Below are 45,091 nucleotides of genomic sequence, written 5' to 3'. Positions count from 1 at the left end.
CCGGAGGGCAGCGCTCTATCCAGCTGAGCTACGGGCGCTTAGCGCCGTTGCGGGGTCGGATAATACGGACTTCCTACCCCGCTGTCTAGTGCCTTTTTAAAGAAAATTATCGTTTGCTCATGGTTTGTGCGTTTTGCTGCTTATTTCTGCACTTTTTGCACTTCAACGCCCTTGCCCATGCCAAAAACCTTATAAACCACGGTCACGATGGCCAAAAACAGCGCGCCCACAAACAGCGACATACGGGTATCGTCATTGAAGCCCATACCGATCAGCACACAAATCAGGAACGCCATGGTCAAATAGTTGGCCCACGGGAACATAATTGAGCGGAACGGATGGCTGGCAATCGCCGCTTTATGTGCGCGACGGAAACGCAGCTGGCTAATCAGAATAACAAACCACGGCACCATCCCTGGCAGCACGCTGGCGCTGTAGACGTAGACGAACACACGCTGCGGGTTTGGAATGATGTAGTTCAGGCAGGAGCCAATCAGCAGAATAACAATCGACACGCTCACCCCAACCGCCGGTACGCCGCTTTTGCTCACTTTCCCCATCGCCGCAGGCAGCTGACGGTTTTTCGCCAGCGCGTAAAGCATGCGCCCGCAGCTGTACATTCCGCTGTTACAGCCAGACAGCGCCGCTGTCAGTACCACGAAGTTGATAATGCCCGCCGCCGCGGTGATACCGATTTTGGCGAAGGTCAGTACAAACGGGCTGCCGTTGGTGCCAATTTCATTCCACGGGAAGATGGTGACGATAACGAAAATCGCGCCCACGTAGAAAATCAGGATGCGCCACAGCACTTTGCCTACCGCGCTGCGCAGAGTCACCTGCGGGTTCCTGGCTTCACCGGCCGTCATGCCGATAAGCTCTACGCCCTGATAGGAAGCCACAACGATGCACAATGCCGTCAGGAAGCCCTTCCAGCCGCCCGCGAAGAAGCCGCCGTGTTCAGTGAGGTTGCTAAAACCGATGGAGGTGCCGCCGTTGCCAAAGCCAAAGAAAATCACGCCAAGACCAATGACGATCATCACGATAATGGTGGTGACCTTAATCATTGCGAACCAGAACTCAATTTCCCCGTACAAGCGCACCGCCGCCAGGTTCGCCAGCGCCACCAGCCCCACGGCAATCAGCGCCGGGATCCACTGCGCCATCTCCGGGAACCAGAACTGCACGTACACCCCTATCGCCGTAATCTCCGAAATCCCGACCGCCATCCACATAAACCAGTATGACCAGGCGGTGAGGTAGCCGAAGAACGGGCTCATATAACGGTGCGCGTAAACGGCGAACGAGCCGGTGACCGGTTCGATAAACAGCATTTCGCCCATCGAACGCATAATGAAGAAAACAAAAACCCCGGCCAGAATGTAGGCCAGCAGCACCGACGGGCCGGCCCACTTCAGGGTGCTTGCCGCGCCCATGAACAGTCCGACGCCAATGGTGCCGCCAAGGGCAATCAACTCAATATGACGGGCTTCCAGGCCGCGCTGGAGCTCCGGTTTATTCTCTGCCATAGATCCTCTTGTGTTTGCATATATACCCGGTCAATGCCGGTTTTATTTTTATAGAAAAAAAGATGTCTTTCGGATGTGGACATATCCGTAGAAATACGGATACATCGTCAGGGCATGCGAATGGTTTAACAATTTCACACAAATGGCAAATATAAATGAGGGATAACGTATCGAGATTGTGAATGAATCACGCAGGAAATGCGTGATTCATTACGAATAATGCGCGGAATATTCAGAGGTTATTGGTGTAATGCCAGCGTAAATAGCGCAGCAGGCGCAGCTGGCGCGTGATGCGGCTCGGCTGGGAAAACAGGCGATAAAGCCACTCCAGCCCCAGCGTTTGCCACACCTTAGGCGCGCGTTTGACGTGGCCGGTAAAGACGTCGTAAGTGCCGCCCACCCCCATGTAGAGGGCGTCAGGGTAAACCTGACGGCAGTCGCGCATCAGGATTTCCTGCTTAGGCGAGCCCATCGCTACGGTCACGATTTTCGCCCCGCTGTCGCGGATACGTTCAAACAACGCGGGACGCTGCTCGGCGGTGAAATAACCATCCTGGGTACCCACCAGATTGACGTTCCACTGCTGACGCAGTTTTTGCGCCGTTTCGGCCATCACCTCCGGCTTACCGCCGACCAGAAACACCGGTGTCCCTTCCGCGCCCGCGCGCGCCATCAGCGCCTCCCACAGATCGGCCCCCGCCACACGAGACACATCAGCAGTTGGGTATTTCTTACGTACGGATCGCACTACCGAGATACCGTCGGCATATTTAAATTCGGCGTCGTTAATCAACGCCCGCACTTCGGCGTTATCTTCCAGCGTCAGCATCTTCTCGGCGTTGATCGCCACCAGAGTCCCTTGCTTCAGATTGCCACCCGCATACAGATAGTCCAGCGCGTGCTGCATATTGCGCCAGCCGATGAGGTTGATCCCGCGTAGGGTATAAGTCGGCGCGGTCCGTAAGTCAGCCATTTTATCCTTCTCCAACCTGCGCAGGGCGTTTTAACCGCTGATGAATCAGCCCCGCGCTCTCAAACAACCAGTACAGCAATTTCGCCACCAGCAAACAGAAACCAAAGATGACCATAAAGAAGACGACGCGAGAACCGAACGAATCCAACCCCTCACGCGCCAGCACGATCATGTTGAAAATTGCGCCAAAACAGAAACTGTGCAGGATGGCCGCCTTATAGCGATTCGGCTCCTGGTTGCCCAGACTATACAGCCAGTCGAACCACTTAATAATCAGCCCTACCGCGACCGCGCCCAGCGGCACAAACCACATGCCGCCCATCACCACCAGCGAGCCAATCAGCGTCGGTGAGATAGCCAGTCCGGAGTGGTTGTTAAGCACTTCCCAGGTAAAGTAGTTGGCGGTATTCAGCACAATGCTTGGGCGCGATGGCCACAGCCAACTGGGGATAAAGACGTAAAAGTCGCGCACCATTGGCGCCAGGCCCTGGAAGTCGATCTTATCGTAGTTTTGCAGCAGCAGCGCCAGGTTCTCCCACGGCGAAAAGGTGTCGCGCGTGAGGTAAAGGAAGGTATAAAACGCTTCGTCACCACTGACGTTCATACCGTAGCGTTTCAACGCCAGCCAGAACATGCCAACAATGCCCAGCACGCCCGCCGCCACCAGCATCCACAGCGAAATCCAGCCGCGAATAATACCGATAAACAGGAAGATAGCGAAAGCGATGATAATGTTTGCTCGCGTGCCTCCGACGATGGCATAGGTCAGCAGGCCGAAGGCCACGGTAGCAATCAGGAAGCCAATCCACGCTTTAAAGCTCGGCTTGAGAAAATAGACAACCAGCATCGCCGGAATAAAGAAGTAAAAGAAGCGCTTAAGCGCGACCCCGGAGACCTCATTGGAAAAAATCTGGCTATAGGAGTGCAGCTTAAAGAGCAGAAAACCGTTGTGCAGGAAGAACGTGCCGACCGTCAACAGCGCAAGCCCCATCAGCAATACCCAGGTAATATGCGTCTCAACCCGGTTCATGGTAAACAGCGGGCGGCGCGTGACCGTCGCATTGGCAGGGCGCAGCCGGGTTTTGTAAGTGACGTAGTACACCGCGTAGAAACAGACCGAAATCAGTAGCGTTTGCAGCAATACATCAGGCGGAGAAACGCCGACGCCGAAGCGAAACACCAGGGTACAGGTCAGCGGGAAGCCGAAGAAAAAAGTCAGCAGGAACAACAACGAAAAGAAGACGTTGAAGTTAAAACGCACGCGGCGAAACTCGAACCACGTCAGGGTGCCGATAAACAGCGTCGACAGCAGCCAGACAACGAACAGCCCGGTAAACTGCATTTCGCTCATACCGCTTCCCCCGCCGCCAGTTGCAACGCCCGATGCCATGGCGCCAGATAGTTAGGTTTGAAAAAGGCGATGGCGTTTTTGTCCACCAGCGCCAGCTGACGCTGGGCTTCTCGCACCACCGGATCGGTGAGCGCGTCATCAGTAAACAACACCGGAATGTTTTGCTCGGCCATATCCAGCCAGAACGGATTCTGACGGTTCAACACGCAGGGGATCCCCGCCTGAATGAGCAAGCACAGCGTGCCAATACCCTGCTGGCGCGCAAAAATAAAATAGCCCAGGTCGCAGCGGCGCAACAGGGCAAGATAGGCGTCAAATTCCAGCTTTTCGCGCAGAATCTGCACATTTTCTTTGCTGAACAACGCCTGCGCGGCGTGGTCTACTTCAGCAATATAAGCCTCGTTGTTGGCCGGGTAGCCCATCGGTACGATCACGTTCACCGTGTCGCCAAACTGCTGGTGCACCGCCTTCAGCGCGGCAATGTGTTCGTTACTACGATCGCCAGAGTTGCCCACCAGAATGGTCAACTTGCCTTCTCGCGGCGTGGAATCCGCCAGCGAATTCAGCGCCGGATCCATCCGCGTCGGGAAATAGAGCACCTCACCGGGCACCTGCGGGTGCATATTGCCGAAATAGCTCAGATCGCCGCAGGTGGCGAACACGCGCCCTACGCGGCCTTGTGCCATCCGGCGCAGCGGATAGAACAGGCGGAACTTCAGGCCACACGAGACTTCATACAGATCGGCCCCCCAGATATGCCAGCTCACCTGCGACGGCTTCAGGCCGCCGCTCAGTAACGCCAACCAGATGCCGGTATTAAACTGGCCGTGGAAGAAGAATCGCTGCTGGCGATTGGCCTTCGCCTTCGCCACCACGGCTTTCGCCAGCGCCGATTTATCGACGTAGCGTTCAATCATCAGCGAAGGGAACGCGGCCTCCAGGCCGTCGTCTTTGCTGACCACCATAAACTGACGGGCGTGTGCAGGCTCTTCGGCCAGCTCCTCGGCAAAAAACCGCAGCACCGTCTGGTTATGATGAGGGATATCCGATCCCAGGATATGTATCAGTTCGGTCATTGCCGTTTACGCCAAATTAAAAATACGCCGCTACACAGCGCGAAATAAACAATATAGGTCGCCATATAGGCCTGCGCCGCCCCCAGCGCACCGTGCGCCGGAATCAGCCAGTGCGAGAACGCCGTGAGCAGCGTGAACTGACTCAGTTCCGCCAGAATATAAAAGCGCAGCGAAGCCTTGGCGATGACTAAATAACCAAAAACGTAAGCGCCTACTTTCAATACATCGCCCACCAGCTGCCACGCGAACAGGTCGCGCATGGCGACAAACTTCGAGGAGAACAGCAGCCAGATAGCAAAATCGCGCAGCAACCAGACGGTCAGACTCGCCGCCGCCACGGCGGGTAATACAAACTTCAGCGAGCGGCCAATTTCGCGGGAAATATCCTGCTTCGCGACCAGGCGCGATAACGTTGGTAGCAAATAGACGCTAAACGAAGCGGTAATAAACTGTAGATAAGCGTCGGAGATACTGCTGACGCCCTGCCAGATCCCGACTTCATCCCAGCTGTAGTGCGCCGCCATCAGGTTTCGCATCATCACGTAGGCCACCGGCATCGTGACCGAGGTAATCAGCGCCATCAGGGTAAATTTACCCAGCTGGCCGGCCAGCGCATTGTCCCACTGCGGTTTGAGATAACCCCAAGGAATCTGGCCGCGCCGGGTTAACATCACCGCCGCGGGAATGACAATCAGCGCTGGCACCAGCGCCAGCCCCAGTAGCGCCCCCTCGTAACCGCCTAGCCGATAGCAGGCGTAATAGGCCACAACGCCAATCAGGCTCCCGGCGATCAACGACAGCGCATTACCCGCCGCATCGCGGAACCCTTTCATCAGCGCCAGCAGCAGGTTCGCCCAGGCGATGCCCATCTGTACCAGCGCGACCAGCCGTACCAGCCCCTGATAGTGGCTATGGCCAAACAGGCCCTGACTTATCGGTGCCGCCGCCAGCAGGAAAATCGCCGCCAGTAGCGTCGAAAAACCCAACACCATCGCCGAGGAGGTGCCGACGACCTGCCGCAAGCGTGCCGGGTCGTCATGATGCTGGGCAACAAATTTCGTCACCCCGTTGAAAATACCTGCCCCGGCGAGTACGCCGAGCACGGTCACCAGTTGGCGGAAGTTACCCGCCTGGCCGACGCCCGAGGGGCCAAACGACACCGCCAGCAGCTTCACCACCAGCAGGCCAACGCCAATTTTTACCAGCGTGGACGCGGCGGTCCACACCGAAGCTTTTGCCAGCGACATATCAGGCGAAGTAGCTCAGCAGCGTATTGATCACCGTGCGCTGATTGACCGGCGACAGATTGTAGAACAGCGGTAAACGAAGTAGGCGCTCACTTTCTTTGGTGGTAAAGCGATCTTCGCCGTGGAACTCGCCAAACTTCTCGCCCGCCGGGCAGGAGTGCAGCGGAATATAGTGGAACACCGCCAGAATCTCGGCCTCTTTCAGCCAGTTAATCAGCGCGCTGCGGTCTTCAACGTCGCGCAGCTTGATGTAAAACATATGCGCATTATGGTCGCAGTCTTGCGGAATCACCGGCAGGTCAATACGTCCGCTGTCAGCCAGCGGCAGCAGCGCATCATAGTAGCTCTGCCATAGCGCGAGACGTTGCTTGTTGATACGGTCGGCGGCTTCGAGCTGCGCCCACAGATAGGCGGCCTGCAGATCGGACATCAGGTAGCTCGAACCAATATCGCGCCAGGTGTACTTATCCACCAGCCCACGGAAGAACTGGCTACGGTTGGTGCCTTTTTCGCGGATGATTTCCGCCCGCTCGACCAGCGCACGATCGTTAATCAGCGTTGCGCCGCCTTCACCACCTGCGGTGTAGTTTTTGGTTTCGTGGAAGCTGAAGCAACCGATATGGCCGATGGAGCCCAGCGCGCGGCCTTTGTAGGTCGACATCACGCCCTGCGCGGCGTCTTCTACCACGAACAGGTTGTACTTCTTCGCCAGCGCCATGATGGTGTCCATCTCGCAGGCCACGCCCGCGTAGTGCACTGGCACGATGGCACGGGTTTTGTCGGTGATTGCCGCTTCAATCCGCGTCTCATCGATGTTCATGGTCTCTTTATGCACGTCGACAAACACAATTTTGGCGCCGCGCAGCACGAAGGCGTTGGCGGTGGAGACAAAGGTATAGCTCGGCATGATCACTTCATCGCCCGGCTGGATATCCAGCAGGATGGCCGCCATCTCCAGCGATGCGGTACAGGACGGCGTTAACAGCACTTTGGCGCTACCAAAGCGTTGCTCCATCCACTGCTGGCAGCGGCGGGTAAAGCCGCCGTCGCCGCACAGCTTGCCGCTACCCATCGCGGATTGCATGTAATCAAGTTCGGTACCCACGACTGGTGGGGCGTTAAATGGGATCATGATATCACCTGTATAGCCAGTACGCGGTGCTGACGACATTAGCGCCGCTGTGAATATAGCGTTGAAGTGCTGCGGTGTTGCCGGCTTGCGTCGCCACTCGTAGCGTCGATAGGCCGCGAGTATACGCCCAGCGTACCGCAGCCTGCATCAATTCTGAGCCCGCGCCGCGTCCGGCCAGCAGGCCAATACGCGCATCGGAGGCACTCAATTCTCGTAGAGAAACAAATGCGCGGATCGCGCCGTTGTTGTCGCGAAAAACCAGGCACTGATTATCAAACGTGCCTTTGACCGCGTTTTCTATCCACTGAGCATAGAAGCGGCCGCTGGCATCGGGAGCGTACCACGGAGCACGAAAGCGGCTTAAGGCAAACGCCTGCGCCGCCAGTGCCCGTAATTCCGGGATATCGGACTCGCAGGCCACCTGCGCCTGCGGGCAGGCTACCGGTGTCACGGGCAGCGCCAGATCGACCTCACCCTCCACGAGCTGAAAGCCCAGCGCCTGCAGCGCATCCAGTTGCGCGACCTGGTGTGCGGCGATCTTCGCCTGCACCCGCGACCAGCCCGCCAGCCGTTCGGCGGTCAGCAGCGGCGCATCGTCGGCAAAACGGACGATCGCGCTATTCACGCCGAAAAACTGATTTTCCCACGTCAGGGGCTCAATATTGGCGCGGACGGGCACGAAGCAGCTCCAGCAGATATTGACCGTAGCCGGTTTTCGCCAGCCCGGCGGCGGCGCGCTTCACACCGTCATCGTCAAGCCAGCCGTTGCGCCAGGCGATCTCTTCAAGACAGGCAATTTTAAAGCCCTGACGTTTTTCGACCGTCTGCACAAACATGCTCGCTTCAATCAGGCTGTCGTGGGTGCCGGTATCCAACCAGGCAAAACCGCGCCCCAGCAGCTCGACGGTCAGCTTGCCATCATCCAGATACATCTGGTTGATAGACGTGATTTCCAGCTCGCCGCGTTCGGAGGGCTTCACCCGCTTCGCGTATTCCACAACATTGCTGTCGTAGAAATACAGCCCGGTGACCGCCCAGTTCGATTTAGGTTGTTTCGGTTTTTCTTCCAGCGACAGCGCCTGGAACTGGTCATCAAATTCCACCACGCCAAAACGTTCCGGATCCATCACCTGATAACCAAAGACTGTCGCCCCTTCACTACGCGCTGCCACGTGACGCAGTTTCGGGCTGAAGCCCTGGCCAAAGAAGATATTGTCACCCAGAACCAGACACGACGGCTCGCCGTTGAGGAAGGTTTCGCCAATGATAAACGCCTGCGCCAGCCCGTCCGGGCTTGGCTGTTCAGCGTACTGTAGTGAAATACCGAACTCACTACCGTCGCCCAACAGTCGCTGGAAGTAACCTTTGTCTTCCGGGGTAGTGATAATCAAAATGTCACGGATCCCTGCCAGCATCAGCACCGACAGCGGGTAGTAGATCATTGGCTTATCGTAAATCGGCAACAGCTGCTTCGACACGCCGCGGGTAATCGGATGCAGGCGCGTACCCGAGCCGCCAGCCAGAATAATGCCTTTCATTGCTTTTCCTCCTCCGGGCGTTTTAGCCTTTCAGACCCAGGCGTTCACCCTGATAGCTGCCGTCCTGTACCTGCTTCCACCAGCTTTCGTTAGCGAGGTACCACTGCACCGTTTTACGCATACCGCTTTCAAACGTCTCTTCCGGCGTCCAGCCCAGCTCGCGGGCAATTTTCGCGGCATCAATCGCGTAGCGTAAATCATGGCCCGGACGATCGGTGACAAAAGTAATCAGGTCATGATAACGCGCAATACCCTGCGGCTTTTGCGGCACCAGTTCTTCAAGCAGCGCGCAAATCGTCTCGACGACCTCGATATTTTTACGCTCGTTATGACCGCCAATATTGTAGGTTTCGCCAATGCCGCCGGTGGTGGCGACGAGATAGAGCGCGCGGGCGTGGTCATCGACAAACAGCCAGTCGCGAATCTGCTGACCGTTGCCGTACACCGGCAGCGGTTTACCCGCCAGGGCGTTGAGAATAGTCAGCGGGATCAGTTTTTCCGGGAAGTGGTACGGACCGTAGTTGTTTGAACAGTTAGTGATAAGCGTCGGCAGGCCATAGGTACGCAGCCAGGCGCGTACCAGATGGTCGCTGCTGGCTTTCGACGCGGAATACGGGCTGCTTGGCGCATACGGCGTGGTTTCGGTAAAGAAATCGTCCGTCGAATGCAGATCGCCGTACACTTCATCGGTAGAAATATGGTGGAAGCGGAACGCCGCTTTACCCGCATCATCCAGCGTGGACCACCAGGCGCGAGCGGCTTCCAGCAGCGTGTAGGTACCGACAATGTTGGTTTCGATAAATGCCGCCGGTCCATCGATAGAACGGTCAACGTGGCTTTCCGCGGCCAGATGCATCACCACGTCCGGGCGATACTGGGCAAACACGCGGTCCAGCGCCGGGCGATCGCAGATATCCACCTGCTCGAAAGCAAAGCGATCATCATCCGCAACCGGCGCTAAAGACGCCAGGTTACCGGCGTAGGTCAGCTTATCAACGACCACCACGCTGTCCGCGGTGTGGTTAATGATGTGACGTACGACGGCGGAGCCAATAAAGCCCGCGCCGCCAGTCACCAGAATACGTTTCAACGCCAGACCCCTTTGGTATCGACAATAAACTGCTGGGCAATCACGTCGCCGCTGATGGCTTTAAACTGAGCATGGTCGACCAGCATCACCAACACATCGGCATCGGCTAACGCCGTCTCTACCGACACCAGCGAGCACAAGCCGTCGAGTTTTTTCGGCAGTTGATGAATATTCGGCTCCACCACCAGCGTTTCGCCACTGTGCCACTGGGCGACCAGTTCAGCAATTTCCATCGCCGGACTTTCGCGCAGGTCATCGATGTTCGGTTTAAATGCCAGGCCAAAGCAGGCAATTTTCAATTCGCTGGCGCGTTTGTCGCTGGCGGCCAGGCAGTCGGCGACATTCGCCTTCACCTTGTCGATCACCCAGAACGGTTTATGGTCGTTCACTTCACGCGCGGTACGGATCAGACGTGCCTGCTGCGGATTTTGTGCCACGATGAACCACGGGTCGACGGCAATACAGTGCCCGCCCACCCCAGGACCCGGCTGGAGAATGTTGACGCGAGGATGACGATTCGCCAGGCGAATCAATTCCCAGACGTTAATCCCCTGGTCGGCGCAGATCAGCGACAGTTCGTTAGCAAACGCGATGTTAACGTCGCGGAAGCTGTTTTCCGTCAGCTTACACATCTCGGCGGTGCGGGCGTTGGTCACCACGCATTCGCCTTCGAGGAAAATGTTGTACAGCTCGCTGGCGCGCGCGGAGCACACCGGCGTCATGCCACCAATGACGCGGTCGTTTTTAATCAGTTCGACCATCACCTGCCCCGGCAACACGCGTTCCGGGCAGTAGGCAATGTTAATATCCGCCTGCTCGCCAACCTGCTGCGGGAAGGTCAGATCCGGGCGCATCTCAGCCAACCAGCCGGCCATTTGCTCGGTCGCGCCAACCGGCGAAGTGGACTCGAGGATCACCAGCGCCCCTTTCTTCAGCACCGGCGCAATGGAACGCGCTGCCGCTTCGACATAAATCATATCCGGCTCGTGATCGCCTTTAAACGGCGTCGGCACGGCAATCAGGTAAGCGTCGGCCGCTTCTGGCGTGGTGGTGGCGCGCAGATAGCCATCCGCCACCGCGGTTTTCACCACCCTGTCGAGATCGGGTTCGACAATATGAATTTCACCGCGGTTGATGGTATCCACCGCGTGTTGATTGATATCGACGCCCACAACCTGCTTTTGCCGGGAGGCAAATGCCGCCGCTGTAGGAAGGCCGATATAGCCCAGACCGATCACCGAGAGGGTTGAGAAACTCATAACGTTACCTGATTATTTTTTAATGCTGCCAAAATACGTTCGCATGCCCGGCCATCCCCGTAAGGGTTATGGGCCCGGCTCATCCTTTGATATTCTTCGTCATCGCGCAGCAGGCGCGTAACTTCATCCACAATGCGTTGGCTATCCGTTCCCACCAGGCGGACCGTGCCGGCATCGATGGCTTCCGGACGCTCAGTGGTTTCACGCATCACCAGTACGGGTTTGCCCAGCGACGGCGCCTCTTCCTGAATGCCGCCCGAATCGGTGAGAATCAGCCATGCATGATTCATCAACCAGACAAACGGCAAGTAGTCCTGCGGTTCAATCAATATGACGCTATCGATGTGCCCCAGAATCCGATTGACCGGTTCGCTGACATTCGGATTGAGGTGCACCGGATACACAATCTGCACATCCGGGTTATCCGCGGCAATTTTGGCCAGCGCATGACAAATATGTTCAAAGCCCTGACCAAAACTCTCGCGACGGTGCCCCGTGACCAGAATCGTCTTTTTGCCATTGCTGAGGAACGGATAACGCTGCGCCATATCGCTACGCAGCGCGGTATCGCTCAGTACCCGATCGCGTACCCAGAACAGCGCGTCAATCACCGTGTTGCCGGTGACGAAAATGCGCTTATCCGGCAGATTCTCCCGCAGCAGATTCTGCCGCGAGTTTTCGGTCGGCGCGAAATGATACATCGCCAGGTGCCCGGTGAGCGTGCGATTCGCTTCTTCCGGCCACGGCGAATAGAGATCGCCCGTGCGCAGCCCCGCTTCCACATGACCAACGGGAATGCGCTGATAAAATGCCGCCAGGCTTGCCGCGGCAGTCGTTGTCGTGTCGCCATGCACCAGCACAACGTCTGGTTTAAACGACTCCAGAACAGGCTTCAACCCCTGCAGAATGCGGCAGGTTATTTCGGTTAAACCCTGTCCTGGACTCATGATGTTGAGGTCATAGTCCGGAACAATGGAGAAGAGGTTTAGCACCTGATCAAGCATTTCCCTATGCTGTGCGGTGACGCATACTTTTGCCTCAAAATGAGGATCCTTTGCTAGCGCATGAACCAGAGGCGCCATTTTGATCGCCTCCGGACGTGTGCCAAATACAGTCAGAACTTTCACATCGATTCTCTTCTATAGATGAACCAGGCCCATCGCCCTTCACCATTGATGGGTATTTACTGCGTGCGACGACGCGCCAGTGCCACCCCCGCACCCACCAATGCGCCGACAATGCCCCACATCACCATCAGGAATACGCGGCGCGGGCTGGTGCGTTTTACCGGCTCCTCCGGTGTGCGCAAATACCGATAAGTCTGAAAACTCTTTGCCAGCGTCGGCCCCACGTTGAGGGTCGTCAGCATCGCGCGCGCCTGGTCGTAATCCAGATCGAAGGTCGGCCCAACGGCCTGCAGGTTTTCCAGTCGTGCCTGCAGCATCGGACGTCCCAGTAAAGAAAGCTCGGAATCCGGGAGCTCATCGGCCGGTACATCCGTGACGCTACGGGTAATATTGTTCTGCTGCGCAATTTTCAGCGCGGCTTCAATGCTGTGCAGACGGCGATTGAAAATCGCCTGAGCCACCTCTTCCTGACGCTTCACCTGCGCTTTCACCTGAATGGTTCGCGCGGCCCACGCGCCTTTCAGCTCGTCATTCAGATGCCCCGCGGCACGTTCGCTGGCAAACGCCACGTACTGGCGCAGCAGGTTATTGGCGTCCTGCGCGGTCTCTGCGCTCAGCGTGACGCTGTCGCTCACGTTTTTTTGCGCATCGCCAGGAATGAACTGAATGTCGTTAATCAGGTCATCAAGCTGGGCGGCATCGGCGCGGGAATTGCCCACCATCCGCTGCTTGTAGTAGTCCGTCTGCGACCAGAAATCACGACGGGTATCCCAGGAGGCGAGTTGCATAACGAACTCTTTGTAAACTTCATCCATCACCGACGGCGGCGTCGTGGTGGTTGGGTTAACCTTCACATCCAGATTGCGCAGGAATTGCTGCTGCGAGTAATAGCCGCCTAGCATGTTGACCGTTGGCCGGTCGGTGATCGCCGTGGTGCTCCATTCCTGTCGGGCAAAAAAGGTATAAATCAGCACCACAGCGGCAAATAGCACCGCAAGGCCGATAATCCAGTGTTTCCCCGACCACAACGCGCGAAACAGGCCACGAATATCCAGTTCATTCTCCGCACTTGATAACTGTGCTTCCGGTAATGGTTGTGTCATTACTACCCCAGTTTTACTTGGTTAATTTTGGATTTTTTTCACTGTTCCGACGCATTCTGCGCTTCATGCGTTTAATAAAACGCGCCACTTTCCATGCCCGCTTGATGCAGTAACCGTAGAGGCCAAAAGCCATCAGGAACAAAATCAGCATGACCCATTCAGGCACAACGCGAGTGTATTCGGCAGCCACACCAATGCCCGCCAGCAACGCGGCGGCAACCGTAATCAACACCAGCGCCTGACGAGAGGTGAAGCCCGCACGCATGATCAGATGGTGAATATGCTGACGGTCAGCCGAGAACGGGCTCATGCCCTTACGCAGACGGCGATACATAATCGCCACCATGTCCATAAGTGGAATGGCGACAATCCACAGCGCGGTGACCGGACTAATCGGGTGATGCGTACCCTGGGTGGTTTCCAGCAGGATCCAGATAACGGTGAAGCCAATCAGCGTACTGCCGGCATCCCCCATAAAGACTTTATAGCGACGCCCCAGCACGCCCAGGTTGAGCATAATGTATGGCAGGATGGCGGCAATCATGGCAAAGCACCACATGGCGAGGCTGGTCTGCCCGTCAAACCACAGAATCAGACCAATGGCGCCGAAGCTGACGCTCGACAGGCCGCCAAGCAGGCCATCGATACCGTCCACCATGTTGAAAGCATTGATGATGGCCCAGACGGCAAACAAGGTCAGGAAGAAGCCAAACGGACCGAGCACCAGCTCCCACGAGCCGAAGATATAGCCGAGGCTGCGCAGGTACAGCCCTCCGACGCTCATCATCACAATACCAATCAGCGCCTGAATGATTGCGCGAATTTTAACGCTGATGTCATAACGGTCGTCGAGTGCGCCGACCAGCACGAGTACGCCAGCACAGGCCAGATAAAGGGAAGCATGCGGGATGTAGTAATTGGCGATCGCAAAAGTGAGGCAAATACCGGCGTATACAGAGATGCCGCCCACAAGCGGGATAACCCCCTGGTGACGTTTACGAAAATTAGGTCTGTCCACCAACCCGATCTTTTTAGCCACCCGGCGGGCGAAAAAAAGAAATACGGTGGTGAACAAAAAAATACTGATCAGGTCAGTACCGACGGCCAGTAAACTCACAATTTATACTCGCTGCGAATATTAGTAGCGAAAGTATACCCACGATAACTACTCATCAGAAGAGGAAGCCTGATGAATATTGGGGAAACTCGCCTGATTTATAACCAATTTTACAAACTAGCTATTATTGTAGCCGTAAACCGCAATTGTCCGCGAAAAAAAAGCGGAACCCCATCGGCGAAACTCCTAAAAACAAAAACGCCACACAATTGTGTGGCGTTTTTCAGCGAAAAACCGTGTTTTACGAACGTTTCATCATGTCGAAGAAATCGTCGTTGGTCTTGGTCATGGCCAGTTTGTTAATGAGGAATTCCATCGCGTCGATTTCACCCATCGGATGGATGATTTTGCGCAGGATCCACATTTTCTGCAGCTCTTCAGGCGTGGTGAGCAGCTCTTCTTTACGGGTACCGGAACGGTTGTAGTCGATAGCCGGGAAGACGCGTTTTTCAGCAATCTTACGAGAGAGATGCAGTTCCATGTTGCCGGTACCTTTAAACTCTTCGTAGATAACTTCATCCATTTTAGAGCCGGTATCGATAAGCGCAGTGGCGATGATGGTCAGGCTGCCGCCCTCTTCCACGTTACGCGCCGCACCGAAGAAACGCTTCGGACGATGCAGGGCGTTGGCGTCCACACCACCGGTCAGGACTTTACCGGAAGCCGGAACCACGGTGTTGTAGGCACGCGCCAGACGAGTGATGGAGTCGAGCAGGATGATCACGTCTTTCTTGTGTTCTACCAGACGTTTCGCCTTCTCGATAACCATTTCGGCTACCTGAACGTGACGAGATGCCGGTTCGTCAAAGGTAGAAGCAACCACTTCACCTTTCACCAGACGCTGCATCTCGGTCACTTCTTCCGGACGTTCGTCAATCAGCAGCACCATCAGCACGCAGTCCGGGTGATTGTAGGCAATGCTCTGCGCGATGTTCTGCAGCAGCATGGTTTTACCGGCTTTCGGCGGTGCCACAATCAGACCACGCTGGCCGCGACCGATCGGCGATGCCAGATCCAGGACACGAGCCGTTAAGTCTTCGGTAGAACCGTTACCACGTTCCATACGCAGACGGGAGTTTGCGTGCAGCGGGGTTAAGTTCTCGAACAGGATCTTGTTGCGCGAGTTTTCCGGCTTGTCGTAGTTAACTTCGTTAACTTTCAACAGCGCAAAGTAACGCTCACCCTCTTTCGGAGGACGAATCTTACCAGAGATGGTGTCACCAGTGCGGAGGTTGAAACGGCGGATTTGGCTGGGGGAAACGTAGATATCATCAGGGCCGGCGAGGTAGGAGCTGTCTGCGGAGCGGAGGAAACCAAATCCATCCTGCAGTATCTCCAGCACACCGTCGCCAAAGATATCTTCGCCACTCTTCGCGTGCTGCTTCAGGATGGCGAAAATGATGTCCTGCTTGCGCATACGTGCCTGGTTTTCCAGACCCATATTTTCGCCGAGAGTGATCAGCTCAGAAACCGGCGTGTTCTTTAATTCGGTAAGATTCATAATGGTGTGGGTTCTTAAACTCGGGGTAAATCTCGAACTTAATTTGTGAATGGTATGGCAGGGTCATCCGTGCCTGTTTACGGCCATCAACTCATGTCTGTTCGCTGCCTGGTCACAGGAAAGTACGCAGAACTGAAACGACAAGACGGAAAGAGTGACAAGCCTGGAATTTTTCAACCTCTGACGTGGCTAAATGCGACGGGAGGTTTGGGTCAAACAAGATTCAAACAAGGTATGTTTAAAACGAAGTCAAACTTAACTTAGCACGACTAAAGCCGGGCGTCCAGAGTTCCGCTCAATTTAAGAACACAGGACGCCCGAGTCGAATTGCTTACGCCAGGTTGGCGTCGAGGAACTCTTTGAGCTGGCCTTTAGACAGCGCGCCAACTTTGGTTGCAGCCACTTCGCCGTTCTTGAACAGCAGCAGCGTAGGGATACCGCGGATGCCATACTTCGGTGCAGTGCCCGGGTTCTGATCGATGTTCAGTTTGGCAACGGTCAGTTTACCCTGATACTCATCGGCGATTTCATCCAGAATCGGGGCGATCATTTTGCACGGACCACACCACTCTGCCCAGAAATCGACGAGGGTCAGCCCGTCAGCTTTGAGTACGTCCGTGTCAAAACTGTCGTCAGTCAGGTGAATAATTTTATCGCTCATATTTAACTCCACAGGAATAAGCCTGGTGTGTTGGTGTAGCATTAACCAACGAGGTGTTGATGTTGACTTCGCCAACAAAGGTTGACGTTATTTCACCGGATACGCTTTCTTAATGCAATAGTAAGCTGATATTCTACCACACTATGAGCAAAACACATTTAACTGAACAGAAGTTTTCCGACTTCGCCCTGCACCCTAAAGTGGTTGAAGCCCTTGAAAATAAAGGGTTTTATAATTGCACGCCCATTCAGGCGCTGGCTTTGCCGCTGACGCTTGCTGGACGTGATGTGGCTGGACAGGCGCAAACCGGTACCGGAAAAACGATGGCGTTCCTGACGTCAACGTTTCATTATCTTCTTTCTCACCCAGCAATTGCTGACCGCCAGGTGAACCAACCGCGCGCGTTAATTATGGCGCCGACCCGTGAGCTGGCGGTACAGATTCACGCTGACGCAGAGCCGCTGGCTCAGGCCACCGGTCTGAAGCTGGGCCTGGCCTACGGCGGTGACGGCTATGACAAACAGCTGAAAGTGCTGGAGAGCGGCGTCGATATTCTGATCGGCACCACCGGCCGTCTCATTGATTATGCAAAACAGAACCATATTAATCTGGGCGCGATCCAGGTCGTGGTGCTGGACGAAGCCGATCGTATGTACGATCTCGGCTTTATTAAAGATATCCGTTGGCTGTTCCGCCGCATGCCGCCGGCCAACCAGCGTCTGAACATGCTGTTCTCCGCCACCCTTTCTTACCGCGTACGCGAACTGGCGTTCGAGCAAATGAACAACGCCGAATATGTGGAAGTGGAGCCAGAGCAGAAAACGGGCCATCGCATTAAAGAAGAGCTTTTCTATCCTTCCAATGAAGAAAAAATGCGTTTACTGCAAACGCTGCTGGAAGAAGAATGGCCCGATCGCGCGATTATCTTCGCCAACACCAAGCACCGCTGTGAAGACATCTGGGGCCACCTGGCTGCCGATGGTCATCGCGTCGGCCTGCTGACCGGTGACGTGGCGCAGAAAAAACGTCTGCGTATTCTGGAAGATTTCACCCGTGGCGATCTCGACATTCTTGTCGCGACCGACGTTGCGGCGCGCGGCCTGCACATTCCTGCTGTGACGCACGTCTTTAACTATGACCTGCCAGACGACTGTGAAGACTACGTACACCGCATCGGTCGTACCGGTCGCGCAGGCGCAAGCGGCCACTCAATTAGCCTCGCCTGTGAAGAGTATGCACTGAACTTGCCGGCCATTGAGACCTACACGGGTCACTCGATTCCGGTCAGTAAGTACAACCCGGATGCCTTGTTAACCGACCTGCCGAAGCCGCTGCGTCTGACGCGCGTTCGCCAGGGTAACGGTCCGCGTCGTTCGGGCGCGCCACGTAATCGTCGTCGTTCAGGTTAAATAAGTTATGCTCACTACCACCTCGCTGTACGCAGCCATTGATCTCGGTTCCAATAGTTTTCATATGCTGATTGTGCGCGAGGTGGCGGGTAGCATCCAGACGCTCACCCGTATCAAGCGTAAAGTGCGTCTGGCCGCCGGGCTGAGCCAGGACAACATCCTGTCGACGGAAGCCATGGAACGAGGCTGGCAGTGCCTGCGTCTTTTCGCCGAGCGATTACAAGATATTCCCCCCACGCAAATCCGCATCGTGGCAACCGCAACGCTGCGTCTTGCCGTGAATGCCGACGTCTTTATCGCCAAAGCCCAGGAGATCCTCGGCTGTCCGGTGCAGGTTATCCGCGGCGAAGAAGAAGCACGTCTGATTTATCAGGGCGTCGCGCACACCACTGGCGGCGACGATCGTCGTTTAGTGGTCGATATCGGTGGCGCCAGTACTGAACTGGTGACCGGCACCGGTGCGCAAACTACTTCGTTGTTCAGCCTGTCGATGGGCTGCGTGACCTGGCTGGAGCGCTACTTCACCGACCGTAATCTGGCGCAGGAACATTTCGACGAAGCGGAACGTGCCGCCCGTGAAGTGTTAAAGCCGGTCGCGGATGAACTGCGTCACCACGGCTGGAAAGTCTGTGTCGGTGCATCCGGTACGGTTCAGGCGTTGCAGGAAATCATGATGGCGCAGGGAATGGATGAACGCATCACCCTCGCAAAACTTCAGCAGCTCAAGCAGCGCGCCATCCAGTGTGGCCGTCTGGAAGAGCTGGAGATTGAAGGGTTAACGCTGGAACGCGCGCTGGTTTTCCCGAGCGGGCTGGCTATCCTGATCGCTATTTTTACCGAACTGAACATCCAGTGCATGACGCTGGCCGGCGGCGCGCTGCGCGAAGGGTTGGTTTACGGTATGCTGCATCTGGCGGTCGATGAAGATATTCGCAGCCGCACGCTGCGCAATATTCAGCGCCGTTTTATGGTCGACACAGAGCAGGCGAACCGCGTCGCACAGCTGGCGGATAACTTTGTCGATCAGGTTGCTAACAGCTGGGAACTGGAGCCATTAAGCCGCGAACTGCTGCTAAGCGCCTGCGCGCTGCATGAAATTGGCCTCAGCGTTGACTTCAAGCAAGCCCCGCAGCACGCAGCCTATCTGGTGCGTAACCTCGATCTACCGGGTTTTACCCCCGCACAGAAAAAGCTGCTCGCCACCCTGCTGTTAAACCAGACCAACACCGTCAATTTGCCTACGCTGCATCAGCAGAACGCCGTACCGCCGCGCGTAGCCGAGCATCTTTGTCGCCTGCTACGCCTGGCGATTCTGTTTGCCAGCCGCCGCCGCGACGATCTCCTGCCCGCGATTACGCTAGTTGCCGAAGGTGAAAACCTGACGCTGACGCTGCCGGAAGGCTGGCTTGCGCACCACCCTCTGGGCCGCGAAATGGTCGATCAGGAGTGCCAGTGGCAAAGCTATATTCACTGGCCGCTGGAAGTCCGCTAAACCTCATCGGGTTACCGGATGACGCTGCGCTTATCCGGCTTACCATGACTCAGTTATGATTTTTTCGCTTTCGCCAGCATTTCACGAATGTTGGCGACGTTAGCCTGCCCTTTGTGCATGCGTTCTTCCGCAGTAATCACCTTCCGCTCCTGTTCCCAGATCACATCATCCTGCGGCAGTTCCAGCAGGAAACGGCTCGGCTCCGGGCGCACTAATTCACCGTACTGACGGCGTTCTTTGCACAGAGTAAAAATCAGCTCTTTCTGCGCGCGGGTAATGCCGACGTAGGCCAGGCGGCGCTCTTCATCAACGTTATCTTCGTCAATGCTGCTCTGGTGCGGCAGCAGCCCCTCCTCCATCCCCACCAGGAAGACGTACGGGAACTCCAGACCTTTTGATGCGTGCAGGGTCATCAGCTGAACCTGATCCAGTTCTTCCTCGCTTTCGCCGCGCTCCATCATGTCACGCAGCGTAAAGCGAGTGACCACCTGCGTCAGGGTCATCGGCTCTTCCAGCTCGCTGCCTTCCAGCATTTCCGTCATCCAACTGAACAACGTATTGACGTTTTTCATGCGCATTTCGGCGGCTTTCGGGCTCAGCGAGGTTTCAAACAGCCAGGATTCGTAATCAATACCGTGAATCAGATCGCGCACAGCGGCGATCGGTTCGCGTTCCGCCAGGCGCTGAATTTCGCCCAGCCATTGGGTAAAGCGCGTCAGCGATTCATAGCCACGGCCGGTGAGCGTCTGGCTCAGCCCCATATCGAAGCTGGCGGTGAACAGGCTCTTGTTGCGAGTCATCGCCCACTCGCCGAGTTTTTGCAGCGTCGCGGGGCCAATCTCGCGTTTCGGCGTGTTGACGATACGCAGGAACGCGCTGTCGTCATCCGGGTTGCTCAGCACGCGCAGGTAGGCCAGCAGGTCTTTAATCTCCGGGCGCGAGAAGAACGAGGTACCGCCGGAAATTTTGTACGGGATGCGGTTCTGCATCAGGAATTTTTCAAACACCCGCGACTGGTGGTTGCCGCGGTAGAGGATTGCATAATCCTTATACTGCGTCTTGTTGACGAAGTGGTGCGCAATCAACTCGCCGGTAACACGCTCAGCCTCGTGCTCTTCGTGGTTGGCGCTCAATACCTTCAGTTCCGGGCCATAACCCAACTCGGAAAACAGCCGTTTTTCAAACACGTGCGGGTTGTTGGCGATCAGAATGTTCGCCGCCTTCAGGATACGCCCAGAGGAACGATAGTTCTGCTCGAGCTTAATCACCTGCAGCGCGGGGAAGTCTTTGCTCAGCAGCACCAGATTCTGCGGACGCGCGCCGCGCCATGAGTAGATGGACTGATCGTCATCCCCCACCACGGTAAAGCGCGCGCGTTGCCCCACCAGCAGCTTCACCAGCTCGTACTGGCTGGTGTTGGTATCCTGATATTCATCCACCAGCAGGTAGCGGATTTTATTCTGCCAGCGCTCGCGCACCTCTTCGTTTCGCTGAAGGAGCAGCGTCGGCAACAGGATCAGATCGTCGAAGTCCAGCACGTTACAGGCTTTCATATGCGCATCGTACAGGCCGTAGCAGTGGGCAAAAATACGATCCCGCTCACCCTTCGCATTGGCCGCCGCCTGCGCCGGCGTCATCAGATCGTTTTTCCAGTTGGAGATCGTCGAGATCAGCTGCTGGAACACCACCTTATCGTCTTCAATCAGCCCTTCAGTCAGCTCCTTGAGCAACGCAGTCTGGTCGGTATCGTCAAACAACGAGAAGTTCGACTTCATTCCCAGCGCGGCGTACTCGCGCTTAATGATATCCAGCCCCAGCGTGTGGAAAGTGGAGATCATCAGCCCACGTGCTTCTTTGCGCCCTAACGTTTGCGCCACACGCTCTTTCATCTCACGCGCGGCCTTGTTGGTAAAGGTCACGGCGGCAATATGACGCGCCTGATAGCCACAGGCGTGGATCAGGTGGGCAATCTTATTGGTGATAACGCGGGTCTTGCCGGAGCCAGCACCCGCCAGCACCAGGCAGGGTCCGGTGACGAATTCGACGGCTTGTTGTTGTCCGGGGTTCAAACGCATAGGGGGATTGCTCAATCTGTAAACACGGGGGTGTGGATTGTAGCAGAAAGTCTGGCGGGAGGGATCGCCCACTGAGAGGCGCCGAAGAAAATCAGCGCTGAAACGAACGGAGGCTGATGTTTATGCCACAAGCTCATGCTTTTTCCCCGATGAAAATCGGCAAGCCTCATTCTGGATAATATATTTCGAGAACAATTCATCCTCTGTATAAATAATTTCAAATGAAAACAACTGTTTTATTAATATGGAGAATATAGCTATATCCCTGCACAAAAAAGAGAGTAAAAAGCGATATCAATGAAACATCACAAAATGAAAGCAATGCCATCAATAGTATTGTCCCGTCATGACTCTCGTTATCTGTTTGGGTTTACCTGTTGTTCTCACTGTTAGCAATAATTAACCACTTACTTTATGGTGAAATAAAGAATGGCACAGGAAATTTTATTACCAGACGTCACCGTGGCCAATAGCACGGAGAGATTGAGCGTTAGGGAGAAGCTAGGATTTGGTTTTGGCGATGCGGCCTGTAATATGAGTTGGGGCCCGGTCACCATGTTCCTCACCTATTTTTATACCGATATATTTGGTCTGGATGCAGCGCTCCTCGCCACCATGTTTTTAGTCGTCAGACTGGTCGATGCGTTTGTCGACCCTATGCTTGGCGGTATTGCCGATCGCACGCGTTCACGCTATGGACGTTTTCGCCCTTATATTCTTTACGGCTGCGTTCCCTTCTGCCTGATCTGTATCCTCGCGTTCTATACGCCGGATATCACCGCGGGCTGGAAAGGCGTGTATGCTTTTGTCACCTACCTATTGCTGTCAGTATTGTACAGCACGGTCAATATTCCTTACTGTTCGCTGGGTAGCGTCATTACCGCCAACCCGATCGATCGCATCTCGTGTCAGTCCTACCGTTTTACCATGGCCAACTGTGCGGTGCTGCTGTGTTCCTTAACGCTGTTGCCGCTCGTACACTATTTCGGCGCGGGCGATCAGCAAAAAGGGTTCTTTATTACCAACACCCTCTTTTCAATTATTGGTCTCTGCATGTTCCTGCTGTGTGTCTTCAATACCCGCGAGCGCATCGCGCCGGAAGAGGGGCCGCAGGAAAATATCTTCAAAAGCCTGCTTTTTGCCTTTAAAAACAAGCAGTGGGTTCTGGTGGTCTCCGGGATGTTTATCGGTTGTATTCCCGCTTTTGTCTGCGGCGGCGCGACCATCTATTTCACCAAATATCTTATGCACCTTAACGACCTCTGGACGACGGTGTTTATCAGTATCGGGATCGTGGCTGCGATATTAGGTAACCTGACCACCAATACGCTAACAAAATATATTTGCAAGGTGAAACTATATATTTACGTTGGTTTTATTACCGCAGCCATCTCCATCCTGATTTACTTTATCGACCCACGAAACATAGAGACTATTTTCGCCCTCAACACCCTGCGCGGCTATATTGGCGCGATTACGGTGCCGATATTCTGGTCCTTTATTGGTGATGCCGACGACTTTGGCGCATGGAAGTTCAAGCGTCGCATGTCCGGCGTCTATGCATCCGGCAACCTGTTCGCCCTGAAGGTGAGTCTGGCGATTGCCGGCACGATTACCGCCACCATTCTGTCCTTAACGCACTATGTTCCGGATGCGCCTCAGCAAACGCCAGAGACACTGAACGCCATTATGCTGCTGATCACCGTCATTCCCGCAGCGGGCAGCATCATCACATCACTGCTGTTCCTGTTCTTTTACAAGCTGGACACCCGGATGATGAACGAAATTCAGACCGATTTAAAAGCTAACCACTACCCCGCTTAAGGAGGAACGTTATGTCGAAGCTCCACTTCGCCATTACCCCGGATAATCGCATCGCCGAGATTAACCCCCGGCTGTTTGGCTCTTTCGTTGAGCATCTGGGCCGTGCGGTTTATACCGGTATTTACGAACCCGGCCACCCGGAAGCCGATGCGCAAGGGTTCCGCCAGGACGTGATTAACCTGGTGAAAGAGATGAACGTCACCACCGTGCGCTATCCCGGCGGCAACTATGTCTCCGGCTTCAACTGGCGCGATGGCATTGGCCCCAAAGAAGAGCGTCCGGTGCGCCTGGACTACGCGTGGATCAGCAAAGAGAGCAACCAGTTTGGCATCAGCGAGTTTAACCACTGGTGCCAACAAACCCACGTCGAGCCGATGATCGCCATCAATCTGGGGACCGGCACGCCGCAGGAAGCGGGATACTTTATTGAATACTGTAACCACCCTGGCGGCACCACGCTCAGCGATCTGCGCGTGCAGCACGGCGACGCCGAACCCTATAACTTTAAACTCTGGTGCCTCGGTAACGAGATGGACGGCCCGTGGCAAACCGGGCAAATGAGCGCCGACGACTACGCCAAAAAGGCGCGCGAGACGGCCAAAATTCTGCGCTGCGTCGACCCGGAGGTTGAGCTCATTGCGTGCGGGAGTTCAAGCTCGATGATGGATACCTTCCCCACCTGGGATCGGGTTGTACTCGAGGAACTTTACGACTACGTCGATTACATCTCCTGCCACCAGTATTATGAAAACGAAGGCACTGAAAGCGACTTCCTGGCCTCCTTCGTCAATATGGACAACTTTATCGAGACCATCGTCAGCACCGCCAACTATGTGAAAGCGTACAAGCGCGGTAAGAAGGACATTATGATCTCCTTCGATGAATGGAACGTCTGGTATCTGCGCGGCGACCCCTGGGATGCGCCGATGAAGCATAAAGAGAATCGCTTTAAGGTTGCGCCGCCTTTGCTGGAAGACCGTTACTCTTTTCTCGACGCGCTGGTCGTTGGCGGTCTTCTCTGCTCCCTCATTAACCACTGCGATCGGGTTAAAATGGCCAGCCTCGCGCAGTTAGTGAACGTCATTGCCCCCATCTTTACCGAAGCGGGCGGCGGGGTGATTCGTCAGACCATCTTCTGGCCCTTTGCGATGGTGGCTAACGTGGCGAAAGGCAGCGCGTTGCGCCACTTCATTCCTGCGGGCACCTTCAGCAGCAAATACGGTGACGCACGGCGCATCCAGTCTGCCGTGGTGCACAATGCCGCAGCGGGTAAACTCTATTTATTCGCGCTGAACAGCGATTTTCACGACAGCTTCACGCTGGATCCGGATCTGTCGGCGTTTGGCCAGACGCGTCTTGCAGAACATCAGATCCTTCGCTGTGACGATCTCTACGCGAAAAATACCTTTGATCGTCCGGATCGCGTTGCGCCGGAGACGCTCACGGCCTCCGACCTCACCCTGCCGCCGCTGTCGTGGAACCGCATCACCTTCGACATCCTGTAACGGCTTTTACATGCTAATATTGCGCCCTGATTTATCACTTAACCCAGGGCGCAAACCATGGCAAAAACAGCAGCAGCACTGCATATCCTTGTAAAAGAAGAGAAACTGGCATTGGATCTTCTGGAGCAGATTAAAAACGGCGCCGACTTCGGCAAGCTGGCGAAGAAGCACTCCATCTGCCCGTCGGGCAAACGCGGCGGCGACTTAGGTGAATTCCGCCAGGGCCAGATGGTGCCGGCGTTCGACAAAGTGGTCTTCTCCTGCCCGGTGCTGGAGCCAACCGGCCCGCTGCATACCCAGTTCGGTTACCACATCATCAAAGTGCTGTACCGGAAATAAACAGCAAGGCCTTCTCAAAGAGAAGGCCTTTAATGTTTGCTCCCTCTCCCTGTGGGAGAGGGTTGGGGTGAGGGCATCAGCCCGCGACTGCAATACGTTTCATATCCGTCATATAGCCACGCAGTTTCTGGCCCACTTTCTCGATAGCATGGCCGCGAATGGCGTCGTTCACATCACGCAGCTGCGCGTTGTCTACCGCGCCTTCGGCAATCGCTTTGCCCAGGTCGCCGGTCTGCAGGGTGGTCATGAACTCTTTCAGCAGCGGTACGCAAGCGTAAGAGAACAGGTAGTTACCGTATTCGGCGGTATCGGAGATAACCACGTTCATTTCGTACAGACGCTTACGGGCGATGGTGTTGGCGATCAGCGGCAGTTCGTGCAGTGATTCGTAGTAAGCGGATTCTTCGATGATGCCGGAATCGACCATGGTTTCGAACGCCAGCTCAACGCCCGCTTTCACCATCGCAATCATCAGCACGCCTTTATCGAAGTACTCCTGCTCGCCGATCTTACCTTCAAACTGCGGTGCGGTTTCGAACGCGGTTTTGCCGGTCTCTTCACGCCAGGTCAGCAGTTTCTTATCGTCGTTGGCCCAGTCAGCCATCATGCCGGAAGAGAATTCGCCGGAGATGATGTCATCCATGTGTTTCTGGAACAGCGGTGCCATGATCTCTTTCAGCTGTTCGGACAGCGCGTAAGCACGCAGTTTCGCCGGGTTAGACAGACGGTCCATCATCAGGGTGATGCCGCCCTGCTTCAGCGCTTCGGTGATGGTTTCCCAGCCGAACTGAATCAGTTTTTCCGCATAAGCCGGGTCGGTGCCTTCTGCCACCAGCTTGTCGAAGCACAGCAGAGAACCGGCCTGCAGCATACCGCACAGGATAGTCTGCTCCCCCATCAGGTCAGATTTCACTTCCGCAACGAAAGAAGATTCCAGTACGCCCGCACGGTGACCGCCGGTGGCCGCAGCCCAGGCTTTAGCAATCGCCATACCTTCGCCTTTCGGATCGTTTTCCGGGTGAACGGCGATCAGGGTCGGAACACCGAAACCACGTTTGTACTCTTCACGCACTTCGGTACCCGGGCATTTCGGCGCTACCATCACCACGGTGATGTCTTTACGGATCTGCTCGCCCACTTCAACGATGTTGAAGCCGTGGGAGTAACCCAGCGCCGCGCCATCTTTCATCAGCGGCTGTACGGAACGCACAACGTCGGAGTGCTGTTTGTCTGGCGTCAGGTTAACCACCAGGTCAGCCTGCGGGATCAGCTCTTCGTAGGTACCCACTTTGAAGCCGTTTTCGGTCGCTTTACGCCAGGAAGCACGCTTCTCAGCAATCGCTTCTTTACGCAGGGCGTAGGAGATATCCAGACCGGAGTCACGCATGTTCAGGCCCTGGTTCAGACCCTGAGCGCCACAGCCGACGATGACCACTTTTTTACCCTGCAGGTAGCTCGCGCCGTCGGCGAATTCGTCGCGGCCCATAAAGCGGCATTTACCCAGCTGCGCCAGCTGCTGGCGCAGATTCAGTGTATTAAAGTAGTTAGCCATGATGGTGTACTCCGTGATGTTGTGTGTCTTATTGTTCGGTTCGCTTTTGCGAGAATGAACCCACATTACAACAGGAAATTCATTGCGGAAATTGATATATTCACAACATTACGTTGCAATTTCTGCAATATAAATCCGTGAGGTGAAATCGGTGGATTTACGCGATCTGAAAACCTTCCTGCATCTGGCCGAAAGCCGCCACTTTGGCCGCAGCGCGCGGGCGATGCACGTCAGCCCCTCCACGCTCTCCCGGCAGATTCAGCGGCTGGAAGAAGATCTCGGCCAGCCGCTGTTTGTACGCGATAACCGCACGGTCACGCTGACCGAAGCCGGTGAAGAGCTGCGAGTGTTTGCCCAACAGACGCTTTTGCAATATCAGCAGTTGCGCCATACCCTCGATCAGCAGGGGCCGTCCCTTTCCGGCGAACTCCATATCTTCTGTTCAGTGACCGCGGCGTACAGTCATCTGCCGCCGATCCTCGACCGCTTCCGCGCCGAACATCCCTCGGTGGAAATTAAGCTCACCACCGGCGACGCCGCCGACGCCATGGACAAAGTGGCCACCGGCGAGGCCGATCTGGCGATTGCCGGTAAGCCGGAAACGCTGCCCGGCGCGGTCGCCTTTTCGATGCTGGAAAATCTGGCGGTGGTGCTGATCGCCCCGGCGCTGCCCTGCCCGGTGCGCAATCAGGTTTCGGTTGATAAGCCCGACTGGTCGACGGTGCCGTTTATCATGGCCGATCAGGGGCCGGTGCGCCGTCGCATTGAGCTGTGGTTCCGTCGTCACAAAATCAGTAATCCATCTATTTACGCGACGGTAGGCGGCCATGAGGCGATGGTCTCAATGGTGGCGCTGGGCTGCGGCGTGGCGCTCATTCCCGAAATCGTGCTGGAAAACAGCCCGGAACCGGTGCGCAACCGCGTGATGATTTTAGAACGCAGCGATGAGAAGACCCCGTTCGAACTGGGGGTCTGTGTGCAGAAAAAACGGCTACATGAGCCGCTGGTGGATGCGTTCTGGAAGATTGTGCTCGAGCGTAAAATGACCGAATAGCATGGCCCCAGTCATGCCCCAGGTTTGGGAGATTAATTGGTATCAAAGGTGCCAGGTCTAAACGGGCTGTGCAGGTAAAATCGTCACTAAAGAAACAGGACCTTACGAGAGGGAGTGACGATGCAGAAACCCAAAAAGCTGTTCAACAACACCGATAATATCCGCAGCGAAATCATGGAAGGGCTGGTGTATGCCGGGCGCGGAAGGATCCACGCCCTCCCGGAGTACTGCGCGGTTTATCGCACGATGACGCAAACCGGCCAGACCGTTATCGTCAGCGGCGGCGGCAGCGGCCATGAGCCGACGTTTGCCGGGTTCGTCGGTGAAGGTGGCATCGATGCCTGCGCGCTGGGTGAGGTTTTCACCTCGCCTTCTCCCGATCAGATTATCGAAGCCAGCCGGGCCGTTCATCAGGGCAACGGCGTGCTGTTCCTCTATGGGAACTACTCCGGCGACGGCATGAACTTTGATATCGCCGCCGAAATACTGGCGGAAGAAGGCATTGAGTGCCGCACCGTGCGCGCCACGGATGATATTGCCTCTGCGCCGCCGGAGAAAATGTCCGACCGCCGCGGCGTCGGAGGGCTGGCGTTCTTGTATAAACTCGCCGGTGCGGCGGCACAGTTTGAGCGCTACACTCTGCCCGCGCTGGAGGCTCTGGCGCAAAAGGCCAATCACAATACGCGAACCATCGGCGTGGCGCTCAGCGGCTGCGCACTACCGCAGTCCGACGCCTTTAACTTCACGCTGGCAGACAACGAAATTGAGCTGGGAATTGGTATTCATGGTGAGCCGGGGCTATGCCGCATGCCCATGCCGCATAGCGACGAGCTGGTCGAGATGATGATCGCCCGCCTGTGCGATGACCTGCCGTTTGGCCACGGCGATAACGTCTGCGTCAGCGTCAATAACCTGGGCGCGCTGAGCAACACTGAGCTCATGGTCATCACCCGTAAGGTCGGCATGGCGCTGGCAGAACGCGGCATTCACACTCACGACGTGCAGGTCGGCCACTTTTGCACCTCGCTGGAGATGTCCGGATTTTCGTTAAGCCTGCTGCGGCTGGACGATGAAATGCAACGTCTGTATGACCACCCCATCAATACCCTCGGCTGGAGAAAATAAGATGAACACCACGCAATTCACCGCCTGTCTACAGCACGTTGCCCAGGGCATGATCGCCAGCGAACCGCGCCTGACCGCACTTGACCAGGTCATTGGCGATGGCGATCACGGCATTGGCATTAAGCGCGGCTTTACCGCTTTGCAGACGCTACTTTCGGCGCCTGAATTTTCTCCCGCCGATATCGGTGACTGCCTGCTGCAAAGCGGCACGCGGCTGATGACCAGCATGGGCGGCGCTTCCGGCGCGATATTCGGCACCCTGTTCCGCGCGGGCGGCAAAGGGCTGGCTGGACGCCGCGAGCTGGATGCCGCGACGCTGGCTGAATGGCTGGAGACAGGTATGCAGGCAATCCACCAGCGCGGCGGCGCAGAGCCGGGCGATAAAACAATGATGGATGCACTCGCCGCAGCGGCAGCGCGCGCACGTTCAGACGCAACCCTGCCATTATCCGAAGCGCTGGCAAACTGCGCGCAGGCGGCGATGGCCGGTGCGGAAGGGACATCCACGATGGTGGCCCGCTTCGGGCGCGCGAAAAACCTCGGCGAACGGGCCATCGGCCACTGCGACCCCGGCGCGGTGTCGATGGCGCTAATTCTGCAATTTATGGCCGAATTCACCCATACCCGCTAACCCACCTGCCCGTGTAAAAAGGGTTCATGTCCGTACATGGGCCCTTTTGCGTTATAGCGAAAATCAGACGTAATTCATCATTGCAGCCGCTTTTCTGTATAATGCCCCGTGCCATAATAGATGTGGGGGGCTTGTTAACCCTGATGTTAAACAAGCCAGAACAGACGGTGTCATTGCGCACTTGACAGCGAAAATACAAACTTAATTAGCCATCATTATGATAATCAAACCAAAAATTCGTGGATTCATCTGTACAACGACCCATCCGACTGGCTGTAAAGTCAACGTGGAAAAACAGATCGAATATGTGAAGAAAAACGGGAAAATCGCTAACGGCCCTTCCCGCGTGCTGGTGATCGGTGCTTCCACCGGTTACGGCCTGGCTTCCAGAATTTCCGCCGCGTTTGGTAGCGGTGCCGCCACTATCGGCGTATTTTTCGAAAAACCGGGCACGGAAACCAAACCGGGTTCCGCGGGCTGGTATAACTCTGCCGCCTTCGATGAGGCCGCAAAACGCGAAGGTCTGTATTCCAAAAGCATCAACGGCGACGCGTTCTCCGATGAATGCCGCGACGCAGTCATCAAACTGATCAAAGAAGACCTGGGTCAGATTGATTTAGTGGTTTACTCACTGGCCTCTCCAGTGCGTAAAATGCCGAAAACCGGTGAAATCGTTCGTTCTGCGCTGAAGCCAATCGGCGAGGTTTATACCTCTAAAGCGATTGATACCAACAAAGATCAGATCATCACCGCCAGCATTGAGCCGGCCACCGAAGAAGAAGTTAAGAACACCGTTACCGTCATGGGCGGCGAAGACTGGGAACTGTGGATGGGCGCGCTGAGCGAAGCAGGCGTGCTGGCTGATGGCGTGAAAACCGTAGCCTACTCCTACATCGGTACCGACCTGACCTGGCCAATCTACTGGCACGGCGCGCTGGGCAAAGCGAAAGAAGACCTCGACCGCGCGGCGGGAGAACTGCGTAACCAGCTGGCACCGCTGAACGGTTCCGCTAACGTTGCCGTACTGAAATCCGTCATCACCCAGGCATCTTCTGCGATTCCGGTAATGCCACTGTACATCTCCATGGTCTTCAAGCTGATGAAAGAACAGGGGATTCACGAAGGTTGTATTGAGCAGATCAACCGTCTGATGACCACCAGCCTGTACGGCGATAAAGTGGCGCTTGATGACAATCAGCGTATCCGTATGGATGACTGGGAACTGCGTGACGATATTCAGCAGGCGTGCCGTGACCTGTGGCCGCTGATCACCACCGAAAACCTGACGCAAGAAACCGACTATGCAGGATACAAGCAGGAATTCCTGAACCTGTTCGGTTTTGCTCTCGACGGTGTGGATTACGATGCGGACGTGAACCCTGAAGTTGAATTCGACGTCATCACGCTGTAATGCGTTGAAGCCGGGTGTCGGTTACGCCTTACCCGGCCAACGAGATTTGTCGTCCCGATAAGCGTAGCGTCATCGGGCAAAGGGTTCGTGCGAAAGCATGAACCCTTTTTTATTCCGCCTGATAATGCGTGGGCTAATCGAAGCCAAAGCCTTCCGCGAACAGCACCTTCAACTTTTCCATTGCCTCCTGCTCATCGCTACCGCTACAGATGATCTCAAGCGATCCTCGGCCTTTGATCCCTGCCCCCAGAATGCTCATGATGCTTTTCCCTTTGATAACCTTGCCGTCATAGATCATCTCGATCCGCGATTGATACTGCGCGCAGGCTTTGGCCAAAACCCCCGCCGGACGGGCATGAATGCCGTGTTGATTGCTGATTTTCACCACTTCTTTCAACATAATTGCGTTCCTTACTTACCGCCCGTCGCTCGGGCAAATAGCCTGCACGAAGTTAAAATAGCCCTGGATCAACAGTTGCGCGACCATGGCGCCAGGATCGACAAACGTGCGCGAGCGCTCGCCATGAATAGCTGCACGCCCGTGCTTCGCCACCATGGTGGTTGTCTGCTGCACGCCCTGTTGTGCTTGCAGTAGCGCATTCCTCGCCGCGGTCAGCGGTTCCTCTCCGGCAAGCAGCGCCGCCAGCGCGGGGGCCATGCCATCGAGGAAGGTTTTTTCGCCCGGCTGCGCTTTCCCGCGCTGCTGCACGCCGTCATACCAGGCCTGGAACAACACGCCGGCTTCCGTTAGCCCCAGCGTTTCCCGGCCTTTAAACGCCTTACCCGCCTGCATCAGCCCGGAAGCCATCAGCGTCCCCATGGTCGACGGCACCGCCGAGGCCATCGCCTTGCCCGCCATGTAGAAGAATCGCCCCAGGTCACGTTCTTCGCTCTGCTGCGCGTAGCGCGCCGCCGCCGCGAAACCGTCGCTCATCGTCAGCCCCAGATCCCCGTCGCCAACCACGCTATCCAGCTCGGTCAGGACCGATTTGTTGGCCTCCATGATGCGCGCCCACTCGGTAAAAAGCGGTCGCAGACTCTGCGTATCTAGCGTCATCCCCCCTCCTTAAGCCGGAAACTGGCGGAACATCGGGGTATCGGCCCCGGCGTTGAGCAGCGTTTTCAGCTCTTCATCCACCGGCATCAGGCTAATGGACATACCGGTCATCTCCATTGCCGTCGCAAATTCGCCAATCCAGACGCGGAAAACGCGCATCTGGCTCTCGGCCAGAATCTGATGTACATGGCGATACATCAGGTACAACTCTTCCAGCGGCGTGGCGCCAAGCCCATTGATCAACACGGCAACTTCATCGCCCTGCTGGCAAGGTGAGTCCGCCAGCAGCCAGGACATCATCTCTTCGGCAATCTGTTCGGCGCTCAGCTGCGGACCCCGGCGAATACCGCTTTCGCCGTGAATCCCCATGCCAATCTCCATTTCGTTGTCGCCAATATGGAAACCCGGTTTACCGATTCGCGGCACGATACACGGCGACAGCGCGACGCCAAGCGTGCGCACGCGGTCTCCTGCTTTCTGCGCAATGCGCTGGACGGTTTCAAGGTCATCCATTCTGGCCGCGGATGCCCCGGCGCATTTGTAGACGAAGAAGATCCCCGCAACCCCACGACGGGTGGTGGCTTCTGTACCGTCCGGCACCGCACCTGCCGAATCGTCAGCCGCCACCACCGTCGCGGTTCGGATATCACTCTCCATATCGGCCATTTCCGCCGCCATATCAAAATTGAAAATATCGCCGTTATAGTTACCGTACAGGTACAGCACGCCCGCGCCGCTATCGACCGCCTGCGTGACGGCGAGAATCTGCTCCGGCGAGGGTGACTGAAACACATCGCCAATGGCGCAGCCGTCCAGCATGCCCTGACCGACGTAGCCGAGGAATAGCGGCAGATGCCCGGAACCGCCACCGGTGACGATCCCCACCTTGCCAGGCACCGGACGCGCCGTGGCAAGACAGTGAAAATCCTCATTAACACAGCGGAATTTATCGGGATGCGCCAGATAGATACCTTCCAGCATCTCCGGGATAAAGTTCTCCGCCTGATTCAGAAATTTTTTCATGCGCTCTCTCCATGAATATTCCGCCCTGAACGGGCGGGCGCTCAGTTAGCGGGAAAATTTAATCTGCGACGGATAGGCCCAGCGTTGCAGCTCTTCCGGGGCGAAGGATTCAGGCTCCTTACCGCCGTTAATCACCAGCGCGTGGTAGTAAATCTGCGCCATCTCCTCAAGATAGGCAGACTTCAGCACCGCTTCATACGGGTCCTTGTCTACGCCGATAGCTCCGTGTTTTTCCATCAGAATGGCATCAGCGCGTTTGATAGGTTCGATAACGCTGTTCGACAACGCAGGCGTGCCGGGGCGGCCATAGGGCGCAACCGGAATGACGCCATCTTTCAGATTGAGGATCGCGCATTCGTACACCACCGCCGGGATCGGTTTATTCAGTACGGCAAACGACGTCGCGTAGAGCGAGTGGGTGTGGGAAATCGCAAACACATCCGGGCGCGCCTTATAAATCTCGATATGCATCAGACATTCGCTGGTCGGACGCAAACCCGCTTCGCTTTCAATCACATTGGCTTCAACGTCCATTACCACGATATCGCGCGGCGTTAAATGCATTTTGTCGATGGTCGTGGGGGTTACCAGAATAAGTCCCGTCTCTTTATCTCGTACGCTGGAATTACCCGCTTTATGTTTACACAGTCCCCATTGCTGAGCGGTTCTGGCCATTTCGACAACGTGTTTTTTCTGAATTTCTAACATAATATTTATCCTGTATACGGTTATAGGGGCGAGCGATGTCGCGACAATGGTTGCCGGGAAATAACGTTGCAGTTTTTAGCTGCAACGGCGTTTAATGACTTATTACAGGTGATGGACGAATTCTTTTATCAATGCATATTCATCCTGCGCGCGGCGAATAACATTACCGCCATCATAAAACTCGAGAAATTCATTTAATTGCGCGAGCGCCTTGAGATGTTTCTGTGGATTATTAGTTGCCAGGACGATAATAATATCGGCCTGCATATAACCCGCGAAATCAATCTTAGAAGGCAGGCGTAATAACGCCATCCCCGTATCCAGTGCGCCATCATCGACGCCTGCGTGGGCGATAATCACGCCATCGGCCAGCATGATATAGGGCTGCTCGTCAGCGATTTTATTCAGCATAATTTGCAGGTAGCGGGGTTCAATCACGCCGCTTTCCAACAGTGACGCAGCGGCCTGAGTAATGGCCTGCTGCCAGTCGCCGGGACACGAAGTGACAAACTGAACGTGTTCGCGCCGCAGCAAGTCGGTCAGCGACGGCGCTTGCGGTTCAATGTTGCCCACCGCGCTCGCGGCGCTTTTTTCATCGTAGATATAGCTGGCCAGCGCGCGCTGCAATCCTTTGTGATCGATAATGTTGCCGAAGCGTTCGAAGATAAGCAGCAGTTGCTCTATCTGAATAATGTTCGGGTCCACGCCCTGTAGCGCGCTGATAACATGATTGCGGAATGCGCTCTTATGGATGCTGCTGATGGACGGATTCACCACAAACACCATCTTGCTGGTATTCAGGTGTGTGGTCGAGAAGACCACATCGTAGTGCCCGGTATAGCGCTCAAACTCGCGGCGCGACATCACCTCGGTAAAGTGCAGTTCCGGGAATAGCACCTGCAGCGTCAGAAACAGATAAGTCGAAATCGTGGCGCTATTCTCACACACGACCACCGCCGTTTTCTGCAGCTTAATCTGATGGATAACCCCTTCGCGAGTCAGCCAGCCGCCAAAAAGCACCGTCAAAAATGCCATCTCTTCATCGGGAATTTCACAGTGCAATACCGTTTCGAACGGCACCGCCGCCCGGCGAACCATCTCGTGCAGGTGGCTGAACTCTTTCACCACCAGATCGTAAACGCTGCTGGTGTTGGTCAGATGGTAGCGAATACGGTAATAGGCCGGTTTCCAGTGTTGATAGATCTTTTCAATCAGCTCATTTTTTTCTTTGATGGTGACGCAGCTTATTTTTTCGAAGTTATCGACCACCGCGACCACGCTTTCGAGCAGAAGCGTATCAAGGTGGAAATATTTATCGGCAATGCTTTGAATATTTGAACTTTGGATCAGTGCCGTCAGGAAAACCAGTTCATTTTCGCTACTGATATTGATTTTACTGATAACGCTCTGCATCAATGTAAATTCTCTGCTGCCAATAATGTCAGCGTAGCTGCTCGGGATATTGACCAGACTTTTCCCTGAATCAATACGGTGCAGGACAAAGCAGATAAAATAAATAAGCTCCTGAAGCTGGCGGTCGGTAAACTGAATTTTAAAACGTTTTTCAATTTCGCTGAAAACATTGCCCACCTTTTCCAGATAGTCGCTCATCACATTGTTGTATTGAGCAATAATGTTTTTGGCGACCGGGATTTCCAGCACCCGGCGCAGGCAGTTTAGCAACAGGTAGCGTTTTTCCAGCTCCTCACCCAGAATATGGTAGCCATTACCCCTGTCATAGCTTATCTCCAGCCCGTGCTCGATAACCTCGGTGCGCACCTTTTTCAGGTCGTTGATAATCGTATTCTGGCTGACGCCCAGCGAAGAGGAGAGATGCAGCAATGAAAGCCGCTCGCTGCGGGTCAACAGCATAAAGATAATCATCTGTCCGCGTTCATCTTCCGAGTAGAGATAGCGATGCTCGGTTTCAGCGGTCTGATTCTGACGAAAATGCTCAATCACATGGCGCGGGATATGCAGTTTCCCGGTTTTCAGGCGGTTGATTCGATCGAAGTGGTTCGATTCCAGATAATCATTCACCTTTTTCAGCGTATAGCTCAGCTGTTTGCGCGTCAGGCAAAACTGCTCCTCAAGCTTCGTCCCCGTGATGCCGGGATCGTTCACAATGGCATCCAGCACTGCAACCACGCGTTTATCCATAGCCATGTCGACTCTCCTGCAATCAAAAGTCTGGCGGCGGCGCCTGCCGCCAGACATGAACATGAAACCCAGAATTAAGCCTGCTGAGCTTTCTCCTGCTGCTCGGCTTCCTGCTGCGCGAGGCTGCTTTCACGACGCAGCTCGCGGGAGTAGAAGAAGTAGCCGCATCCCCACCAGATGGCGAAAATGAGCGGGATAAAGTTGCCTTCCAGGAATTTGAACAGGAAGGAGAAGGCATAGGTAAATACCGGGGCATCAATGGAGCTATTGGAAATCAGCTGGCCGGCGGGAATGGTAATTGCCTTCGTCGCCTGGCCCAGTTCGGTAATCATTGGCGCAAACTGCGTACCCACGAACAGGAAGAACGGCACCCCGATAATGCTAAGGATCACCATGCGCAGGGTGTTGCCACGCGTCACCAGGTAGGCAGGAACAATCAGGGAAATATTAATAATACCGGCGAAGGGTAAAATCTTATTGCCCGGCAGAATCAGCGCCCAGATGAGCGTGAACGGAATCGCAACGATGATGGCAAACCAGATTTCGCTGGCGCCGCCCATAAATGGCCAATCGATGCCGACGAACAGCTTACGCCCGGAGAATTTCTTGTTCATGTAGTCGCTGATGGCTTCCGAAATAGGCGACAGCGCCTGCATAAAGAGTTTGGAAATCATCGGGAACAGCACCAGCGCCGTTGCGGCCTGAACGCCCAGCATCAGCGTTTTCGCCACACTGTAGCCCGCGATAATGCCGAACAGGATCCCGAGAATAAAACCGATGATATGGTTTTCCGCAAAAACGCCAACTTTGGCGCGCAGCGCGGTGGCATCCATCGGCTTATTGCACACCGGAATTTTGCGCAGCAGCAGATCGAACGGGTAATAAATTGCGCCAAAGAACACCATGCGGTGGGTACAGGTGACGCCGGGGATGCCGGTCAGTTTCTCAATGCGATGCTGGTGAATGTCGCCAGCGTTCAGCTCAACGATAATCTGCAAAGCTGCAATCAGGAACGCCAGCACCAGGCTCCAGACCGGGCCAAACAATGGGGTGGTGACGCTCACTACGATAAACGCGGTAAAGATTTTCCCCCACACGTTCCAGAGGTCGGCGTTGAAGGTATTGGTCTTGTTTAGCATCAACATCACAATGTTTACGCCAACCTGAAGCGGGAACATGGCGAATGCATAAGGCCAGGCCCAGGAGATATTCGCCATCGTCGTCCAACCGCCGTCGACGATACTCAGTTCAAGGCCGGTGCGGTTCATCATGGTCTGCGCGGCGACACCGATAGCATCAACCATAAAACCAATCAGCATGCTCATCCCAACGAAGGCGACGCCTAGCGTGATGGCCGCCGAAGCCGCATCGCGGAATTTCATCCGCACCACCAGCCCGGCTAATAACATAATAAAAGGCACAAAAACCGGCGCGCCTAAATTCAGAATATAATTTATGACTACACCAAGAAAGTCCATAGCACTTCTCCACTAAAATAATTATAAGGATTAAAGAGCTACGCCTTATTTACAGGCATCAATGACCTTTTGTAATTCCTGTTCCATACCCATACCGGTCAGAAATGCGATACCGTTAATCACGGGGATAGGATATTGCTTATCAACTTTAGTAATTGCGATATACGCAGCACTATCCTTAATATGGCTATCGAGAGATTTAAGGTCGATTACTTCAACTTTAATGTGCGACTGGTTACGTTCATTCAATAAGCGAGTCACTTTACTGGCAACTGTTTGTGAGGTCGCAACGCCGCTTCCACAGGCAACAATGACTTTTTTCATTTTATAAATCCTTATCCAATTGCAGTCTTGATGTGAGGGTACAGAGAAAGGTATCTACATCGTCTATCTCGCGTAGGGTCTGGACGACCTGTTCATCAGCAAGGCAGTCCATCAGGTTTTGCAGCGCTGTCAGGTGGCTGCTGTGGTCAATAAAACCGAGAAGAACAATAAATTGAACGTAGAGCGTGTTGTCGTCATTCCCCATTTCCTGCCAGGCGAGAGGTTGTGACAGTCGCGTAACAGAGATAAAGGGACGAATGACGTGTTGGGGATCAGTATGCGGCAGCGCGATAGCCACCGGCAGCGTGGGTAACCCGGTTGGATAGGCTTTTTCTCTGGCAAGAATGGCATCGAGGAAAGAATCCCGAACGTAGCCTTTCTCTTTCAGCAGTAAAAATATCGAAGAAAAAAAGTCCGTGGAATTATTATAATGCTTATCGAGGAACGTAAGCTGAGGCGTTAAATATTTACTTCCTTGCGCATTTTCATTCGGGGTATCAACTATATCCATTCTCATCCGAATATCCTCTCTAACCGCTAAGAATTAACTACCGACAATGTTAATTCAGGAGTTACGGTCGAGCGAGAAGTATTGCCCCCAAAAGATGACCAGAACCTGGCGCAACGCGGTGAGCGTTTTATTATGAATTGCATCACATTTTTATTGTAAGAACAGGCTAACGGGAAAAAATAGAGGGAAGCAGAGACGGGAAAATGAAATAACGAGGGATAACCGCGATGGTTATCCCCCGAGAAACGGTGCTTAGCCTGCCAGGAAGAAACGAAACGCCGGGTTATTGGTCTCGTCGTGGCACTCATAGCCCAGTTCGTTGAGCCGGGTTTCGAAGTCCGGTTCGTTATCGCCCAGCTCAAACGCCGCCAGTACACGGCCATAGTCGGTGCCGTGGCTACGATAATGGAACAGGGAAATATTCCAGTGCGTGCCCAGGGTGTAGAGGAACTTCAGCAGCGCACCCGGCGATTCCGGGAACTCGAAGCTGAACAAACGTTCCTGCAACGGCTTCGACGGACGACCACCGACCATATAACGCACGTGCAGCTTAGCCATTTCATCGTCAGAGAGGTCGACGACGCTATAGCCGCCATCGTTGAGCAGATTAAGGATTTCCTTACGCTCTTCGAAGCCGCGGCTCAGACGCACGCCAACAAAAATGCAGGCGTTTTTCGCGTCGGCGAAGCGGTAGTTAAACTCGGTGACCGAACGCCCGCCCAGCAGTTGGCAAAACTTCAGGAAGCTGCCCTTCTCTTCCGGGATCGTCACCGCCAGCAACGCTTCACGCTGTTCCCCTAGCTCGCAGCGTTCGGAAACGTAGCGCAGGCCGTGGAAATTGACGTTAGCGCCAGAAAGAATATGCGCCAGACGCTCACCGCGTATGTTGTGCTGAGCGATGTATTTTTTCATCCCCGCCAGCGCCAGCGCCCCGGAAGGTTCCGCCACCGCGCGCACATCTTCAAACAGGTCTTTCATCGCCGCGCAGATCGCATCGCTATCGACGGTAATAATGTCGTCGAGATATTCCTGGCACAGACGGAAGGTTTCGTCACCGATACGTTTTACCGCCACGCCTTCAGCAAAGAGACCCACGCGCGGCAGATCCACCGGATGACCGGCATCCAGCGCCGCCTTCAGGCAGGCGGAGTCTTCGGCTTCGACGGCAATCACTTTGATCTGCGGCATCAGCTGTTTGATCAGCACCGCCACGCCCGCCGCCAGACCGCCACCGCCCACCGGCACAAACACGCGGTCGAGGTGTGCGTCCTGCTGGAGCAACTCCAGGGCCAGCGTACCTTGTCCGGCGATCACCATCGGGTGATCGAAAGGCGGAACCCAGGTAAAGCCCTGCTGCTGCGCCAGTTCAATCGCTTTGGCTTTAGCTTCATCAAAGTTAGCGCCGTGCAACAGCACTTCGCCGCCGAAGCCGCGAACAGCATCAACTTTGATATCGGCAGTCGCCACCGGCATGACAATCAGCGACTTCAGGCCCAGACGCGCAGAGGAGAACGCCACGCCCTGAGCATGGTTGCCCGCAGAAGCGGTGATGACCCCACGCGCTTTCTGTTCAGGCGTTAAGCCCGCCATCATCGCGTACGCGCCGCGCAGCTTAAAGCTGTGCACTGGCTGACGGTCTTCGCGCTTGACCAGAATGACGTTGTCGAGGCGCGAAGAGAGCTTGTCCATTTTTTGCAGCGGCGTTACCTGTACCGCTTCGTAGACCGGTGCGCGCAGCACCGCTCTGAGATACTCGGCACCTTCAGGGGTGCCGGATAGGGGCTGTGATTCCGCCATGGTGATTAACCCCCCAGTTTCGATTTATCGCGCACCGCACCTTTGTCGGCGCTGGTTGCCAGGCTGGCATAGGCGCGAAGGGCAAAGGAGACCTGACGTTCACGGTTTTTCGGCGTCCACGCCTGGTCGCCGCGAGCTTCCTGCGCTTCACGACGGGCGGCGATTTCCGCTTCGCTCAACTGCAGTTGAATGCCACGGTTCGGAATGTCGATAGCAATCATGTCGCCATCTTCAATGATCGCGATGTTACCGCCGCTGGCCGCTTCCGGAGAAACGTGGCCGATAGAGAGACCGGAGGTACCGCCGGAGAAACGACCATCGGTGATCAGCGCACAGGCTTTACCAAGCCCCATTGATTTCAGGAAGGTGGTTGGGTAGAGCATTTCCTGCATGCCCGGCCCGCCTTTCGGCCCTTCGTAGCGAATGACCACCACGTCGCCTTCGACCACTTTACCGCCGAGGATAGCTTCAACCGCCTCGTCCTGGCTTTCGTAGACTTTTGCCGGGCCGGTGAATTTGAGGATACTGTCATCCACGCCCGCGGTTTTCACGATGCAGCCGTTTTCCGCGAAGTTGCCGTACAGCACGGCCAGACCGCCATCTTTGCTGTAGGCGTGCTCCAGCGAGCGGATGCAGCCTTCGGCGCGATCGTCATCCAGGGTATCCCAACGGCAGTCCTGCGAGAACGCCTGGGTGGTACGAATACCCGCCGGGCCGGCGCGGAACATTTTTTTGACCGCTTCGTCCTGGGTTACGGTGATGTCGTACTGCTCCAACGTCTGCGGCAGGGTCAGGCCGAGCACGTTTTTGACTTCGCGGTTCAGCAGGCCGGCACGGTCCAGCTCGCCGAGAATGCCCAGCACGCCGCCCGCGCGGTGCACGTCTTCCATATGGTATTTCTGGGTACTTGGCGCCACTTTACACAGCTGCGGCACCTTACGGGACAGCTTGTCGATATCACTCATGGTGAAGTCGATTTCCGCTTCCTGCGCCGCCGCCAGCAGGTGCAGAACGGTGTTGGTGGAGCCGCCCATGGCGATATCCAGCGTCATGGCGTTCTCAAACGCCGCTTTACTGGCAATGTTGCGCGGCAGCGCGGAAGCATCGTCCTGCTCGTAGTAGCGTTTGGTCAGCTCAACAATACGCTGGCCTGCGGTGAGGAACAGTTCTTTGCGGTCAGCGTGGGTTGCCAACAGCGAACCGTTACCCGGCTGCGACAGGCCCAGCGCTTCGGTCAGACAGTTCATCGAGTTAGCGGTGAACATACCGGAACACGATCCGCAGGTTGGGCAGGCGGAGCGTTCAACCTGCTCGCTCTGCGAGTCGGAAACTTTCGGGTCCGCGCCCTGAATCATCGCATCGACCAGGTCGAGCTTGATGATTTTGTCAGAGAGTTTCGTTTTCCCGGCTTCCATCGGGCCGCCAGAAACGAAGATCACCGGAATGTTCAGGCGCAGAGAGGCCATTAACATCCCCGGGGTGATTTTGTCGCAGTTCGAGATGCAGACCATCGCGTCGGCACAGTGGGCGTTGACCATGTACTCAACGGAGTCAGCGATCAGCTCGCGGGACGGCAGTGAATAAAGCATGCCCCCGTGGCCCATGGCGATACCGTCATCCACCGCAATGGTGTTGAACTCTTTGGCCACGCCGCCAGCGGCTTCAATCTGCTCGGCAACCAGTTTACCGAGATCGCGCAGGTGCACGTGACCCGGCACGAACTGGGTAAACGAGTTCACGACGGCGATAATCGGCTTACCGAAGTCGGCGTCGGTCATCCCGGTGGCGCGCCACAGTGCGCGGGCGCCCGCCATATTGCGGCCGTGGGTAGTGGTGGCGGAACGATATTTAGGCATGCTTTAGTTACTCCCAGTCTCTGTCTCGTTAATGGGGCGGTGCGTGCCGCCCCATTATTTATCTTATTGATTAACCTGATCCAACCAGCCCCATTTATCTTCGGTTTCGCCGGTGAAGAGGCCAAAGAATGCTTGCTGAATACGTTTGGTGACCGGACCGCAGCGGCCTTCGCCCACCTGGATGCCATCGACGCTGCGTACCGGGGTAATTTCTGCCGCGGTACCGGACATGAACACTTCGTCCGCCAGGTACAGGGATTCGCGAGAGAGTACCTGCTCACGGACTTCCAGACCGAGGTCTTTCGCCAGCTTGATGATCGCGTCACGGGTAATGCCCGGCAGCGCGGAAGAGGTAAACGGCGGAGTGAACAGCACGCCATCTTTCACTTCAAACAGGTTTTCACCCGCGCCTTCGGAGATGTAGCCGTTGACGTCCAGCGCAATCCCTTCCTGATAGCCGTGACGGCGCGCTTCACTGCCGACCAGCAGTGAGGAGAGGTAGTTACCGCCCGCTTTCGCGGCGGTTGGAATGGTGTTCGGCGCGGCGCGGTTCCAGGAAGAAACCATCGCATCGATCCCCTGATCCAGCGCTTCCGCGCCCAGATAAGCCCCCCACGGGAACGCCGCGATGATCACGTCGGTGCTGTAACCGTCCGGCGGGTTTACGCCCATACCAACATCACCAACAAAAACCAGCGGGCGAATGTAGGCGCTGGTCAGGTTATTTTTGCGCAGCACGGCGCGGCAGGCTTCCATCAGTTCATCAACGCTCTGAGAGACCGGGAAACGATAGATTTTGGCGGAGTCACGCAGGCGCTGCATGTGCTCGCGGTGACGGAAAACGACCGGGCCTTTGTGAGAGTCGTAGCAACGGATGCCTTCGAAGACGGAGGTGCCGTAGTGCAGGGCATGGGACATGACGTGCACCTTTGCCTCTTCCCAACGTACCATCTCACCGTTGAACCAGATGTAATCCGCTTTTTTCGTCGTCATTTCTCTTCCTATTGCGCTCAGGCGCGAATTTGTTGTTGTGATGTGCTTGTACACTGCTGAACGGCAACCGAGGCCACGTCCACCAGTTTATTTAATTGGCTAAACAGTAAGTCGACCGACCGTGGGCTGGCAACGGTCAATTCGATATTTATATTCTGCGCGTCACTGGCGGTTTCCATATTCATCGAGCAAATCTGAAAGCCGCGATGACGCACCACGCGTAAGACGCGTTCTAAGGTTTCCGGGTTGAAGCGGGCCTGCACGTTGACCTGATGTTGCATCATGATAATTTCTCCAGCATTTGTGAGTTACTGGCACCAGGCGGCACCAGGGGCCAGACATTCTCAAGTTCGTCAATTGAGACATGAAGCAGGTACGGGCCTTCGCTTGCCAGCATGGTGTCGAGTGCCGCTTCAACCTGGTCTTTACGGGTGATGTGCTGACCAGGGATGCCAAAGGCGCTGGCCAGCATGAGGAAATCGGGGTTATCGGTAAGGGTGGTTTCGCTATAACGTTCCTGGAAGAACAGCTGCTGCCATTGTCGAACCATCCCTAACCGCTGGTTGTCGAGTAACACGATCTTCAGCGGTAACTGCTTACGCTTCACGGTGCCCAGCTCTTGCACATTCATCATGAAAGAGCCGTCACCGGAGATACAGATAACCGTATCGTTCGGGCGCGCGACCTGGGCGCCCACGGCGGCTGGCAGGCCGAAGCCCATGGTGCCTAAGCCGCTCGAGGTGATGAAGTTCTCTGGACGGGTGTAGGTCATATGCTGAGCGGACCACATCTGGTGCTGGCCCACGTCGGTCGTGACAACGCATTCCGCCGGTTTACGATCGGAGAGCTGCTTGAGCAGCAGAGGCGCATAGATAGCGTCACCAGGATGATCATAGCGCCAGGCGTGCTCGGCGCGCATCCCGGCGTTGTGCTGACGCCAGGCGTCGATGGCCAGCGGCTGCTGCAACACGGGCAGCAGCGCATTCAGGTCACCCTGCAACGCAACGTGCGTCTGGCGCAGCTTATTCATTTCCGCCGGGTCGATATCCATATGGATAACTTTCGCGTGCGGCGCGAAGGTATTCAGCTTACCGGTCACACGGTCGTCAAAGCGCGCGCCGACGGCGATCAGCAGGTCACATTCCTGTACCGCCAGGTTAGCAGCTTTGGTGCCATGCATCCCCAGCATACCGAGGTAGAACGGGTAGTCTGCCGGTACCGCGCCCAGACCTTTCAGGGTGCAAGTCGCGGGCATTTGCGTCACAGACATAAATTCACGCAGCGCCGTAACCGCCTGCGCCATCCCAACACCACCACCAACGTACAGCATCGGTTTGTGCGCCTGCGCCAGCATCTGCTGAGCCTGCGCCATTTCGGCGTGCGGGAAAACATCGTCACTTTCGACGGTGGAGAAGAACGGGTCCAGTTCGCCTTGCGCGATCTGCACATCCTTAGGAATATCCACCAGGACCGGGCCTGGACGGCCTGAGTTTGCCACCTGGAACGCTTCTGCCATCACGCGCGGCAACTCTTCCAGGGATTGCACCAGGAAACTGTGTTTGGTGCAGGCCAGTGACAAACCAAGGACGTCCACTTCCTGGAAAGCATCGGTACCGATTAACGGTGCGGCAACCTGACCAGTGATGGCAACCACGGGAACCGAGTCGAGCAGCGCGTCCGCCAGGCCGGTGATCAGGTTAGTTGCCCCTGGGCCCGAAGTGGCGATGCAGACACCGGTTTTACCCGTAGAACGGGCATAGCCAATGGCCGCCATCGCCGCGCCCTGCTCGTGTCGACACAGCAGATGTTCTACGCCGCCGTCATACAGCGCGTCATAAACCGGCATAATGGCTCCACCTGGATAACCGAATACCGTTTCAACACCCTGCGCTCGCAACGCATGTACCACCCACTGTGCGCCATTCATAGTTAGTTCCCCGCCGTAGATCGTGAGAAACAGAATTTTATGCTGCGTGTCATCATCTGCCTCCCGTTATTGTTTTTAGGTCATAAAAAAACCCCCGGACCTTTCGGTGCGGGGGTCTTAGTTCGTTAAGGCTTGATTT

General features: G+C 55.6%; 40 protein-coding genes. 9 read left to right on the top strand and 31 right to left on the bottom strand.

Annotation, left to right across the window (positions count from 1 at the left end; all coding sequences use genetic code 11):
* Nucleotides 1–140: 140 nt before the first annotated feature.
* The 16 genes from thrP to trxA all read right to left on the bottom strand — a co-directional run bounded on the left by thrP (nucleotide 141) and on the right by trxA (nucleotide 16,701).
* Nucleotides 141–1,526 (bottom strand): bifunctional threonine/serine APC transporter ThrP, encoded by a 1,386-nt coding sequence (gene thrP / locus ACW14G_RS12165; protein ID WP_163448162.1) that lies wholly within the window; start codon nucleotides 1,524–1,526, stop codon nucleotides 141–143.
* 232 nt (nucleotides 1,527–1,758) lie between these two features.
* Complete coding sequence (gene wecG, locus ACW14G_RS12160; protein ID WP_249022499.1) at nucleotides 1,759–2,499, bottom strand: lipopolysaccharide N-acetylmannosaminouronosyltransferase; 741 nt, start codon at nucleotides 2,497–2,499, stop codon at nucleotides 1,759–1,761.
* 1 nt (nucleotide 2,500) lies between these two features.
* Complete coding sequence (wzyE, locus tag ACW14G_RS12155; RefSeq protein WP_163448160.1) at nucleotides 2,501–3,850, bottom strand: ECA oligosaccharide polymerase; 1,350 nt, start codon at nucleotides 3,848–3,850, stop codon at nucleotides 2,501–2,503.
* Nucleotides 3,847–4,926, bottom strand: coding sequence for a TDP-N-acetylfucosamine:lipid II N-acetylfucosaminyltransferase (locus tag ACW14G_RS12150; RefSeq protein WP_249022500.1), 1,080 nt, complete (start codon nucleotides 4,924–4,926; stop codon nucleotides 3,847–3,849). Before ACW14G_RS12150 ends, wzyE begins: the two co-directional genes overlap by 4 nt.
* A complete protein-coding gene (gene wzxE / locus ACW14G_RS12145; protein ID WP_167577167.1) occupies nucleotides 4,923–6,173 on the bottom strand; it encodes a lipid III flippase WzxE in 1,251 nt (416 codons plus the stop codon). The genes ACW14G_RS12150 and wzxE overlap by 4 nt, the downstream gene beginning before the upstream one ends.
* A gap of 1 nt (nucleotide 6,174) precedes the next feature.
* The gene (rffA, locus tag ACW14G_RS12140) at nucleotides 6,175–7,305 is read right to left on the bottom strand and encodes a dTDP-4-amino-4,6-dideoxygalactose transaminase (protein ID WP_163448157.1); all 1,131 of its coding nucleotides are present in this window, start codon (nucleotides 7,303–7,305) and stop codon (nucleotides 6,175–6,177) included.
* Nucleotides 7,306–7,309: 4 nt separating this feature from the next.
* Nucleotides 7,310–7,984, bottom strand: coding sequence for a dTDP-4-amino-4,6-dideoxy-D-galactose acyltransferase (gene rffC / locus ACW14G_RS12135; protein WP_249022501.1), 675 nt, complete (start codon nucleotides 7,982–7,984; stop codon nucleotides 7,310–7,312).
* Nucleotides 7,962–8,843, bottom strand: a complete 882-nt coding sequence (gene rfbA, locus ACW14G_RS12130; RefSeq protein ID WP_249022502.1) for a glucose-1-phosphate thymidylyltransferase RfbA — start codon at nucleotides 8,841–8,843, stop codon at nucleotides 7,962–7,964. Before rfbA ends, rffC begins: the two co-directional genes overlap by 23 nt.
* A 22-nt stretch (nucleotides 8,844–8,865) precedes the next feature.
* The gene (rffG, locus tag ACW14G_RS12125) at nucleotides 8,866–9,933 is read right to left on the bottom strand and encodes a dTDP-glucose 4,6-dehydratase (RefSeq protein WP_249022503.1); all 1,068 of its coding nucleotides are present in this window, start codon (nucleotides 9,931–9,933) and stop codon (nucleotides 8,866–8,868) included.
* Complete coding sequence (gene wecC, locus ACW14G_RS12120; RefSeq protein ID WP_249022504.1) at nucleotides 9,930–11,192, bottom strand: UDP-N-acetyl-D-mannosamine dehydrogenase; 1,263 nt, start codon at nucleotides 11,190–11,192, stop codon at nucleotides 9,930–9,932. Before wecC ends, rffG begins: the two co-directional genes overlap by 4 nt.
* On the bottom strand, nucleotides 11,189–12,319 hold the full coding sequence (gene wecB / locus ACW14G_RS12115) for a non-hydrolyzing UDP-N-acetylglucosamine 2-epimerase (protein ID WP_167577171.1): 1,131 nt from the start codon (nucleotides 12,317–12,319) through the stop codon (nucleotides 11,189–11,191). The genes wecC and wecB overlap by 4 nt, the downstream gene beginning before the upstream one ends.
* 56 nt (nucleotides 12,320–12,375) lie before the next feature.
* Nucleotides 12,376–13,422, bottom strand: a complete 1,047-nt coding sequence (wzzE, locus tag ACW14G_RS12110; protein WP_163448151.1) for an ECA polysaccharide chain length modulation protein — start codon at nucleotides 13,420–13,422, stop codon at nucleotides 12,376–12,378.
* Between the two features lie 13 nt (nucleotides 13,423–13,435).
* Nucleotides 13,436–14,539, bottom strand: a complete 1,104-nt coding sequence (gene wecA / locus ACW14G_RS12105) for a UDP-N-acetylglucosamine--undecaprenyl-phosphate N-acetylglucosaminephosphotransferase (RefSeq protein WP_163448150.1) — start codon at nucleotides 14,537–14,539, stop codon at nucleotides 13,436–13,438.
* A 241-nt stretch (nucleotides 14,540–14,780) separates the two neighbouring features.
* Entirely contained in the window at nucleotides 14,781–16,040 is a 1,260-nt protein-coding gene (gene rho, locus ACW14G_RS12100) for a transcription termination factor Rho (protein WP_035895778.1), read from the bottom strand.
* Nucleotides 16,041–16,126: 86 nt separating this feature from the next.
* Nucleotides 16,127–16,210, bottom strand: coding sequence for a rho operon leader peptide (locus ACW14G_RS12095; protein WP_106929928.1), 84 nt, complete (start codon nucleotides 16,208–16,210; stop codon nucleotides 16,127–16,129).
* 161 nt (nucleotides 16,211–16,371) lie between these two features.
* Nucleotides 16,372–16,701 (bottom strand): thioredoxin TrxA, encoded by a 330-nt coding sequence (trxA, locus tag ACW14G_RS12090; RefSeq protein ID WP_004386384.1) that lies wholly within the window; start codon nucleotides 16,699–16,701, stop codon nucleotides 16,372–16,374.
* Between the two features lie 143 nt (nucleotides 16,702–16,844).
* On the opposite strand from trxA, the gene rhlB reads away from it, so the two are divergent.
* Nucleotides 16,845–18,110: an ATP-dependent RNA helicase RhlB gene (gene rhlB, locus ACW14G_RS12085; RefSeq protein ID WP_249022505.1), complete on the top strand. Its 1,266-nt coding sequence runs from the start codon at nucleotides 16,845–16,847 to the stop codon at nucleotides 18,108–18,110.
* A gap of 7 nt (nucleotides 18,111–18,117) precedes the next feature.
* Nucleotides 18,118–19,602: a guanosine-5'-triphosphate,3'-diphosphate diphosphatase gene (gppA, locus tag ACW14G_RS12080; RefSeq protein WP_167577173.1), complete on the top strand. Its 1,485-nt coding sequence runs from the start codon at nucleotides 18,118–18,120 to the stop codon at nucleotides 19,600–19,602.
* Between the two features lie 53 nt (nucleotides 19,603–19,655).
* Here gppA and rep read toward each other — a convergent pair whose 3' ends face one another.
* Nucleotides 19,656–21,677 carry a DNA helicase Rep gene (gene rep / locus ACW14G_RS12075; protein WP_249022506.1) on the bottom strand — a complete coding sequence of 674 codons (2,022 nt, stop codon included), beginning with the start codon at nucleotides 21,675–21,677 and terminating at the stop codon, nucleotides 19,656–19,658.
* 429 nt (nucleotides 21,678–22,106) lie between these two features.
* On the opposite strand from rep, the gene ACW14G_RS12070 reads away from it, so the two are divergent.
* Genes ACW14G_RS12070 through ppiC form a run of 3 tightly spaced genes read left to right on the top strand, consistent with a single transcriptional unit; the run spans nucleotide 22,107 to nucleotide 25,345 of the window.
* Nucleotides 22,107–23,501, top strand: coding sequence for a glycoside-pentoside-hexuronide (GPH):cation symporter (locus tag ACW14G_RS12070; RefSeq protein WP_249022507.1), 1,395 nt, complete (start codon nucleotides 22,107–22,109; stop codon nucleotides 23,499–23,501).
* Nucleotides 23,502–23,512: 11 nt separating this feature from the next.
* Entirely contained in the window at nucleotides 23,513–25,006 is a 1,494-nt protein-coding gene (arfA, locus tag ACW14G_RS12065; RefSeq protein ID WP_009652788.1) for an arabinosylfuranosidase ArfA, read from the top strand.
* Nucleotides 25,007–25,063: 57 nt separating this feature from the next.
* Nucleotides 25,064–25,345, top strand: coding sequence for a peptidylprolyl isomerase PpiC (gene ppiC, locus ACW14G_RS12060; RefSeq protein WP_004886861.1), 282 nt, complete (start codon nucleotides 25,064–25,066; stop codon nucleotides 25,343–25,345).
* 76 nt (nucleotides 25,346–25,421) lie between these two features.
* Here ppiC and ilvC read toward each other — a convergent pair whose 3' ends face one another.
* Nucleotides 25,422–26,897, bottom strand: a complete 1,476-nt coding sequence (ilvC, locus tag ACW14G_RS12055; protein ID WP_001726996.1) for a ketol-acid reductoisomerase — start codon at nucleotides 26,895–26,897, stop codon at nucleotides 25,422–25,424.
* A 151-nt stretch (nucleotides 26,898–27,048) separates the two neighbouring features.
* On the opposite strand from ilvC, the gene ilvY reads away from it, so the two are divergent.
* The 4 genes from ilvY to fabV all read left to right on the top strand — a co-directional run bounded on the left by ilvY (nucleotide 27,049) and on the right by fabV (nucleotide 31,118).
* The gene (ilvY, locus tag ACW14G_RS12050; protein WP_249022509.1) at nucleotides 27,049–27,951 is read left to right on the top strand and encodes an HTH-type transcriptional activator IlvY; all 903 of its coding nucleotides are present in this window, start codon (nucleotides 27,049–27,051) and stop codon (nucleotides 27,949–27,951) included.
* A 120-nt stretch (nucleotides 27,952–28,071) separates the two neighbouring features.
* On the top strand, nucleotides 28,072–29,076 hold the full coding sequence (locus ACW14G_RS12045; protein ID WP_249022510.1) for a dihydroxyacetone kinase subunit DhaK: 1,005 nt from the start codon (nucleotides 28,072–28,074) through the stop codon (nucleotides 29,074–29,076).
* Between the two features lies 1 nt (nucleotide 29,077).
* Nucleotides 29,078–29,707 carry a dihydroxyacetone kinase subunit DhaL gene (gene dhaL, locus ACW14G_RS12040; RefSeq protein ID WP_163448147.1) on the top strand — a complete coding sequence of 210 codons (630 nt, stop codon included), beginning with the start codon at nucleotides 29,078–29,080 and terminating at the stop codon, nucleotides 29,705–29,707.
* A 217-nt stretch (nucleotides 29,708–29,924) separates the two neighbouring features.
* Nucleotides 29,925–31,118 (top strand): enoyl-ACP reductase FabV, encoded by a 1,194-nt coding sequence (gene fabV, locus ACW14G_RS12035; protein ID WP_455648604.1) that lies wholly within the window; start codon nucleotides 29,925–29,927, stop codon nucleotides 31,116–31,118.
* A gap of 133 nt (nucleotides 31,119–31,251) precedes the next feature.
* On the opposite strand, the gene ACW14G_RS12030 is transcribed toward fabV, so the two are convergent.
* The 13 genes from ACW14G_RS12030 to ilvG all read right to left on the bottom strand — a co-directional run bounded on the left by ACW14G_RS12030 (nucleotide 31,252) and on the right by ilvG (nucleotide 44,952).
* Nucleotides 31,252–31,518: an HPr family phosphocarrier protein gene (locus ACW14G_RS12030; protein ID WP_009654924.1), complete on the bottom strand. Its 267-nt coding sequence runs from the start codon at nucleotides 31,516–31,518 to the stop codon at nucleotides 31,252–31,254.
* 15 nt (nucleotides 31,519–31,533) lie between these two features.
* A complete protein-coding gene (locus ACW14G_RS12025) occupies nucleotides 31,534–32,175 on the bottom strand; it encodes a DAK2 domain-containing protein (protein WP_163448145.1) in 642 nt (213 codons plus the stop codon).
* A 9-nt stretch (nucleotides 32,176–32,184) separates the two neighbouring features.
* On the bottom strand, nucleotides 32,185–33,198 hold the full coding sequence (locus tag ACW14G_RS12020) for a dihydroxyacetone kinase subunit DhaK (protein ID WP_249022511.1): 1,014 nt from the start codon (nucleotides 33,196–33,198) through the stop codon (nucleotides 32,185–32,187).
* Between the two features lie 45 nt (nucleotides 33,199–33,243).
* Nucleotides 33,244–33,906, bottom strand: coding sequence for a class II aldolase/adducin family protein (locus ACW14G_RS12015; RefSeq protein ID WP_009654927.1), 663 nt, complete (start codon nucleotides 33,904–33,906; stop codon nucleotides 33,244–33,246).
* 102 nt (nucleotides 33,907–34,008) lie between these two features.
* Nucleotides 34,009–36,072, bottom strand: coding sequence for a BglG family transcription antiterminator (locus ACW14G_RS12010; protein ID WP_167577178.1), 2,064 nt, complete (start codon nucleotides 36,070–36,072; stop codon nucleotides 34,009–34,011).
* Between the two features lie 68 nt (nucleotides 36,073–36,140).
* Complete coding sequence (locus ACW14G_RS12005) at nucleotides 36,141–37,544, bottom strand: PTS galactitol transporter subunit IIC (RefSeq protein WP_223803538.1); 1,404 nt, start codon at nucleotides 37,542–37,544, stop codon at nucleotides 36,141–36,143.
* 45 nt (nucleotides 37,545–37,589) lie between these two features.
* Nucleotides 37,590–37,868 (bottom strand): PTS sugar transporter subunit IIB, encoded by a 279-nt coding sequence (locus ACW14G_RS12000; RefSeq protein WP_020323230.1) that lies wholly within the window; start codon nucleotides 37,866–37,868, stop codon nucleotides 37,590–37,592.
* A 1-nt stretch (nucleotide 37,869) separates the two neighbouring features.
* A complete protein-coding gene (locus ACW14G_RS11995; protein ID WP_223226985.1) occupies nucleotides 37,870–38,379 on the bottom strand; it encodes a PTS sugar transporter subunit IIA in 510 nt (169 codons plus the stop codon).
* 252 nt (nucleotides 38,380–38,631) lie between these two features.
* Nucleotides 38,632–40,176, bottom strand: a complete 1,545-nt coding sequence (gene ilvA, locus ACW14G_RS11990; protein ID WP_163448142.1) for a threonine ammonia-lyase, biosynthetic — start codon at nucleotides 40,174–40,176, stop codon at nucleotides 38,632–38,634.
* Between the two features lie 5 nt (nucleotides 40,177–40,181).
* The gene (ilvD, locus tag ACW14G_RS11985; protein WP_040118521.1) at nucleotides 40,182–42,032 is read right to left on the bottom strand and encodes a dihydroxy-acid dehydratase; all 1,851 of its coding nucleotides are present in this window, start codon (nucleotides 42,030–42,032) and stop codon (nucleotides 40,182–40,184) included.
* 63 nt (nucleotides 42,033–42,095) lie between these two features.
* On the bottom strand, nucleotides 42,096–43,025 hold the full coding sequence (locus tag ACW14G_RS11980; RefSeq protein WP_163448141.1) for a branched-chain amino acid transaminase: 930 nt from the start codon (nucleotides 43,023–43,025) through the stop codon (nucleotides 42,096–42,098).
* A gap of 17 nt (nucleotides 43,026–43,042) precedes the next feature.
* On the bottom strand, nucleotides 43,043–43,309 hold the full coding sequence (gene ilvM, locus ACW14G_RS11975) for an acetolactate synthase 2 small subunit (protein WP_040118523.1): 267 nt from the start codon (nucleotides 43,307–43,309) through the stop codon (nucleotides 43,043–43,045).
* Nucleotides 43,306–44,952: an acetolactate synthase 2 catalytic subunit gene (gene ilvG, locus ACW14G_RS11970; RefSeq protein ID WP_223803542.1), complete on the bottom strand. Its 1,647-nt coding sequence runs from the start codon at nucleotides 44,950–44,952 to the stop codon at nucleotides 43,306–43,308. The genes ilvM and ilvG overlap by 4 nt, the downstream gene beginning before the upstream one ends.
* Between the last annotated feature and the right edge of the window lie 139 nt (nucleotides 44,953–45,091).

The organism is Kluyvera sp. (genome assembly GCF_965301105.1).
Note: the sequence above shows the minus strand (reverse complement) of the source record. Positions and strands in the feature narration are given on the sequence as shown.

Bases quoted from the DNA above. Each gene is read 5' to 3' on its own strand.
- thrP (WP_163448162.1), bottom strand. From the start codon at position 1,526: ATGGCAGAGAATAAACCGGAGCTCCAGCGCGGCCTGGAAGCCCGTCAT.
- wecG (WP_249022499.1), bottom strand. From the start codon at position 2,499: ATGGCTGACTTACGGACCGCGCCGACTTATACCCTACGCGGGATCAAC.
- wzyE (WP_163448160.1), bottom strand. From the start codon at position 3,850: ATGAGCGAAATGCAGTTTACCGGGCTGTTCGTTGTCTGGCTGCTGTCG.
- ACW14G_RS12150 (WP_249022500.1), bottom strand. From the start codon at position 4,926: ATGACCGAACTGATACATATCCTGGGATCGGATATCCCTCATCATAAC.
- wzxE (WP_167577167.1), bottom strand. From the start codon at position 6,173: ATGTCGCTGGCAAAAGCTTCGGTGTGGACCGCCGCGTCCACGCTGGTA.
- rffA (WP_163448157.1), bottom strand. From the start codon at position 7,305: ATGATCCCATTTAACGCCCCACCAGTCGTGGGTACCGAACTTGATTAC.
- rfbA (WP_249022502.1), bottom strand. From the start codon at position 8,843: ATGAAAGGCATTATTCTGGCTGGCGGCTCGGGTACGCGCCTGCATCCG.
- wecC (WP_249022504.1), bottom strand. From the start codon at position 11,192: ATGAGTTTCTCAACCCTCTCGGTGATCGGTCTGGGCTATATCGGCCTT.
- wzzE (WP_163448151.1), bottom strand. From the start codon at position 13,422: ATGACACAACCATTACCGGAAGCACAGTTATCAAGTGCGGAGAATGAA.
- rho (WP_035895778.1), bottom strand. From the start codon at position 16,040: ATGAATCTTACCGAATTAAAGAACACGCCGGTTTCTGAGCTGATCACT.
- trxA (WP_004386384.1), bottom strand. From the start codon at position 16,701: ATGAGCGATAAAATTATTCACCTGACTGACGACAGTTTTGACACGGAC.
- rhlB (WP_249022505.1), top strand. From the start codon at position 16,845: ATGAGCAAAACACATTTAACTGAACAGAAGTTTTCCGACTTCGCCCTG.
- gppA (WP_167577173.1), top strand. From the start codon at position 18,118: ATGCTCACTACCACCTCGCTGTACGCAGCCATTGATCTCGGTTCCAAT.
- rep (WP_249022506.1), bottom strand. From the start codon at position 21,677: ATGCGTTTGAACCCCGGACAACAACAAGCCGTCGAATTCGTCACCGGA.
- ACW14G_RS12070 (WP_249022507.1), top strand. From the start codon at position 22,107: ATGGCACAGGAAATTTTATTACCAGACGTCACCGTGGCCAATAGCACG.
- arfA (WP_009652788.1), top strand. From the start codon at position 23,513: ATGTCGAAGCTCCACTTCGCCATTACCCCGGATAATCGCATCGCCGAG.
- ppiC (WP_004886861.1), top strand. From the start codon at position 25,064: ATGGCAAAAACAGCAGCAGCACTGCATATCCTTGTAAAAGAAGAGAAA.
- ilvC (WP_001726996.1), bottom strand. From the start codon at position 26,897: ATGGCTAACTACTTTAATACACTGAATCTGCGCCAGCAGCTGGCGCAG.
- ACW14G_RS12045 (WP_249022510.1), top strand. From the start codon at position 28,072: ATGCAGAAACCCAAAAAGCTGTTCAACAACACCGATAATATCCGCAGC.
- dhaL (WP_163448147.1), top strand. From the start codon at position 29,078: ATGAACACCACGCAATTCACCGCCTGTCTACAGCACGTTGCCCAGGGC.
- fabV (WP_455648604.1), top strand. From the start codon at position 29,925: ATGATAATCAAACCAAAAATTCGTGGATTCATCTGTACAACGACCCAT.
- ACW14G_RS12030 (WP_009654924.1), bottom strand. From the start codon at position 31,518: ATGTTGAAAGAAGTGGTGAAAATCAGCAATCAACACGGCATTCATGCC.
- ACW14G_RS12025 (WP_163448145.1), bottom strand. From the start codon at position 32,175: ATGACGCTAGATACGCAGAGTCTGCGACCGCTTTTTACCGAGTGGGCG.
- ACW14G_RS12020 (WP_249022511.1), bottom strand. From the start codon at position 33,198: ATGAAAAAATTTCTGAATCAGGCGGAGAACTTTATCCCGGAGATGCTG.
- ACW14G_RS12015 (WP_009654927.1), bottom strand. From the start codon at position 33,906: ATGTTAGAAATTCAGAAAAAACACGTTGTCGAAATGGCCAGAACCGCT.
- ACW14G_RS12010 (WP_167577178.1), bottom strand. From the start codon at position 36,072: ATGGCTATGGATAAACGCGTGGTTGCAGTGCTGGATGCCATTGTGAAC.
- ACW14G_RS12005 (WP_223803538.1), bottom strand. From the start codon at position 37,544: ATGGACTTTCTTGGTGTAGTCATAAATTATATTCTGAATTTAGGCGCG.
- ACW14G_RS12000 (WP_020323230.1), bottom strand. From the start codon at position 37,868: ATGAAAAAAGTCATTGTTGCCTGTGGAAGCGGCGTTGCGACCTCACAA.
- ACW14G_RS11995 (WP_223226985.1), bottom strand. From the start codon at position 38,379: ATGGATATAGTTGATACCCCGAATGAAAATGCGCAAGGAAGTAAATAT.
- ilvA (WP_163448142.1), bottom strand. From the start codon at position 40,176: ATGGCGGAATCACAGCCCCTATCCGGCACCCCTGAAGGTGCCGAGTAT.
- ilvD (WP_040118521.1), bottom strand. From the start codon at position 42,032: ATGCCTAAATATCGTTCCGCCACCACTACCCACGGCCGCAATATGGCG.
- ACW14G_RS11980 (WP_163448141.1), bottom strand. From the start codon at position 43,025: ATGACGACGAAAAAAGCGGATTACATCTGGTTCAACGGTGAGATGGTA.
- ilvM (WP_040118523.1), bottom strand. From the start codon at position 43,309: ATGATGCAACATCAGGTCAACGTGCAGGCCCGCTTCAACCCGGAAACC.
- ilvG (WP_223803542.1), bottom strand. From the start codon at position 44,952: ATGAATGGCGCACAGTGGGTGGTACATGCGTTGCGAGCGCAGGGTGTT.